The 48,105-nt window shown below is 54.6% G+C and carries 36 protein-coding genes, 1 tRNA gene and 1 riboswitch (1 of these 38 cut by a window edge); of the genes, 16 read left to right on the top strand and 21 right to left on the bottom strand.

Going from position 1 to position 48,105, the window contains the following annotated elements; translation table 11 throughout:
- Both FRY97_RS05955 and FRY97_RS05950 read left to right on the top strand, forming a co-directional pair.
- On the top strand, positions 1-1,474 hold a 1,474-nt coding region (locus tag FRY97_RS05955), incomplete at its 5' end, for an alpha/beta fold hydrolase (protein ID WP_147166522.1).
- Between the two features lie 235 nt (positions 1,475-1,709).
- On the top strand, positions 1,710-2,417 hold the full coding sequence (locus tag FRY97_RS05950; protein WP_147166521.1) for a hypothetical protein: 708 nt from the start codon (positions 1,710-1,712) through the stop codon (positions 2,415-2,417).
- Positions 2,418-2,691: 274 nt separating this feature from the next.
- On the opposite strand, the gene FRY97_RS05945 is transcribed toward FRY97_RS05950, so the two are convergent.
- The 5 genes from FRY97_RS05945 to FRY97_RS05925 form a co-directional block, all read right to left on the bottom strand.
- Positions 2,692-4,971 (bottom strand): aconitate hydratase, encoded by a 2,280-nt coding sequence (locus tag FRY97_RS05945; RefSeq protein ID WP_147166520.1) that lies wholly within the window; start codon positions 4,969-4,971, stop codon positions 2,692-2,694.
- Between the two features lie 286 nt (positions 4,972-5,257).
- Positions 5,258-6,655, bottom strand: coding sequence for a vWA domain-containing protein (locus tag FRY97_RS05940; RefSeq protein WP_147166519.1), 1,398 nt, complete (start codon positions 6,653-6,655; stop codon positions 5,258-5,260).
- 18 nt (positions 6,656-6,673) lie between these two features.
- Positions 6,674-8,551 carry an ABC-F family ATP-binding cassette domain-containing protein gene (locus tag FRY97_RS05935; RefSeq protein WP_147166518.1) on the bottom strand — a complete coding sequence of 626 codons (1,878 nt, stop codon included), beginning with the start codon at positions 8,549-8,551 and terminating at the stop codon, positions 6,674-6,676.
- Positions 8,552-8,665: 114 nt separating this feature from the next.
- Complete coding sequence (locus FRY97_RS05930; protein ID WP_246141587.1) at positions 8,666-10,792, bottom strand: carboxy terminal-processing peptidase; 2,127 nt, start codon at positions 10,790-10,792, stop codon at positions 8,666-8,668.
- Positions 10,793-11,096: 304 nt separating this feature from the next.
- A complete protein-coding gene (locus FRY97_RS05925) occupies positions 11,097-13,304 on the bottom strand; it encodes a sodium-translocating pyrophosphatase (protein WP_147166517.1) in 2,208 nt (735 codons plus the stop codon).
- A 232-nt stretch (positions 13,305-13,536) separates the two neighbouring features.
- Here FRY97_RS05925 and FRY97_RS05920 point away from each other — a divergent pair, with 232 nt between their 5' ends.
- Positions 13,537-15,396, top strand: coding sequence for a hypothetical protein (locus FRY97_RS05920; RefSeq protein ID WP_147166516.1), 1,860 nt, complete (start codon positions 13,537-13,539; stop codon positions 15,394-15,396).
- 29 nt (positions 15,397-15,425) lie between these two features.
- On the opposite strand, the gene FRY97_RS05915 is transcribed toward FRY97_RS05920, so the two are convergent.
- The 10 genes from FRY97_RS05915 to FRY97_RS05870 all read right to left on the bottom strand — a co-directional run bounded on the left by FRY97_RS05915 (position 15,426) and on the right by FRY97_RS05870 (position 26,449).
- Entirely contained in the window at positions 15,426-16,004 is a 579-nt protein-coding gene (locus tag FRY97_RS05915; protein WP_211356819.1) for a nitroreductase family protein, read from the bottom strand.
- 323 nt (positions 16,005-16,327) lie between these two features.
- Positions 16,328-17,041: a 1-(5-phosphoribosyl)-5-[(5-phosphoribosylamino)methylideneamino]imidazole-4-carboxamide isomerase gene (hisA, locus tag FRY97_RS05910; RefSeq protein ID WP_147166515.1), complete on the bottom strand. Its 714-nt coding sequence runs from the start codon at positions 17,039-17,041 to the stop codon at positions 16,328-16,330.
- Positions 17,042-17,055: 14 nt separating this feature from the next.
- Complete coding sequence (gene hisH / locus FRY97_RS05905) at positions 17,056-17,643, bottom strand: imidazole glycerol phosphate synthase subunit HisH (RefSeq protein ID WP_147166514.1); 588 nt, start codon at positions 17,641-17,643, stop codon at positions 17,056-17,058.
- Between the two features lie 24 nt (positions 17,644-17,667).
- Positions 17,668-18,801 (bottom strand): bifunctional histidinol-phosphatase/imidazoleglycerol-phosphate dehydratase HisB, encoded by a 1,134-nt coding sequence (hisB, locus tag FRY97_RS05900; protein ID WP_147166513.1) that lies wholly within the window; start codon positions 18,799-18,801, stop codon positions 17,668-17,670.
- Positions 18,802-19,083: 282 nt separating this feature from the next.
- Positions 19,084-20,139, bottom strand: a complete 1,056-nt coding sequence (gene hisC / locus FRY97_RS05895) for a histidinol-phosphate transaminase (protein ID WP_147166512.1) — start codon at positions 20,137-20,139, stop codon at positions 19,084-19,086.
- A gap of 31 nt (positions 20,140-20,170) precedes the next feature.
- Positions 20,171-21,451: a histidinol dehydrogenase gene (hisD, locus tag FRY97_RS05890; RefSeq protein WP_147166511.1), complete on the bottom strand. Its 1,281-nt coding sequence runs from the start codon at positions 21,449-21,451 to the stop codon at positions 20,171-20,173.
- Between the two features lie 22 nt (positions 21,452-21,473).
- Positions 21,474-22,337, bottom strand: a complete 864-nt coding sequence (gene hisG, locus FRY97_RS05885) for an ATP phosphoribosyltransferase (protein ID WP_147166510.1) — start codon at positions 22,335-22,337, stop codon at positions 21,474-21,476.
- 228 nt (positions 22,338-22,565) lie between these two features.
- Positions 22,566-22,638 (bottom strand) — tRNA-Phe (locus FRY97_RS05880).
- Positions 22,639-23,562: 924 nt separating this feature from the next.
- Positions 23,563-24,540, bottom strand: coding sequence for a DUF4465 domain-containing protein (locus FRY97_RS05875; protein ID WP_147166509.1), 978 nt, complete (start codon positions 24,538-24,540; stop codon positions 23,563-23,565).
- Positions 24,541-24,544: 4 nt separating this feature from the next.
- Complete coding sequence (locus tag FRY97_RS05870; RefSeq protein WP_147166508.1) at positions 24,545-26,449, bottom strand: TonB-dependent receptor plug domain-containing protein; 1,905 nt, start codon at positions 26,447-26,449, stop codon at positions 24,545-24,547.
- Positions 26,450-26,640: 191 nt separating this feature from the next.
- A riboswitch (cobalamin riboswitch) is annotated at positions 26,641-26,844 on the bottom strand.
- 381 nt (positions 26,845-27,225) lie between these two features.
- On the opposite strand from FRY97_RS05870, the gene FRY97_RS05865 reads away from it, so the two are divergent.
- The 4 genes from FRY97_RS05865 to FRY97_RS05850 all read left to right on the top strand — a co-directional run bounded on the left by FRY97_RS05865 (position 27,226) and on the right by FRY97_RS05850 (position 31,433).
- Positions 27,226-29,154 carry a M1 family metallopeptidase gene (locus FRY97_RS05865; RefSeq protein WP_170254522.1) on the top strand — a complete coding sequence of 643 codons (1,929 nt, stop codon included), beginning with the start codon at positions 27,226-27,228 and terminating at the stop codon, positions 29,152-29,154.
- A 280-nt stretch (positions 29,155-29,434) separates the two neighbouring features.
- Entirely contained in the window at positions 29,435-29,962 is a 528-nt protein-coding gene (locus FRY97_RS05860) for an LVIVD repeat-containing protein (protein WP_147166506.1), read from the top strand.
- A gap of 24 nt (positions 29,963-29,986) precedes the next feature.
- Positions 29,987-30,745, top strand: a complete 759-nt coding sequence (locus FRY97_RS05855) for an LVIVD repeat-containing protein (RefSeq protein WP_170254521.1) — start codon at positions 29,987-29,989, stop codon at positions 30,743-30,745.
- Positions 30,746-30,749: 4 nt separating this feature from the next.
- Complete coding sequence (locus FRY97_RS05850; protein ID WP_147166504.1) at positions 30,750-31,433, top strand: DUF3575 domain-containing protein; 684 nt, start codon at positions 30,750-30,752, stop codon at positions 31,431-31,433.
- Here the strand turns inward: FRY97_RS05850 and FRY97_RS05845 are convergent.
- Complete coding sequence (locus tag FRY97_RS05845) at positions 31,425-32,294, bottom strand: DUF2911 domain-containing protein (protein ID WP_147166503.1); 870 nt, start codon at positions 32,292-32,294, stop codon at positions 31,425-31,427. The two genes, FRY97_RS05850 and FRY97_RS05845, sit on opposite strands and share 9 nt — an antisense overlap.
- 198 nt (positions 32,295-32,492) lie before the next feature.
- On the opposite strand from FRY97_RS05845, the gene FRY97_RS05840 reads away from it, so the two are divergent.
- Positions 32,493-34,478, top strand: coding sequence for an OmpA family protein (locus FRY97_RS05840; RefSeq protein ID WP_147166502.1), 1,986 nt, complete (start codon positions 32,493-32,495; stop codon positions 34,476-34,478).
- 5 nt (positions 34,479-34,483) lie between these two features.
- On the opposite strand, the gene FRY97_RS05835 is transcribed toward FRY97_RS05840, so the two are convergent.
- On the bottom strand, positions 34,484-35,158 hold the full coding sequence (locus tag FRY97_RS05835) for a response regulator transcription factor (RefSeq protein WP_147166501.1): 675 nt from the start codon (positions 35,156-35,158) through the stop codon (positions 34,484-34,486).
- Between the two features lie 126 nt (positions 35,159-35,284).
- Between FRY97_RS05835 and FRY97_RS22280 the strand changes: the two genes are divergently transcribed.
- From FRY97_RS22280 to FRY97_RS05805, 7 genes are all read left to right on the top strand, one after another.
- Positions 35,285-35,437, top strand: coding sequence for a hypothetical protein (locus FRY97_RS22280; protein WP_170254520.1), 153 nt, complete (start codon positions 35,285-35,287; stop codon positions 35,435-35,437).
- A gap of 7 nt (positions 35,438-35,444) precedes the next feature.
- The gene (locus FRY97_RS05830) at positions 35,445-36,089 is read left to right on the top strand and encodes a 2OG-Fe(II) oxygenase (protein WP_147166500.1); all 645 of its coding nucleotides are present in this window, start codon (positions 35,445-35,447) and stop codon (positions 36,087-36,089) included.
- 67 nt (positions 36,090-36,156) lie between these two features.
- The gene (locus tag FRY97_RS05825; protein ID WP_147166499.1) at positions 36,157-36,774 is read left to right on the top strand and encodes an SET domain-containing protein; all 618 of its coding nucleotides are present in this window, start codon (positions 36,157-36,159) and stop codon (positions 36,772-36,774) included.
- Positions 36,775-36,788: 14 nt separating this feature from the next.
- Entirely contained in the window at positions 36,789-37,772 is a 984-nt protein-coding gene (locus FRY97_RS05820; RefSeq protein WP_147166498.1) for a succinylglutamate desuccinylase/aspartoacylase family protein, read from the top strand.
- A gap of 258 nt (positions 37,773-38,030) precedes the next feature.
- Positions 38,031-40,847, top strand: coding sequence for an alpha-amylase family glycosyl hydrolase (locus FRY97_RS05815; RefSeq protein WP_147166497.1), 2,817 nt, complete (start codon positions 38,031-38,033; stop codon positions 40,845-40,847).
- A 253-nt stretch (positions 40,848-41,100) separates the two neighbouring features.
- Positions 41,101-42,018, top strand: coding sequence for a helix-turn-helix domain-containing protein (locus FRY97_RS05810; protein ID WP_147166496.1), 918 nt, complete (start codon positions 41,101-41,103; stop codon positions 42,016-42,018).
- A gap of 604 nt (positions 42,019-42,622) precedes the next feature.
- Positions 42,623-43,609 (top strand): hypothetical protein, encoded by a 987-nt coding sequence (locus tag FRY97_RS05805; RefSeq protein WP_147166495.1) that lies wholly within the window; start codon positions 42,623-42,625, stop codon positions 43,607-43,609.
- A gap of 317 nt (positions 43,610-43,926) precedes the next feature.
- Here FRY97_RS05805 and FRY97_RS05800 read toward each other — a convergent pair whose 3' ends face one another.
- The 3 genes from FRY97_RS05800 to FRY97_RS05790 all read right to left on the bottom strand — a co-directional run bounded on the left by FRY97_RS05800 (position 43,927) and on the right by FRY97_RS05790 (position 45,720).
- Positions 43,927-44,373 (bottom strand): CBS domain-containing protein, encoded by a 447-nt coding sequence (locus tag FRY97_RS05800; protein WP_147166494.1) that lies wholly within the window; start codon positions 44,371-44,373, stop codon positions 43,927-43,929.
- 38 nt (positions 44,374-44,411) lie between these two features.
- A complete protein-coding gene (locus tag FRY97_RS05795; RefSeq protein ID WP_147166493.1) occupies positions 44,412-44,867 on the bottom strand; it encodes a CBS domain-containing protein in 456 nt (151 codons plus the stop codon).
- Positions 44,868-44,952: 85 nt separating this feature from the next.
- On the bottom strand, positions 44,953-45,720 hold the full coding sequence (locus FRY97_RS05790) for a hypothetical protein (RefSeq protein WP_147166492.1): 768 nt from the start codon (positions 45,718-45,720) through the stop codon (positions 44,953-44,955).
- A gap of 313 nt (positions 45,721-46,033) precedes the next feature.
- Here FRY97_RS05790 and FRY97_RS05785 point away from each other — a divergent pair, with 313 nt between their 5' ends.
- Positions 46,034-46,855 (top strand): hypothetical protein, encoded by an 822-nt coding sequence (locus FRY97_RS05785; protein WP_147166491.1) that lies wholly within the window; start codon positions 46,034-46,036, stop codon positions 46,853-46,855.
- 25 nt (positions 46,856-46,880) lie between these two features.
- Here FRY97_RS05785 and scpA read toward each other — a convergent pair whose 3' ends face one another.
- Positions 46,881-48,105 carry the 3' portion of a methylmalonyl-CoA mutase gene (gene scpA, locus FRY97_RS05780; RefSeq protein WP_147166490.1) on the bottom strand. Its footprint extends 917 nt past the window's final position, so the window shows 1,225 of its 2,142 coding nt (coding positions 918-2,142); the start codon falls outside the window, past its right edge — the gene reads right to left on this strand; its stop codon occupies positions 46,881-46,883.

Below are 48,105 nucleotides of genomic sequence, written 5' to 3'. Positions count from 1 at the left end.
TTTACAAGCACTGACAGGCACTGTTGCAATCATCTTAGGGTTTAAGTATTGGATACAACCCCGAGTTTCAGCGCTACCTGTTCATGATGCACTTCTTCCATTCGTATTCCTCAACACCTTTCGGTATTTGGGCTTATCATTCATGGCCAAAGAGCAAATGTATGATGGGTTCCCAACGGATTTTCTAACGACCGTTGGGCTGCTCGATTTAACCACAGCCATTTTAGCCATCATTTCAGTAGTTGCATTGAAAAACAAATGGCGTTTTGCCATTCCGCTGGTTTGGGTTTTCAACCTCGTAGGGTTTGGAGATTTGATTACCGCTTTTCCGCAATTCTTTGGGCTAGAACTTTACAATCAAAACCTTGGCTTCATTTGGCTGATGTTTGTGACTTACGGTTTAGCCACCTTTTTAAGCCACATCTACATTTTTATCAGGCTCCTCAAAAACCTAAAAAGAAGTAAAATGAAAAATTCATCCTTAAAAGCAATCGCAATTGTGCTTTCCTTTTTGGGGCAAACAGTATTGTATGCTCAAGAAACCTACCCGGGGAAAGCCACTAAAGTAGAATCGGATATCTCCGCCAATTTCCCTTTCGAATCGAAGTTCATCAACCTAGGCAATGACACCATTCATTACGTAGAATCAGGCGAAGGCGACCCCATTCTACTGCTCCACGGCCTACCTTCCAATTTGTACATTTGGAGAAACATCATCCCTAATATTGACAGCAACAAAAAAGTAATAGCCCTAGATTTTTTGGGGTTTGGAAAGTCAAGCTTCCCGGCTGATAAAAAGGTATCCGTAGAAGTACAGTACGAGATGCTGAAGGGCTTTATTGAAGCCAAAAGGCTAAAAAATATTACCTTTTGGGTTCAAGACATTGGCTCTATTGCAGGGATGCTTTATTCCATTCGTGAGCCGCAGAATGTAAAAGGCATTGCGCTGTTCGAAGCCCCTTTTATGCCAGCGGATGTGATGTATGACCAATTGCCGTTTAGCTTCAAAGCGTTCATGAGGCTGACAAGAACCCAAAGTGGGAACGAAAAATGGATGGTAAAAAGGAACTTTGCAGGCAAAAAACTAGCGACTAATTTCTTTGCAGGGAGAAAATTGCCAAAAGAGGCTTATAAGTTCTATGCACAACCCTGGGATGAAAAAGAAAGAAGGTACGCCATAACAAACGGCCCTGACCCCGCTTCTCTATCCTTTACCAAAGGGAGAGGCAAAAGCGAATTTTCTGACTTGCTGAGCTATATTTCAAATGGCATGAAAGAATCAACTGTTCCAAAACTGTATTTCTATGCTAAAAAGGGTTTGGTAAACAGAAAAGGAGCGGTAGAATACGCCAAAGAAAACTTCAAAAATGCAACTTTCCATTATCTAGGAAAAGGAAAACATTTATTAACCGAAAGCCACCCAAAGCAAATGAGTGCTGAATTTAACCAATGGCTTAATCAACTCAATAGATAGCCTTGGCAGAACGTATTGCATAATACGTGCCCGAATGCCGGGCCGAAGCCGCTAAACTCGAGTCCACCAGACTCACAAAGCGTTGATTTTCAGTACAAAAAACTACATTCCTACTCGCAACCTTGCCCGGCAGTTTCTGTCGGGCAGGCAGGGGCGGAACCACGAAGGTAGACGTACAGCACATTTTGGGTTGGTGGGCTATAAAACCGTATTCAACTATCCAACCATTAATTTTATGCACAGCCTATTTTCCGCCTCCGTACTGCTGTTTTTCTATGCACTGCCTGCCTTCGGGCAAAGCCCACAGGGGGTACAAGCCTACTTAGGCCTTGGCATCGGCCGCTTTGCCACCTTTGGCGACTTCGCGCAAGAGCGCATGACCGAAGCGCTTCGCCCCTTCAAGTTTTCAGAAGGCAACCTGGCCACGCCCATTACCGGAGGGCAAGCGATGATGGGGGCAAACCTCAGGATCGCCCCACGGCTATCGCTTTCTTTGCAGGGCAGTTATTTCTTCCGGAAAAACGGTAAAGCCGGGCAAGACCGCACCCTCATCAGGGGCAGGGGCACTCCCGATGAAACCGTATTTGACGATTTTGAAAGCCGCCGGTCCCTGGCAGCCTTTTCAGCCGCCCTGATCGGGTATTGGAGCCTGACTCCTTCAACAGAAAGCCGGCTGGAAATCGGGACAGGGCTCGCCCACACCTTCCGGAAACACCGCTATCAGACCTTCGCTTGGTACAACTTCACTGTTGACAACCAGATCGCCCTGCTCGAAAGCACCTACAGCACCGTACGGAAAAACAGTTGGGGCATACCCTTCGGGGCTCGCTACACCAAGCCCTTATCAGAACGGCTCTCCCTGCTATGCACTTTCTTGGGCACCTTTCATTTCAATGAAGACTTCAACAGTCAGCTCACTTTTGCGCTCGGATATACGCTGTAAAACACAAAAGCCGCCCAAGATAACCTCCCGGGCGGCTCTGCAAAAAATAGATTGTCATCGGGCGCAAACCAGATTGTCGTTTTTTTGGGGGGCCTGCCCCTGCCAGCGGGCAGGTGCCGCTATGCTACGGGGCTCGCTCTTCGCTCGGCCTTATCAGGCCTGCCGCCCCTTCGCAGCGCTAGGCCAATCCTAGCATAAAACAGATGAGGCCTACACGGCAGCGGCATTAGCGCTTGTTTGGAGCAGCTGATATCCGGTGTATACCTAAGCAGCCCTAGCCAGCTAGCTCCTGCCGGATTTTGTTCAGGGCAGAACCAGCACTTACCCAGTCGATCTGAGCCTGATTGTAAGTGTGGGCCACCTCGAATTCATCCGATGAGCCATCTTTGTGGTGAAGCTTCACCGTCAGGTTTTTATCGGGTGCCATTTCGGTGAAGCCGAGGATGTCAATTTTATCATCCTGGCGTACCTTTTCGTAATCATCGGGGTTGACGAAAGTAAGCGCGAGCATGCCCTGCTTCTTCAGGTTCGTCTCGTGGATACGTGCAAAAGACTTCACGACTACCGCTTTGACGCCCAAATGGCGGGGCTCCATAGCTGCGTGCTCTCGGGAAGAGCCTTCGCCATAGTTTTCCTCACCGAACACCACGGTGCTGATGCCGGCCGCCTTGTATTTGCGGGCAGAGTCCGGTACGCCCAAGTACTCGGCTTCTTCTGCGTTATCGACATAGTTGGCCACTTTGTTCATCTCCCCGTTGAAGAAGTTGACAGCGCCGATGAAGCAATTGTTGGAGATGTTGTCTAGATGGCCACGGTACTTCAGCCAAGGGCCCGCCATGGATATGTGGTCCGTCGTACACTTACCCTTCGCTTTGATCAGCAGGCGCATGCCTTTCAGCTGCTCCTGTGTAATCGGCTCAAATGGGGTAAGGAGCTCAAGCCGGTCAGAATTGGGGTCTACTTTCACCTCAATGCCACTGCCATCCGTTGCAGGCGCTTCGTACCCTGCATCTTCCACACTAAAGCCCTTGGCTGGCAGCTCTACCCCTGTTGGCGGGTCGAGCATCACCTCCTCCCCATTTTCGTTGATGAGCTTATCGGTCATCGGGTTGAAGGTAAGGTCACCGGCAATAGCCATGGCAGTCACAATTTCCGGTGAAGCCACGAAAGAGCGCGTCTGTGGGTTGCCATCATTCCGCTTGGAGAAGTTGCGGTTGAAGGAAGTGATGATGGAGTTCGCCCGGTTGGGGTCGTCTGTGTGGCGTGCCCACTGCCCGATACAAGGGCCACAAGCATTGGCCAGCACCACGCCGCCCATCTGTTCGAAGTCTTTGAGCTGCCCATCGCGGTCTACGGTATAGCGGATCTGCTCAGAGCCCGGAGTTACCGTGAACTCAGATTTCACTTTTAGATTCTTGGCCACCGCTTGCCGGGCCAGAGATGCGGCGCGGTCCAGGTCTTCATAGGAAGAGTTGGTGCAAGAGCCGATCAGGCCCACTTCCAACTTTTGCGGGTAGTTGTTCTCTTTCACCGCTTGGGCGAACTTGGACAATGGCCAGGCCAAATCAGGCGTGTAAGGGCCATTGATATGAGGCTCAAGGGTGTTCAAATCTATTTCAATGACCTGATCGAAGTATTGCTCTGGGTTGGCATAGCATGCTGCATCTCCGGTCAGGTGCTCTTTCACCTGGTCGGCCAGCTCAGCCACATCTGCCCGTTCGGTAGCGCGCAGGTAGCGGCTCATGGCCTCATCGTACCCAAAAGTAGATGTCGTTGCGCCAATCTCTGCCCCCATATTACAGATGGTGCCTTTGCCTGTGCAAGATAAGGCTTCAGCCCCTTCGCCAAAGTACTCTACAATAGCCCCTGTGCCGCCCTTCACGGTCAGGATACCTGCCACTTTGAGGATAACGTCCTTCGCAGAAGTCCAGCCATTGAGCTTGCCTGTCAGCTTCACGCCGATCACTTTCGGCATTTTCAGCTCCCAAGGCATACCAGCCATTACGTCTACGGCATCTGCACCGCCAACGCCAATGGCCAGCATGCCCAAACCGCCTGCATTAGGGGTATGCGAGTCTGTGCCGATCATCATCCCTCCTGGGAAAGCATAGTTTTCCAAGACAATCTGATGGATGATGCCAGCCCCGGGCTTCCAGAACCCAATGCCATATTTATTGGAGACCGAGGACAAAAAGTCGTAAACCTCTTTGTTGATGTCATTTGCTTTGGCAAGGTCCTTTGCCGCGCCCTCTTCTGCCTGAATGAGGTGGTCACAGTGCACCGTAGACGGCACAGCCGCCTTGTCCCGGCCTGCCATCATAAACTGCAGCAGGGCCATCTGAGCAGTAGCGTCCTGCATAGCCACCCGGTCGGGGGCAAAGAAGACATAATCTTTCCCGCGGCTGTAGTTCCTCAGAGGGGATTCGGGGTGAAGATGGGTATAAAGGATTTTCTCAGTGAGGGTCAACGGCCGGCCGAGGGCCTGCTTCGCTTCCCCCACTCGCTTGGGCAGTGCTTCGTACACGGCCTTGATCATATCAAGATCGAATGCCATAGCAAGTGATTTTTGGATGTGTTTTAGTAAATGATTAACCGGAGGCATCTTAATGCCGCCCGCAGTTGAGGTGGTTCAATTAGCCCTGCAGCCGCCGCGCAAACTAATTGGCAAACCGAAAAACCTTTTGAGCTTGCCTTGTGCCATCGGCCGGGCGCTGGGGGCAAAACATGGCCAGCCTAAACCTATCAGGAATGTCAAAATAAAAACTTTGACCGCACCTTGGCAAGTAAAACCATATATAGAAGGCGATTGACCGAAATTTTGTTTCCTGGCACACCGCTTTTTACTCCCCTGCCTCAATGGCCCATAAATCGGGCACTGCGCGCCCCCAACAGCTTACTCTGCGAAGGTTGGGGATGCGGGGCAAACAGCTCTCGACCAAGGAGCCTCCATAGTGCTCGTACCCGCAGCGGTAATTATCCATATACAAGATTTGCCCCCCTGTATTGGCCGCCAGGCAGCCGTACTCAGCAAAGGCATTAGTATTCTGAGCGGTGGCATCCAGAAAGGTCAGGATATTGATGGTGATGTGCCTTTCGTTGAGGCGGCGGGCCCACTCGCAGATGTCCTCCCCGTTGGCCCGGCACACATTAGCCCCATCGCTGATCAGGAAGATGGATTTCCGGGTGGTATCTGTGGGCAAGAACAATTCAGGGGAAGCCTGCAGCCGCTCCAAAAGGGGGGTTGTCCCGTTGGGCGCTAAAAAACGCAGGCGGTAGCGCATATCGTACCGGCTCAGCGCCCCAACGGTATCCCAAGCCCTGGGCGCAGTGCCGCAGTCTCCATCTATGGTGCCCAGGCCAAGAGCCGTAGCCTCAGGCAGGCTGTCCAGGATGTACAACGCCGTTTGGCGCATGACCTCAAAACGGGTAGCCCCCATGCAGGGCACGCTTTCCATCACCATAGATCCGGAAATATCCAGCAAAAACAAAAGCTCATCGAAGTCAGTAAAAGCCAGCGTTTTTTTGGCCCCCACAGGCAGTGGCCCCTGAGCACTGCCAGCAGCAGCATCCTGGTTTTCATAGTATTCTGCCATACCTTCCATCCCCAGTGTATTGCGCACCAAGAAGTAGTTATGCAGTGCGCTTGCGTTCTTGGTGTCGTAGGCCACCGCCTGATCAAAGTGCCCAAGTGCCCGTATCATGTCCCTTTTATGCACATGGTAATGCCAGCCCAAGGTATCGCTGCCGTGGTCACTGCCCCCCTGATTGAGCAAGGTCGCATACCCCATAGCATTATGGTAAATGCTCAACAGCTGATGGCCGCCGAGGGCTTCCTGAGCGGCTATGCTCTGCCCTAATGCACGGATGGCATCTCCCGCCCGCCCGGCATACAACAAAATCATGCCCTGAAAAAACTGACGGGTCGCCTGCTTCTGTCCGAGCTGAGGGTCGCTCGGGCTGATCATGCCCGCGCTGCGCTGCAACAGGCTGAGCCCTTCCTCGGCTTTGCCGACCCGGCTCAATGCCATGGCCAGAGAAAGCGTAAAGTCATAATTGCCGGGCAGCAGGTGGTGGGCTCTCTCAAACTGCTGTACTGCGCTGCCGTAACGCTCCTCCCCATACAGCACCAAGCCTTTGTGATGGGCCTTGAATGCTTCCTTCTGCCCTCCTCCTGCAGGCTGAAAGGAAAAGGCGGCTAATGCCAAGCACAAAATCCCCCCAATCCATAAATATCGCATGTAGGTTTATTTTCTTGCTCAGGCCTGCTCCGCCAGCTCCATCCATCGGAGCTCCTGCTCCTCGAGCGCTTCGTTGAGGGCAGCCAGTTTTTTGGAAAGCTCCGTGATTTCTTCAGGGCCCAGGCTGCTGTCGTTGAACTGCTCAGTAAGGGCGGCCTTTTCCTCTTCCAATTTCAAAATTTTCTTTTCCAGCCGTTTCAGCTCCTTGCGCTCTTCCTGGCTCAAGGCCGAAGGTGCCGCCTTGGCGGGCTTCACTGTTTTCTGCTTCTGCTCTTCTACTTCCCGCTCCTGACGCCGGCGCTCCCGGTCTTCCTGCAGGCGGACTTCCCGGTATTCGGTATAGTTGCCGGGGAAATCGCGGATGTGCCCCTGCCCTTCAAAAACGAACAGGTGCTCGACAATCTTGTCCATGAAGTAGCGGTCGTGAGAGACAATGATGATACAGCCGGGAAAATCGAGCAGGAAGTCTTCCAAGACGTTCAGCGTAATGATGTCTAAATCGTTGGTCGGCTCATCTAGGATGAGGAAGTTGGGGTTTTCCATCAGCACCGTAAGCAGGTACAAACGGCGGCGTTCGCCCCCGCTGAGCTGAGAAACGTAGACCTGCTGCTGCTTACGGTTGAAAAGGAAGCGCTCGAGCAGCTGTGGGGCGGTCAGCTTCTGCCCCTTTTCCAAAGGGATGAACTCCGCTATATCCTGTACCACATCAATAACCCGGCGGTCGCTTGCCAGTTGGATGCCATCTTGCGTGTAGTAGCCAAAAACGGTGTTGCCGCCTAAGACCACTTTGCCCGTATCCGTGCGCAGCTCTTTGGTGAGCAGCTTCAAAAAGGTCGTTTTGCCTGCTCCGTTGGGGCCCACAATGCCCACTCTTTCGCCTTTCCTGAACTTGTAAGAAAAGCCTTCGACCAGTACCTTCTCCCCGTAGGACTTGCCGATGTTATGCGCCTCCAGGATTTTCTTGCCCATGCGCTGCCCCTTGATGTCAATGCGCATTTCGTCATTGCTGCGCACCTGCTCTACTTCCTCCTTCAAGTCTTCAAATGCGCTGACACGCGACTTTGCTTTGGTGCCGCGGGCTTTAGGCATCCGCCTAACCCAGTTCAGCTCTCGCTTGAGAAGTTTTTTGGCTTTATCCAGCTCTGCGGCCTCTACCTCGTGGCGGGTGGTTTTCTTTTCTAGAAAATCGGAGTAGCTGCCCGTATAACGGTAAAGCTGCCCCTGATCGAGCTCGACGATGATATTGCAGACCCGCTCCAGGAAGTAGCGGTCGTGGGTCACCATGAACAGGGTAATGCGAGGCTGCTGCAGGTACTCCTCCAGCCATTCTATCATATCCAGGTCGAGGTGGTTGGTAGGCTCGTCGAGGATGAGGAATTCGGGCTCCTCAATGATGAGCTTAGCCAGGGCCAGGCGTTTCTTCTGCCCTCCGGAAAGGTTCCTCACCAACTGATTCAGGTCGCTGACCTCCAGCTTGGTCAGCACTTCCCGGATACGGGCCTCAAAGTCCCAAGCCTTGAGGTCGTCCATTTTGGCAATAGCCTGGTGCATAGCCTCAGTATCGTTCGGGAAAAGCATGGCATATTCATAATCCCGCACCGCACGGATCATGGCGTTGTCAGAATCCAAAACAGCTTCGAGAATGGTATGCTCCTCAAAGAACTCGGGGTCTTGGTTCAGAAAGCCAATACGGACATCGCGGTGGAGGTAGACGCTAGCAGCTTCGCCCTCGGCGGGCTCTTCCCCTGCAATGACGCGCAGGAGGGTTGTTTTGCCAGAGCCGTTCTTGGCAACAAGGGCGACCTTTTGCCCTTGATTGACCTGCAGGGCGATATTGTCGAAGAGGACTTTCTCTCCGTACATTTTAGTCACATTTTCCAGATTCAGGTAGTTCACAGGCCGTTGTTTTTGCTATCGGGCAAAGGTAGTAAATCGCTGCGTCGCACAGATACTCAAAAGGCTCCCCAAGCAAATGCCGAGAAGCCTTTTGAGCTAGATGCACCCTACCGCCTAACGGCTGGCACTGAGCATATCATGCATGATCGCCAGGGTCTCTTTCAGGTAGATGTCCTTGGCTACATTTTCCAGCCACTCGTCATTGCGGGCTTTCTTGGACTCGTCCGCTTCAATGCCCGCCACATCTTGGGGCAGGTTCTCGATACCGGTCAGCACATCCTCGTCCAATAAGTCGTCAAAGCTGTCAGACTGCTCCTGACGCTCCGCTACCATTTCCTGATAGTCTTTCAGGCCTAGCGGATAGGAAGTATCCTCCCGCTGCGTCTCTACGCGCTTGGCATTGGCCAGTATTTTCTGGAATACCGGAGAAGCGGCCATACGGGCTTCGCTCTTGGCCCGCAAAGCCTCCACATTATCCACCTTATAGACCTCCTGATCATAGGCCACCGGCTCTATCTCTGTCCACTCCATAGCGTACTCCCGGTCGCGCTCGCCGGTTTTGATGTAGTAGAAATTATCTGGCAGGATGATATCAGGCGTTACCCCTTTCAACTGAGTGGAGCCACCGTTGACACGGTAAAACTTCTGCGTGGTCAGCTTGATCTCCCCAAGCGGCTTAAGCTCGCTGTAGCCGCGCACTGTCCGGTCAAGGTCCACAAACCGCTGAACCGTCCCTTTGCCAAAAGTAGATGGGCTGCCGACAATCACTGCACGGTTGTAATCCTGAAGGGCTGCTGCCAAGATTTCGGAAGCTGAAGCACTGTAAGAATTGACCATGACCACAAGGGGGCCGTCATATTGCACTCTGCTGTCTACATCCTTGAGCACTTCAGGGGCAGTACCTCGGGATTTCACCTGCACAATTGGGCCTTTTTCAATAAAGAGCCCCGACATTTTGACTACATCCCGCAAAGAACCGCCACCGTTGTAGCGTAGATCGAGGATGATGCCGTCCACGCCCTGAGCATTGAGCTTCTCAATTTCTGTCTCGACATCCTTAGCGCAGAAGCGGCCGTCACGGTTTTGGAAATCGGCATAAAAGGAAGGGAGGAGGATATACCCGATACGCTCCCCTTCTACCTCTCCGTCTAGGATCAACGATTTGGCATATTGCTCTTCCAGCACCACCACATCACGAGTAATCGTGATCTCCTGAACCGAGCCATCGATTTTTTTGACAGTCAGCGTCACCGCTGTCCCTTTATCGCCCCGTATGAGCTGCACCACATCATCGATGACCATGCCGGTGATATCTACCGGCTCTTCTTCTTTTTCCTGACGGACCTTCATGATCACATCATTTTCCTCCAGCTCTTTTTGTTTCCAGGCCGGGCCGCCTACAACTACGCGGACCACCTTGGTATAGTCTCCTTCTGTGCGGAGGCTGGCACCGATGCCTTCTAAGCGGCCGCTGAAGCGGATGTCAAAGTTTTCTTTATCAATAGGCTTGTAATATTCGGAGTGGGGATCGTAGATATGGGTGAAGGTGTTGAGGTACACGCTGAGGCGGTCTTCACGCTTCAGTTTGCGCATGCGCCCGTACCAGTCATCGAAAAATTCCAAGACTTCGCCCCTAACTTCTTCCTCCAGTTCTTCGAAGGTGCGCTCAGGAGCTTCTTCGCCCTTTTCTTCCTGAGCCTTCAGCTTGTTGGACAAACGCTCTACCGCTTCGTATTGGAGATATTGGCGCCAGTACTCCTTCAGCTCTTCGTCATTTTTGGCGAAAGCCTTTTTATCGCCATCCAGTTCTATCTCCTCCCCTTCATCGTAGTTGAAAGGCGATTGCAACAGCTCCCGGTAGATGCCCTGCGTCTTATCGAGGGATGCCTCCAGCAGCTCCACCGACAAATTGAAGAACTCGAAAGAGCCCGCATTGGCCTGATCATCGATCTGGCTCTTATACATTTCGAGCTTTGCGATGTCCTCCTGAGTGAGGAACCTGCGCCCCGCGTCAATCTGATCAAGGTAGAAATCAAAAACCTGGGCGGAGAAATCGTCGTTCAGCGATTTGGGCTGATAGTGCAACTGCTCGAAACCAGTCAGCATAGCCCGCATGAGGACGGCCTCCTTCTCTACGTTATCCACACGCATTGGCAGGTAAGCAGCCACGAGGAGCCCTACCAGCAATACGGAAAAAAATATCTGGCCTCTGTACTTCATAATGATTTTCTTTATTGACATGCTTGTCCGTTCGGGTTTTACACTGTTGCCACAGCAGGGCATTACGGGCAGAACAAGCTTGTTTTTGGAAGGTTTACAGCTTTGTATTGGCAAATACTGCCCAAATACCGCATTAAATATACTTTTTCCAACCCAAAAAGTTGGCAAAGGCTGCTTGCACACTTCCGCTTTAACGGAACCGTAACACAATATCCATAGGCGATCCTTGGGCTTCGCAACCGCTGAGCAGCCACTTCTGAAAACGAAATGAGCCCCGAGGAAGTATCCGCCGGGGCTCATTTTTTCTATAGCTTATAGCCTTGGTTTACAGCAGTGGCGCAATCACCAGTGCAACCACAGACATCAGCTTGAGCAGGATGTTGAGGGAGGGGCCGGAGGTATCCTTGAAGGGGTCCCCTACAGTGTCACCTACAACCGTTGCTTTGTGCGGGTCTGAGCCTTTGTAGTACATCTCACCGTTGATCTCAACGCCTTCTTCGAACATCTTCTTAGCGTTGTCCCATGCACCACCAGCATTAGACTGGAAGATAGCCATGAGCACGCCCGTTACAGTAACGCCAGCAAGAAGGCCACCGAGCATTTCTGCGCCCAGTTGGCTGCCAAGGCCTATCAGTCCAGGTGTAAGGCCAACCACGACCGGCGCCAATACAGCCAACAGGCCAGGGCGTACCATTTCGCGGATAGAAGCTGCAGTAGAAATTTCTACACACTTGCCATACTCTGCCTTGCCGTCAGCGGCTTCGAAGGTCTTCTGATCTGCATCGCTCCATTCTTTGAAGTCTTTGTCGCCATTTTTGCGCATGACATCAAGCGCGGCAGTCAGCTCGGGTATCGTCTTGAACTGACGGCGCACCTCCTGTATCATATCCATGGCTGCGCGGCCTACTGCGCCCATAGAAAGGGCAGAGAACAGGAATGGCAGCATGCCACCTACGAAAAGGGCAGCCATCACATAAGGGCTAGTGATGTTGATGCTCGTCAGTTTCGCGTCAGGGTGGCTGAGGTTGTAAGCCGTGATGAAGGCCGCGAAGAGTGCAAGGGCAGTCAGTGCTGCAGAGCCAATCGCAAAACCTTTTCCAATGGCAGCTGTAGTGTTGCCTACTGCATCGAGCTTATCGGTACGGCCACGCACCTCACTTGGCAGCTCGGCCATCTCAGCGATACCGCCTGCGTTGTCAGAAATCGGGCCGTAGGCATCAACTGCCAGCTGAATGCCGGTATTAGAAAGCATGCCCACTGCAGCAATCGCAATGCCATAAAGGCCCGCAAACGAGTAAGCGCCCACAATAGCTACTGCCAGAATAAGGATGGGGATAGCGGTAGACTGCATGCCCACGCCCAAGCCCGCGATGATGTTCGTCGCAGAGCCTGTGAGCGACTGATCTACAATGCTCTTTACTGGCTTGGTGCCTGTGCCTGTGTAATATTCTGTGATCATACCAATGAGCAGCCCGCCGGCCAGGCCGAAAATTACTGCCCAGAAAACGCCCATAGCAGAGTATGCTGTCCCTTCAAAGGTCCAGCTTGCTGGCAGCATCCACTTTACGATCAAGAAAGTCGCAACCAGCATCATGCCGGCAGACAAGAACTCTCCCCGGTTGAGGGCTTTTTGCGGGTCGCCGCCTTCCTTCACCCGCACAAAGAAAGTGCCGATGATAGACGTCACAATCCCTACGCTCGCCAGGACCAGAGGCAGCAGCACGGCGTTCAGGCCGCCAAACTCATTAGAGTTCTCATACCCTGTCAGGCCTATGAATGCAGCTCCCAATACCATCGTACCGATGATAGACCCTACATAAGACTCAAACAGGTCAGCGCCCATACCGGCCACGTCACCTACGTTGTCGCCCACGTTGTCCGCAATCGTTGCTGGGTTCAGGGGGTGGTCCTCAGGGATGCCAGCCTCAACTTTACCTACCAGGTCGGCGCCTACGTCAGCTGCTTTGGTGTAAATACCACCGCCTACACGTGCAAAAAGGGCAATAGAGGATGCTCCAAAAGAGAAGCCTGTAATGACGGTAATGACGCGGTTTACATCCCAACCGATGCTGGAATAAGCCAAAAAGAGCACGCCAAGGCCAACTACGCCAAGGCCAACTACGCCAAGGCCCATCACAGAGCCGCCTGCGAAAGCGATTTCCAAGGCTTTGCCGAGCCCAGTACGCGCAGCATTGGTAGTGCGCACGTTAGCCTTTGTCGCTACGCGCATGCCAATATACCCTGCCAGGGCAGAGCAAATCGCGCCCAGTACGAAAGAGAGGGCGATCAGAGGGGAAGAATCCGGTGTATTGCCGCTGATGCCGAGCAAGATAGCCACCGCTGCCACAAAAATAGCCAGCACCCGGTACTCTGCTTTCAGGAAGGCCATTGCGCCATTAGCGATGTTCTCCGCAATACGCCCCATCCGCTCTGTGCCTACCTCCTGCTTGGAGACCCAGGCTGACCGCCAGAAGGTGTACAGCAGTGCCAGTACACCAAACGCCGGAACCAAATAAGTAATCGTTTGACCCATTGTTGTTTTTTGTTTAAAGTGATACGAACATCGGGGTTTTCGTTTTGCACCCCTAATCGAGTTAACTTTGGAGCACCAAGGTGCCTTTCCCAAAGCTAATTTGGTCAGCTCTCTTTTTTTGGAGCTCCCATTTACAGCGGGGCAAAGCTAACGTTATTTTGTTTTTTGTCCAACTCAACCAACAGGAATACGAAGGGCCCTGCCCTTTCCAATACCGCTAATCTCGATCTATATGCTGTTCTTTTTGCTATTCCCCCTCCTCGCCAGCCTGGCCGCCCCCGCTGATCAACCTACAGATTGCAGCTTTCATCGGCTGGAGCTGGGGCAGTTCGGCCCGTGCAACGACAACGGTACACTAGACTGGAAAGATGATACCTTTACAGCCAGCCTCACCCTGGGCTATACCAGCCGGCCGGCACAGGGCTTTTTGCTCATCAGCAGCCGTCAGCTTATGGATACCCTTGCCATACCTGTAGGCCAGCTCCCGGCATCCGCCGAAAGGTACACCTTGGAAAAAGTGGCTTTCCAGGCCGGGCAGCAGCGGCAGCGCATCAGCCTCAAAGCCTGGTTTTCCGATGCGCCTGACTGCGCCCGCTCCAACCCAGATGCCGGGAAGTCCCGCGAACAGTGCTCTGTCTGCGCAGGCCCGCCGGGCACTACCGGACAGCGCTACCCGGAGTGCTGGCCCGTACAGGCCACTGCTCAGCCTTGCACCCAATCAGTCAATTATGCCCCCGACCCCGACTATCCGGAGCTCACCCCGCTAAGGTACATGCAGGTCATTGTCCATATTTTCCAAAAGGAGGACCCGGATCAGCTTGGGCAGTGGGCCCCTCACCCTACAGACCCTGCCAACTTCACGGAAGCCCACCTGCCCATCATCCGCAGCTGGTTTGATGACCCGAAGGGCGTCAATGGGCTGCTGAGCAACCTCTGCGATGACCCCACCGATGCTTCTCCACACATGACTGACGCCAGGGTGAGGCTGCTCAATACCGGCACCCCCGGCAAGGATGTCTTTTTCCACCCCGACAACCGGGGCTGGGGCATCGGCTATTCCGGATGTAAACCCGGCGGGTACAGCTACTGGTACAAAGTAGCTGACCGGTACATCGAAAACCCTTCCCCCCAACACCCCGATTACGAGGCCCTCAGCGCCCCACAGACCCAAAACGCTTTCCATGTTTTCGTCACGGCTGGCAAATGGCAGGCTGAGCCGCCCGGCGACCCACGCATCCCAGACGACAACGACTGCTACTGGCCTTGTGGCGGCGGGCTGACCTCCTCTATGGGCTGTGTGGACGGCCAGGTCCCCGATCACCCTGCGCAGGCCATGTTCGGTACCTACAATATATGGCTGCATGGCAATACCCCGGGCGAGCAGGCCTGTGAGATCGACTACCCTGGCTCGGATGCAGGGCTGGGGGAAAATTTGCTCGGGGAGATATTCCACGTGCTCTCGCTAGACCACCTCAGCCCGTTGCAAGCGCACAAACGGCACCCTGATGGCGGGGACGGCTGCAGTGATACGCCATGGAAATCAGATTATAACCGCCTGGGCTGCAATATCCCCGGCCGCTGTGCCTTGTCTCAATGCCAGATTGGGCGCATGCTCCATTTCTTCTCCGAGCTCAAGCCGAGCTTTGAGCGGTTCCCCGACGGGCAGGGTGGATTTTCAGCTTTCCCTTCCCCTTGTGCCCCTACACAACCGCCGCTCGTCGTTCCAGAAGGGGCTGATATTACTTGGAGCGCTCCGCAAGAGCTCCGCTCAGGGCTCGTCATTTCAGCAGGAGCACGCCTCACTATCGACTGCAAGCTGGGCATGCCAGCTGGAGCAGGCATCACTGTAAAGCCGGGCGGGGAGCTGGTGCTGAACGGCGGACAGATCTACAGCCGCTGCAAAGAACGCCCTTGGGCCGGGCTATCTTGCCAAGGGCGCTTCCAGGCCAGTGGCGGGGCGGTGATCGAATACGCGGAAAAACTGCTCCTGCTCCCCGGCGGGCAAGCCGAGGTTAACGATGCTTTGTTCTTTAAATGCAGTAATACGCCAGCCTCCTGGTGCGGCCAGGACGGCAACATCTGCATAGACTGAGCAATGCTGCTGACGGCCTCTCTTTGTGGTCACTCTTCCATCCAGACTACCTTCTCCGCTATAGGGCCGCGTTTGCCGGGCAGCTCAGGAAGATTGTGATACCCCATGAAGAAAAGCCCCAGGCAGCGCTCGCCGGGGGCAAGCTGCAATAGGCCAGGGCTTTCCTGCAACATTTTGGCAGAGCTCCAGTAACTGCCTATACCGTGGGCGGTACAAGTAAGCCACATATTCTGCACCGCGCATGCAGTAGCAGCTATCTCCTCCCATTCCGGCACCCGCTCTTCGGCATCGCGCTGCATACAAATGGCGATCACACAGCCCGACTGCCGGGGCTTTTGCTTGTTCTTGTCATACTTTTTTTCTGAAAAAGCTTCGGCTGGAGTAGCTGCTCTATACAGCTCTGCCAAGGCGTCGCCCAAGCGCTCCAATGCAGCTCCTGTAAATACCCGGAACCGCCAAGGCTCCGTGAATTTATGGGTAGGCGCCCAGTTGGCATTTTCCAACACCTCCTCAATAACCGCCTTGGGGATGGGCTTTGGGATATACGTCTTCGGAAAGATCGCGCGGCGGCCGCGGATGAGCTCGGCGGCATCTTTTGGGTTCATCATATGTCGATACAAGGTAGCCGCTGCTGATGCAGCAAGCTTTTAGTGATAAAAATTGCTCCAACAGAAGCCTAATTTAAAAGGTACAGACCAAGCTGCCGTTTCTTGGGGCCTGCCCAGCTTGCTTCACGTGATGGGCTTGCCCCCTCCGCAAGGATAGGGGCCTGCCCCTGCCTGACAGCAGGTGCCGCTATGCTCCGGGGCTCGCTCCTCGCTCGGCCCTACCGGGCTGGCCACCCCTTCGCAGCGCTAGGCCGTGCCAGCCAGGGCATTTTGGCTTACGCCTTTTTGAAGGGGCCATAGCAGACAACAGGCCTAAGCAAAACCTAAAACCGCTCCAGCTCCTTTAAACTGATGCGGCCCTCGTATATGGCCTTGCCTATGATGGCCCCGTAACAGCCCAGCTCGCGCAGGGCTTCCAAGTCGCCCATAGTAGTAACCCCACCGCTCGCAATCAGGTTTAGGGCAGGGAAGCGGTCCCGGATTGCTCCGTACAGCTCTAGGGAAGTGCCCTGCAATAAGCCATCCTTAGATACATCCGTACAGATGGTGTAGCGTATGCCTTCTTCTTGGTAGCGCTCCAAAAAAGGGAAAAGGGGCAAATCGCTTTCTTCTTGCCAGCCGCTAACCGCGACCTTCCCATTTTTTACGTCCGACCCGAGGATGATGCGCGATGCGCCATGCTGTGCCAGCCAACCTTTGAAGGTTTCCGGGTCTTTGACCGCAATCGTCCCGCCTGTAACCTGTTGTGCCCCGCATTCAAAAGCGATACGCAGGTCTTCATCGGACTTGAGGCCTCCGCCAAAATCAATGTGCAGGCTGGTCTTGGATGCCATTTTCTCCAATACCGCATGGTTCACAATCCGCTCGGCTTTGGCGCCATCCAAATCTACCAGATGAAGCCGCTGAAGGCCATGGGCTTCATAGGCTTTCGCCACCTCAAGGGGGTCTTCATTGTAGACTTTTTTCTGGCTGTAATCGCCTTGCGTCAGCCGCACGCACTTACCGTCAATAATATCTATGGCGGGGATGAGGAACATAACCGGAAATAGCTTTACAAGTTGAGGAATTGCTGCAGTATAGCCGCACCGGCAGCACCCGACTTTTCCGGGTGGAACTGTGTGGCCATAAAGTTGCCTTTGCGCAAAGCTGCACTAAAAGGCTGCACATAGTCAGTGGTTGCAATCGTGTAGGGGCCGGACTCTACAAAGTAGCTGTGCACGAAGTAGACATACTCCTTTTCCAGTTCAGGGGAGAAGAGGGCCGGATCGAGGTTATAAATGCTGTTCCAGCCCATATGGGGTATTTTCTCCCCTTCCTTGGGCTTAAACCGGACGACCTGCTGAGGGATGATGCCCAAGCATTCGGTGTCATTCTCTTCCGAATGGGCACAAAGCAATTGCATACCCAGGCAAATGCCCAGCACGGGCTGCTCCAGCCCCCGTATCACCTCGTCCAGGCCGCGTTCCCGCAGGTAGCCCATAGTGGTATTGGCCTCCCCCACCCCGGGGAAGATGACCTTATCTGCCGAACGGATGGTTTCCGGGTCGCTGCTCAGGGCAGCCTCCACGCCGAGGCGCTGCAATGCGAACAAGACAGACTGCACGTTGCCGGCGTTGTAATCGATGATGGTTACTTTCATGCGTCAAAGGGTTGAAGGGCAGCACTAAAGCACCCCTTTTGTACTTGGCAGTTGAAGGTGATCGGGGTCGCGGCGCTTTGCCATTTTGATAGCGCGGGCCCAAGCTTTGAATATGGCCTCGATCTTATGGTGCTCATTTTGCCCCTCAGCTTTGATATTGAGGTTGCAGCGGGCTGCATCGGAAAAAGATTTGAAGAAATGAAAGAACATTTCTGTGGGCATATCTCCTACCTTTTCTCTTTTAAATGCTGCATCCCAGACTATCCAGGGGCGCCCGCCAAAGTCTATCGCAACCTGTGCCAGGCAGTCGTCCATAGGAAGCGCATAGCCATAACGCTCAAGCCCCAGCTTATCGCCTAAGGCTTTTGCAAAAGCTTCACCCAAAGCTAGCGCAGTGTCTTCTATGGTGTGATGCTCATCTACGTGGAGGTCGCCCTTGACTGCTACAGACAGGTCCAAGCCGCCGTGGCGCGCCAGCTGATCCAGCATATGGTCGAAAAAGCCTAGCCCGGTCTTCATGGCGCCTTGCCCAGTACCGTCCAAGTCCAAACTGATGCGGATGTCGGTCTCTTTAGTCGTGCGCACTACCTCTGCCGTACGGCGGGAGAGGCGCAGGAAACGGTAAACTTCCCCCCAGTCTGTAGTCGCCAACGCGATAGCCGCCCTGACCGCTTCATCTTTGCCTTCCACCTCGCCGGCCCCCAGGCCAGGGTCGTTGTTCAGCCAGATGCCTTTCGCCCCCAGGTTGAGCGCCAGCTCCATGTCGGTGAGGCGGTCGCCGATAACGATAGAATTGGCGAGGTCGTACCCCCCTTCCATATAGGGCGACATCAGGCCCGTCCGGGGTTTCCGGGTAGAGGCATTATCTTCCGGGAAAGACCGGTCGATCAGCACGTCCACAAAAGTGATGCCCTCCCCAGCAAAGGCCTTCATCATTTTCTCATGTGCCGGCCAAAATGTCTCTTCCGGGAAAGCAGCGGTGCCTAGCCCATCCTGATTGGTAATCATGAGCAGCTCGTAATCCAGCTCACGGGCTATGCGGGACAAATGCTGGAACACGCCAGGGTAGAACTCCAGCTTTTCTAGGCTGTCTACCTGATACCCCTCCGGTTCTAGGATGAGGGTGCCGTCCCGGTCTAAGATCAATAGTTTTTTCATTGCAAAAAAGTAGGGCCAGGGCTAATGGGTTGAGCCGCAAATACTCGGCGATCTAGAGTTCCGCACCAGCAAGTATTCCTGGCGAGAAAAACGGCCAAGTGATACGGCCTAGTGCCTTAAGTCATAAATCTCTGATACTTAAGCTGAAGTTATTTTCCGGCTAATCAAGGCGAAGGTTCGCGACTTTAGCCCGAGCTAAAGGAGCGGTTCTTTAACGAAGAGTAGACGGAAAATAACGAAACTTGGGGTGTCAAGGATTTATGGCTTGAGGCACTAGCCACACTAGCTGGCCAGGTTAGTATTTTCTTCTTCAAAGGAAACCAAAGACCGGAAAAGGCGCTCGTTCTCTGCCGGTGTGCCAACGGTAACCCTCAGGCAGCCCTCGCAGAGCACTACCTTTGACCGGTCGCGGACAATGATGCCCCCCTTGGCCAAATAATCGTAGACGGCACGGGGGCTATCCACTTTGACCAGCAGGAAGTTGGCATCAGAAGGGTAAATGCGCTGCACAAAAGGCAAACCGCCGAGGTATTGCTGTAGCAGCGCGCGCTGCCCGAGCAGTTGCTGCACAGTAGCCTCCTGTGCTTCCCGGCCCTTTAGAGCCTTCAGGGCCTCTTCTTGTGTCAATTGATTAATGTTGTAAGGAGGCTTCACCTTATTGAAGTACGCAATAATGGCTTCAGAGGCGAATGCCATGCCCAGACGGATGCCCGCCAAGCCCCAGGCTTTGGAAAACGTCTGCAGTACCACTAGGTTCGGGAACGCTCCGAGCAAAGACAAGGCCGACTCCTGAGATGAGAAGTCGATATAAGCTTCATCCACCACCACAATCCCGGGGAATGCGCCCAGGAGCTCCCGCATGATTTCCATCCGTATGCTATTGCCCGTAGGGTTGTTGGGGCTACAAATGAATAGCAGCTTGCTCTGCGGGCTGGCTTGCGCCAAAACAGCGGCAGGGTCGGGCTGAAAGATGCCCGGCCTCAAAGGAGCTTCCCGCACGCCCACGCCTGCAATATCAGCAGAGACTTGGTACATGCCATAAGTAGGCGGCAAGGTGATGACATAGTCTTGCCCCGGCTCACAGAAGATGCGGAACAGTAGATCGATAGCCTCATCGCTGCCATTGCCCAGGAAGATCTGTGCGGGGGGCACCCCTTTCACAGCGCTGATGGCCTCCTTGAGCTCCTGCTGCAGGGGGTCCGGATAGCGGTTATACCCTGTATCAAAAGGGCTCTCATTGGCATCTAGGAAAACAGCTGCCTGCCCCTTATACTCTGAGCGGGCGGAAGAGTAAGGCTTCAGCCTTTTGATATTATCGCGTACGAGTTGGTCGGTCATAAGAAATCCATGTTTAGGTAAAAAAGGCCTGCTACTCAGCATTTAGCCGCACAGCCACTGCACGGGCGTGAGCTGACAGCTGCTCTGCTTCTGCCATGCGCTGTACGGCAGGCCCCAACTGCTGCAGCCCTTGGGGGGTCAGCTCCTGGAAAGTTATTTTTTTGATAAAGCTGTCCAAAGAGACCCCACTGTAGCTGCGGGCGTAGCCATCAGTAGGCAGGGTGTGGTTGGTCCCAGAGGCATAATCGCCCACCGACTCCGGCGTGTAGTGGCCCAAGAAAACAGAACCCGCATTAGTGATCTCCTCCCCCACCGCACGGGCATCGTCTACTGCAAGGATAAGGTGCTCGGGCGCATATCCGTTAATCAGCCGTATGGCAGCGCTACGGTCTTCCATGACCACTGCAACGCTGTTGGCCAAAGCTTTAGCCGCTATGGCGCGGCGTGGCAGGCTTTCAAGCTGAGCCATTACCGCTTCCTGCACCTTAGCGGCAGTCTCCAGGCTATCAGCTACCAAGACCACCTGACTGTCTATGCCATGCTCCGCCTGAGACAGCAGGTCTGCTGCAACAAAAGCAGGCTGTGCTGTGGCATCTGCCAACACCAACACCTCGGAAGGCCCCGCAGGCATATCGATGGCCACCCCCCGGCGGCTCGCCAGCTGCTTGGCTGCAGTCACGTACTGATTGCCCGGGCCAAAGATTTTGTATACTGCCGGCACCGTTTCTGTGCCTTGTGCCATAGCAGCGATGGCTTGTGCGCCACCGATTTTGAATACCTTGCCAATACCAACTTGTGCTGCCGTGTAAAGGATAGCCGCATTGACTTTGCCCGACTTATCGGGCGGCGTACAGAGCACGATCTCCCCACATCCGGCAATGCGGGCGGGCACGCCCAACATAAGGACAGAGGAGAATAGTGGCGCAGTGCCCCCCGGGATGTAGAGCCCTACTTTGTCAATGGGGACACTTTTGCGCCAGCACCTTACCCCCGGCATCGTCTCCACTTCTTCAAGCTGCTCCCACTGCCTGCTGTGAAAAGATTCGATGTTTTGGCGGGCCAGCTGTATGGCTTCCTTCAGAGGCTCATCCACCAGGCGCTCCGCCTCAGCAAACTCAGCTTCCGTAACCTGAAAGCTATCTAGCGCTACCCCGTCAAAACGGGCGGTATATGCTCTTACAGCTGCATCGCCACGTTTCCCTACTTCTGCAAGGACGCCCTGTACCAGCTGATCCAGATTGGCCGCTTCCATTGCCGGTCGTTTCAGCAGATCTGCCCAAGTTGCTTGCTCGGGGTTGATTACCGTTTTCATATAGATTGCAAAGTTAGTGGGGTCAGATAATCATTTTCTCAATTGGGATCACCAAGATGCCTTGTGCCCCCGCAGCCTTGAGCTGGCCAATGATCTCCCAAAACTGCTTTTCCTCAATTACCGTGTGGATAGAGTTCCAGCCTTCTGTAGCCAGCGGCATGACTGTCGGGCTCTTCATGCCCGGCAAGATGTTGATGATTTCGCCAGTTTTGTCAGCGGGGGCATTCATCAAAATGTACTTATTGTGCCGGGCCTTGAGGACAGACTGAATGCGGAAAGTCAACTGATCGAGCACAGCCTGCTTTTCCGCTGAAAGCTTGTCGTTCTTAACAATACAGGCTTCTGACTGCAGCAAGACATCCTGCTCTTCCAGCCCATTTTTGAACAAGGTGCTGCCTGAGCTGACCAAATCGCAGATGGCATCTGCCAGCCCGATATTGGGCGCAATTTCCACTGAACCAGAAATTTCGTGGATCTCGGCGGTTATATCTTGCTCCTGCAAAAAGTGGCGCAGGGAATTGGGGTAGGAAGTGGCTATGCGCTTGCCCTGAAGCCATGAGGGGCCACTGTAGCTGACGTGCTTGGGTACTGCAATAGATAGGCGGCACTTGGAAAAGCCAAGCGGGAGCACTTCTTCTATACGCTTTTGCTTTTCGAAGGCTGTATTCTGCCCTATTATGCCAACATCAGCCACCCCATCCTGTACATACTGCGGGATATCGGAGTTGCGCAGATAAAGGATATCAATAGGGTAATTGGCTGCCGAGGCCTTGAGCTGATCCTTTCCGTTGTTGATCCGGATGCCGCACTCTTTGAGCAGTTCAACAGAGCCATCGAGCAAGCGGCCGGATTTTTGTACCGCAATCTTAAGGCGGGTCGTTTCCATAGCAATTTGCATTTTGTGGGTTGGCTAAAAACAAAAAGGGGCTAACCAGCGAATGGTTAACCCCTTTTTGTCGGATAAGTTTTTCGTATCTACGCCAAACCTCAACACACAGGACACCATTCACTGCCGGGCAGTGAAAAATGATGTGCGTGATGATGTACGTTGTTGAAAAACATTAATCCCGTAATGATAAAATGAAAGAAGCAACCCGTAGGCTGCTTCCTAATGTGGTGTGGGGCGGATTCGAACCGCCGACACATGGATTTTCAGTCCATTGCTCTACCACCTGAGCTACCGCACCATTACTTATACAATTGCTGCTTCAGTCGCTTCTCCTAAAGCGCTTTCATAGTTGTTTTCCGCTATCGCTTCATCCAACTTTGAAAGCCCGTCGCTCCTTCGCGCATCAATTGGTTATTTACACAATTGCTGCTTCAGTCGCTTCTCCTAAAGCGCTTTCATAGTTGTTCTCCGCTATCGATTCATCCAACTTTGAAAGCCTGTCGCTCCTTCGCGCATCAATTGGTTATTTACACAATTGCTGCTTCAGTCGCTTCTCCTAAAGCGCCTTCATAGTTGTTCTCCGCTATCGCTTCATCCAACTATACATAAATTATCAAACCTGAAGCTCCACCGCTTTCGGTGTTTTGCGGTTGCAAATATACGCGCGGTTCCAATGCCGCGCAAGATTTTTCCTTGTTTTTTTATCCTTTTAGGAGCAGTTCACTGACATCAGGCCAGATAAGAGATTGCAAAGCAAGATGTTAGTGCAAAAAAAAAAATGGCTGATAGCAGAAGCAAACGGAGCATTCCTTTCGGGCGTATGCTCCGTTCGCTAAGCTTTAATACTGGGCGCAAACCAGATTGTCGTTTTATTGGGGGGCCTGCCCCTGCCGTGAGGGCAGGTGCCGCTATGCTACGGGGCTCGCTATCCGCTCGGCCTTATCAGGCCTGCCGCCCCTTCGCAGCGCTAGGCCAATGCCCGGCTATAGTCTGACAACTTAGGATTTTTGAAAATATGACGCTGCTATTTTTTCGGTTGTCGAGACAAAAAACGTAGGCATAGCCTACACGAAGCGTGGGGATAAGGGGCTCCACGATGAAGTCGGCGAGGCTTTTTGGTGAAGAGAAACGGAAAAAGAGCAAGTCAGAATTCATAAATTCTGGGTTGTCAGGCTATAAAGCCCCAAAAGCATAAACGCCTGCGACATTTTAGTTCACGCCCTTAATACTTAACTAAGCGCTTAGACAGCCGGCCGCCCTGTCCTTCTATCTGCAGCAGATAACCTCCGGGGGGCAGGGCTGCAGCTGAAAGCACCTGCACCCCCGGTTTCAGGGTAAAGGAGGCCAGCAGCTGGCCCTGCATATTCCACAATTTCGCCTGTGCAGGCTGATCCATCTCCCACCTCAGATGCCACTCGGAAGAGGCAGGGTTGGGGAAAGCCTGCAGCTTAGCCTCAGACCGTTGAACCGCCCGGGTATTGACCGGCATATCTGTAGTCGTCAGGTTGTCGATGCAGAAATACGCCGGTGTATTCATCCCAAATGTCCCGATATCTGTAGAAGCCAGGGTAAACCATAGGCTATCCGCATTGCCCAGGCTGCTCAGGTCAATGAAAGTCCATTCGTCTATGATATAATCCTGAGCGTTGTCCTCGAAGCGGTAATCTGCCAGGAAAAAGTCCACACTATCCGTTGAGAGCTCGCCGCCCAGGTATTTTTTCACCGTCAGGCGGAAAAAGTCGGGGTCATCGCCAGACTCTCCCCCAAACTGTTTGGCAAAGCTATCCCCTTCCAGCATGCTCAAATAAGCGTAGGTACTGTTCGTCACGTACACGCCGGCGACAGGCGCGCCAGCAGCTTCTCCAGTGAGATGGACCACGGCACTTGGGGAAGCAAAAGTTACCGCATAATTATCGGACCCCTCATGCCCACCCCCTGCAATCGCACTGTACTGATTGGTAAAACCGGGGGTAGTGGTATCGGTAACCGAAGAAATAGCCCAGCCCGACCAAGACATGAACATAGGATTGTAGCTGTTGGGCAAAAAGATATTGCCGCTGGAGAAACCCGCACTGCCGTCACTGCCATTGAGAAAGCCTGCTGCGCCAGTTTCCAAGTTTTCGAAATCTGCTGTGGTCTGTGCATAAGCAGCTGGCAGGGCAGCGAGGCAAAGGGTTAAAAGGGTAAAAACATACTTCATGTAGCTATTTTTTATAAGTGAAATTGAATCCGATCTGAAAAGCCCGCCCCGGCATAGGGCGGCGCTCCACCACCCGGTAAGAAGCCCCCCAAATGTTGTCGGCCCTTAGGAAAGCACTGCCCAAGAAGCGCCAGCGGAAAAAGCCATGCTGCAGGTGGAGCCCGCCAAGGTTATACCCCGGCAGTTCGCCCTGATTGGAGGAGCCTACTGCTCCTGCCCAACGGTGCCAATAACGGACAAGCAGGCTGCCACGGCGGTAAGTTGCAGAAAGATGGCCTAAATGCCGGGGGGTGTAAGGCAGCTGCTGCCCGGCAGCAAGGGCTGGCAACTGCAAAGCCACCAGGTTGACGGCTTCGGAGTAAGCGTAGCTCCCGTTCAGCCGGAGCCCGCCGCTCAGCAAGGGGGCGTGCATGCCCCCCTGTAGCTCCAGCCCACGGCTGCGCACGGTGGTGATGTTGTTGGCGGACCAGAAGCCCTGCCCTTCCTCCACACTCCAGAGTATCCAGTCTGTCATACGCCTGTGGTAAACCGTAGCCTGCCCGTTGAGGGCTATCTGCCCTAATGAGTGTTCGGCATCAATCCCCAGCTCGGCGCCCCAGCCTTGCTCGGGCTGCAGGGCAGGGTCGCCCCCCGGCGCCCAGTAGCGGTCGTTGAGGGTAGGAAGCCGAAAGCTGCGGTTAAGCCGGAAGCGGCTGCTCAGAGCGCTGCTCCACCGCCATTCAAGCCCCAAATCGGGCACAAACGGCATCGGCTGTCCGTCAGATATGCCCTGACGGGCACTGAGCTGTGCAGTGAGGGGCCCGAAAGACCTCCGGACGCTGCCAAATGCGGCCATGCGGTGCTCCTGTGGCCGGGCACCTCCATAACCATCGGCCACCGCTTGGGTGTAATTGCTGAACAAGCCGCCTTTGACGTGCTGCCTGCCCCATTGCCATTCTCCCTCGGCCTCAGTGAGCAGGGTTTTGAAGTAACTGTAGGCCCGCAGCGCAATAAGCGGGTCTGCATAATCAATTGATTCTCTAAACCAAGCGGCCTGTACGCGGTAGAGCCCCTTTGAGGCAGTATGCTCCCACCGCAAAGCTGTGCGAAGGAAAGTATCCAACTGAAAAGCCCGGCTCCTGGCTTGTACCGTTGTGGGCGGGACCTCCCGGCCAGAAGCCTGCCACCAGGCCAGGAGCCGTACCTCATGCCGGGCGGATGGGCTCCAATAAACTTCCTGTAGCCCCCCTTTCTGCTCTACAGCGGCATGCTGCTGTTGGCGTTCCTCCCCGTTTTCCAGCTCGTACCAAAAGTCATGGCTGGCCTGACGGTGGAAAAGGCGGGTGCCAACAGCCCATCCGCTTTTGCGCCAACGCAAACGGGCCTGCTGATCGGACAGCCCGAAACTGCCTGAGAGCAAGCGCAGCCCCAACTCCATACCATCCTCCGCAAGCGGGCGGTTGTTGAGGACAACGGTGCCGCCTACCGCGCCAGAGCCCCAAGATGCTGTGCCGCTGCCCAGCTGCAAGGCGGCTTCGTCGGTAAAAGAAAGAGGGAAAAGGGAAAAATCGAGCTGCCCGAGCATCGGGCTCTGCAAAGGCAGCCCATTCCAGGTGACCGCCGTTTGGCCTGCACTGCCGCCCCGTATGGAAGTAGTAGCAATGCTCCCTCCTCCATAGCTCTTGATATAAGCTGTGCCCGTACGCTCTAGCAGGTCGGGCAAAAAATAGCCCGCCTGTAGGCTAAGCTCGGTGGTATCCCAAGCCACCTCTGCAACACCAATGGTATGACGGGACAGCGGGCGGGCACTGACCTCTGCCCCGGGCAGGGTATAAATGGAATCGGTGCGGACTTGTGCCAGTGCGCTCAGCTGCAACAGTAGGCCAGCACAACAACAGAGCAAATGAGATAGCGGGCGGCAGGGCACCATGCAGGAATTGGGTTGTGCGAACTGCCCAAAAGCAAAGTAGAGAATGGAAACGCAATGACGGGCATGCCAAGGGCAACGCTTGTTTTGCGCTGCGCTGAGGCAAACCTGCAGGCCAGGGCGGCTTCTGCCAACGTTTCACTCCCGCCTTTCCTCCGAAGGCAATTCAAGCTGGCGCAAGGCAGCAGCTGATGAATGAATGCGTACACTGGCAGGTCTTCTGGCTTACCTCAGCTTCACCGCCTTCCCATCATCTTGACGACAGTGGCTCAAACGTGGCGAAACCTATTATCATAGAGGCTTACAGCAGCGGGGACTGCCCGGGATTCCCACCCGGTTCCCTTTTAAACAGAAAGCAGCAGCAAGGCTGTTTCCGTACCCTGTACATGCCAAAGGTAGGCAAAAACTACTGCGCAGGGAAAAGATTAACATCCACCAGCTGGCAGAGTAATTTGAGCGCAAACCAAATTGCCGTTTTTTTTTGCCTGCCCCTGCACAATGTGAGGGGGCCTGCCCCTGCCGTGAGGGCAGGTGCCGCTATGCTCCGGGGCTCGCTATCCGCTCGGCCCTAACGGGCTTGCCACCCCTGCGCAGCGCTAGGCCAATGCCCGACTATAAAGCCCGAGAAGTATCAACGCCTTCGATATTTTGGTTCACGCCAGTGACTTTCCTCACCGGATGGCGAGCAGGGCGGAGCTATATTTAGAGATTCTATGCATTTGTCCAAGCCTCCTCTCTTAAGCTTGCGCTATCCTCTTAACCGCTCTAAACAAACAACTATGTACCGTTTTATTTTCCGCTGCCTCTTGCTCTTATCCCTCCCCGCCTTGGCCAATGCCCAGGAAGAATGGGTTTGCAAATCGGGCCAGGCCCTGAATGCCATGGAGCAGCTCCTAGACTTCCGGTCTTCACCCTTCACGGATGGCTACGATGTAAAGTACCACCGCCTAGCGTGGGAGATCAACCCCAACAATTACTATATCGAAGGCACGGTCACGACCTACTTCAAGCCGGTAGGCAGCCCGCTCACCCAGCTATATTTCGATTTTTCAGAAGCCCTGCAAATAGATGGCATCCTTTACCATGGGCAGCCCTTAGCCGCTTTCAGCCAAAGCAATGACCTGTTGGGCATACCTCTGCCAGAAGCAGTGCCTGCTGGCACTTTGGACTCCATTTCCATCACCTACCAAGGAGCCCCGCCTGCCAATGGCTTTGGCTCTTTTGCACAAAGCACTCACGCAGGACAGCCAGTGCTGTGGACCCTCTCCGAGCCTTACGGGGCAAAAGATTGGTGGCCTTGCAAGCAGGACCTCAATGACAAAATTGACAGCGTAGACATCCTAGTGCGCACGCCCCAAGCCTACAAAACCGCTAGCAATGGGGTGCTGCAGGAGGTCATCGCCGATGGAGAAAGCCATACTTACCATTGGAAGCACCGCTACCCCATACCGGCTTACCTCATTGCCATAGCGGTGACCAACTATGCCACCTACTCCGATTATGTGCCGGTAGAAGGCGGGGCGCCTATCGAAGTCCTGAACTATGTATTCCCTGAAAACCTAGCCAGTGCACAACAGGCCACCACCGCTACAGTAGACATCATGCTGTTGTTCAATGAGCTGTTTGGGCTATACCCCTTTGCGGGGGAAAAGTATGGGCACGCCCAATTTGGCTGGGGCGGGGGCATGGAGCATCAGACGATGAGCTTCATGGGCGGCTTCTCGCACCTACTGCAGGCACATGAGCTTGCCCACCAATGGTTTGGGGACAAGGTGACCTGCGGCAGCTGGCAGGATATCTGGCTCAATGAGGGCTTTGCCACCTACCTGGAAGGGCTTACTTATGAGCACGGGCTGGGCCCTAATACCTGGGAAGCCTGGCTGGCAGGCAAAATCGACCACGTTACCAGTGCGCCGGACGGAGCCGTCTTTGTGACAGACACCAGCAGCGTAAGCCGTATTTTCAGCAGCCGCCTTTCCTATTCCAAAGGCGCCATGCTGTTGCACATGCTGCGGTGGAAGCTTGGCGATGAAGCTTTTTTTGCCGGGGTGAGGAACTACCTGCAAGACCCAAGCCTAGCCTTTGGCTATGCCCGCACGGCCGACCTACAGTACCACTTAGAGCAGGCAGGCGGGCAAGACCTCGACGAGTTCTTCAGCGACTGGCTGTATGGGGAGGGGTACCCCACTTATCATCTCCGCTGGTTTCAGGATGGGGCTACTGTTTTTGTGCGCCTGCAGCAAGCCACATCCCATAGCAGTGTCGATTTTTTTGAAATGCCGGTGCCCGTCCGCTTTACTGGCGGGGGGCTGGATACCACGCTTGTATTTGAGCATACAGAGCATGGGCAGGTATTCACAGCGGAGCTGCCCGGGGCTGCCCAACAGGCAGAACTAGACCCCGAGCAAAAGATTGTGAGCAAGGGGAATACGGTGGCAGAGGCGGTGTTTACCAGACAGCGGGCGATGGAAGCCGAAGCCCTTGAGGTGAGCATCTCCCCCAACCCTGTGGCAGACGTACTGTCCGTAGCATTACCGGAAGGGGCAGCGCTATACCGGGCGAGCTTGTACGGGGCGGACGGGCGATGGCTGGCAAGCTGGGAGCGCCCTGGCAAGGCCCTACAAATGGGGCGATGGCCCTCGGGCACGTACACACTAGAGCTGGAGACGAGCATGGGGCTATCGAGGAAGATGCTGCTCAAGCAATAGGCGGGCTGCGTAAGTGATGCGGAGCCCCTTGGCCCGCAGGGCTGAGGAGAATGCCGAAGGGCGGAGCGTAACGCCCGTGAGGCGGTAGCCGAACGGGTACGCCCTAAGCTGTCCCTACTGCTGTAGAGGGGAGGAATCCAAAAAATGAGCAGCGGCCCCAACCTTTTGCCCGGATAGCACCGTCTTAACCTTATCGAGCAGTACATACCCTGAACTGCTTTTCTACGTTTGGTTAATCTGCAATAGGGCCGTGCGGCCTGATCATTAAAAACAACCTTTGATGAGACGAGCATATTTTATTTTTGTGCTGTTCGCGGTCTCGCTTTCGGCCTGCTATGAGCCATTGACGGAAATCCCGGAGGAAACGGTGGGGCTGGCGCCGGTGTATGCGGAGGGCGAGTGGCAGACGATTGAGAGCGGCCCGCCGCAGGGCATTGTGGAGCTCAATAAAATCTACTACAAAGATAGCCTGATCTTTGTGGGCGAGGCGCAGCGCGGCATACACGTGATCGACAACCGGGACCCGGCACAACCGGAGCCCATTGCATTCATCAGCATTACGGGCAACTCCGATATTGCCATCAAGGGCAACGTCCTGTTTGCCAACAACCTTTCCGACCTGGTCGCGCTGGACATCAGCGATGTGCGCAATGTATCGGTCATCAGCCGGACACCGGGGGTGTTCCCGGCTTCGGGCCTCGAGCTGCCGGCCGGGTATACCGGCTTTTTCGAATGCCCGGACCCTAATATGGGCAGTATTGTAGGCTGGTCCGAAAAAAACCTTATCCGCCCAGAGTGCTGGCGGTAAACCTTAATCCTGAAACTAAAAATGATGAAAAAGATACTAATCGCCCTGATCGGGCTGGGCATACTGGCCGGTTGTGCAGAAAGCAGCGACTCGGCTTCGCTGGTAGCGCCTTCGGGCACTGGGATAGGCGGATCCCTGGCCCGCTTCACTATCCTTGGCGACTTCTTGTACACCGTAGACAATACCCGCTTGGTGACGATTGACATCAGCGAGCCGGAAGCCCCCGAACCGGTGGACGAGACCGTGGTGACACAAGGGGTAGAGACCATCTTCCCGCTCAAGGACCATCTGCTCCTGGGCACACAGCGCGGGCTGTTCATCTATCGCGTACAGAGCAATGGCGTACCAGCTTATGTTTCCAGTTATGAGCACATTGTGAGCTGCGATCCGGTAGTAGCCAACGAGAACTATGCGTATGTGACGCTGCGCGCGGCTGGCTGCCGAGAGGCTGCTGCAGGGGCTGCCAACACCTTGGACATCGTGAACATCCAAAATATTGAAGACCCTCAACTGGTCAATAGTTTTGCCATGGAAAGCCCCTATGGGCTTGGGCTCGATGGGCAGACGCTATTCGTTTGCGAGGGCATCAACGGGCTTCGGGTTTTCGACTTGTCCAGCCCTGAAGCGCCACAGGAGATCAAATACCTTTCGGACATCAATGCGGTGGACGTGATCCCCTTGCAGGGCACGCTGCTCGTGGTGGGCCCTGACCGCCTGCTGCAGCTGGACTATACCGACCTAGACAATATTACCGTGCTTTCTGAAATCACCATTGGTGCCTGATTGTATGTTTGTACCAAGATCTTTCCGCACAGGAGCGCTTGCGCTCCTGTTGCTATTTATTTCCTCAGGCCAGGCTTTGGCTCAGAAAACAGACCGCATACAGCTGCCTGTACTGGGGCTAAAGACGAACCTGCTCTCCTTGCTAGGCCCGGAGCTGCCTACTGCAAATTTGAGCGCCGAGCTGAAGCTCTCCAATCAGTTTACCGCACAGCTGGAGGGAGGTTGGCTGCTTCCTGCTTCCACGGGGATGTCAGCAGCGGAGACTAGCCGGCACCGGGGCTACCGCGTACAGCCCTCAATACGTTTTTATTACGAGGAGGCGGGCACCCGGTTTTTCCTAGAGGCGCTGTACCGCTATCAGTCTGCCAATTTAGATATAGCCGGCGACTGGCGCTACGCTCCGGAGGGGCAGCTGGCATACAACCGCCGGATAGTATACGACGGCAGCCTGCAGCGGCAAGGGCTTTATTTGAGCTTTGGCATACGGTTTGCCACAGTAGGAAAGTTCTTTTTTGAAGGCAGTGCGGGCTTGGGCAGGGTCTGGCGTAAAGAAAAGTATTTTGGCTATCCTGAAGATGCCTTTTTCATCACCAATGGCTCCCCCTATTTCAACCCTCAAACAGTGGACGGCGACCGGTCGCGTGTTGGGGGGCTGCTATCGCTCGCGCTGGGCTATGCGCTATTTTGACTGCCAATTGCGGAGCGCGTTATCGACTTCTACCTTGTGGGCTTCGTAGAATGCCTTGCCCTCTTCCCCTTTCTTTAAGCTTTGGGCAGCGTCTATTGCTTGGCTGAAATCGCCTACTGCGGCGTACGCTCTGGACAAGCGCCACCGGGCTTTGGGCGAAGGCTTGGCTTGCATGACTTTCTTTGCGTATTGCAAAGCAGGGCCAGGCGTGCCTGCCCACAATAGGAACTCTGCTGCTTGAGCATAGACTTCCCACTCCGATTCTGTTGGAGCTGCGGCAATAGCCTCTTGTATTTCTGCCACTGCCCGCTCCATCGTTTCCACTTTGATAGGGACGTAAAGGCGCAGTTTTTCCCAGCTGAGCAGCAAATACCCATTTTCAATATTCTGGGGCACGATATCGTACTTCAGGTGCTCTTCGTTTGAGGTACGGGCGAATTTTGCTTCGAGCTCTGTGCGCAGCACGTCTTGGCCAGCGTCATAGCCGTAAGCGCCCCAAAGGCTGGTATCCCGGTTGAGGATGAGGGTCCAAGTGCTATCGGCACTGCGGGGGATGAGGAACAGGGCGTAAGCGCCAGCTGCGATGGGCTCGCCATTGACCAAGGCTGCGGTGCTGAGGGTAAGGGTAGTGGCGCGGTTGGCCCCAGCCCGCCAGACTTTTCCGTAAGGCACCAAGCTGCCCCATATCTCTCGCCCACCCACCGAAGGGGAGCTGTAGCTGATGCCAATAGCAGTATACCCAATATCTCGGGCAATGGAAGCCCTTGGGCTGCGGTCAGGCAAATCGGCTTGAGCCAAAACAGAAACGTTGGCTGCTAGAAACAGAAAGAATGCGAAGGTACGATAGCAAGCAATTGGCATGGCATAAACGTTTGGCCCGTAATCAATCCTACTGACGTAGAACGGCCTCAGGAGCAGGTTTGTTTTGTTTGCGCTTGCCGCCCCTATCCGCCTCAAGTAAATCTGGCAAGCAACCAAACATTAGCAAAAAAACGATTAGTTTTGCTATGCAGCGTCAGCCGTTTAATCCTCCTTCTCAATCCCATAAACCGCCCTGCTATGAATCGTTTGCTGCTGGCAACCTTCCTAGCCAGTTTTCTGAGCTTAGCCCTACCCTCATCCGCACAGCCAACCGCCAAAGCCATTGCCATTGAGCAATACCAGGCAGGAGAAGCCGCACTGATAGCAGGCAAAGCCGAACAAGCGCTGCGGCATTTCCGCCGGGCCTTAAAAGCAGACCCGGGGCTCAGCGCGGCCCGGCGCGGAGCCGGCGTTTGTCATGAGCTGCTGAGGCAATACCGGGAAGCCGCCGAGGCCTATACTACCGTCCTCAGCTCCGACTCTCTGTTTTCCCGGGCCCTCTATTTTGAAGCCGGGCAGGTGCTGTACAAATCGGGGCAGCCAGAGGAAGCTATCCATTATTTCAAAAAATTCAAGGCGCTGCAAGAGCAAGGGCTCTTCACCCTGAGCCTGAACACCGAGAAAGAGCTGGCCAGGGAAACCGCCTACCTCAGTAAGCTGCCGGCGAGCATCAAAGCTTGCGAAGTCTCTATCGACTCGGTCAAGTTCATTAACATCACGGAAGTAGAGAACGTGGGCAATGGCATTAATACCCAAGCAGATGATTATTTCCCATTCCTGACTAACGATCAGAAGCGGCTGTACTTTACCCGCAAGACGGAAAACGGTGACGAAGACTTGTATGAAAGCCTGTGGGAGGGGCAGGCTTGGTCGCGCCCCCGCCCTGTGAAAGACCTGAACACCCGGACAGATGAGGGCATGTCTACGCTGGTACGCGACGGGCGGCGGCTCTTCTACACCGTCTGTGGGCGGGAAGGGGTGCTTGGCAGCTGCGACCTTTGGGAGGTAGAGCTGGACGCGGATGCCGCCGTCAGCACAATGGGCCCGGTGAAAGGGTTTGTGAATTCCGGCCGGTGGGAATCGCAGGCGGCCATCAGCTGTGATGGGCGGACCCTCTACTTCGCCAGCAACCGGGAAGGCGGGGCAGGAGGCACGGACATTTGGGCAGCCCACCGGCAAGACGACGGCACCTGGGGCGATGCCAAAAACCTTGGGGCAAAAATCAATACCGACTTGGACGAAGAAGCCCCATACATCACCAACGATGGGCAAACCCTCTATTTCGCTTCTAACGGCCACCCAGGCTTAGGGGACCAAGACATTTTCATGAGCTGGCGGGAGCCGGATGGCTCGTGGGCTGCCCCCATCAACTTGGGGCCTCCGGTCAACTCAGCTTTCCGGGAGCTGGGCTTCTACCTCACAGCCGATGGGCAAACCGGCTACTTCGCTTCCGACCGGCCAGAAAGCAACTTGGGCGGGCTCGATATCTACCGCTTCCGGCTCGACTCCCAGTTGTTCTCCAAACCAATGACTTTTGTGGAAGGCTTTGTGATTGACCATGCCCTCGATATGACGACCCGTGCTACCGTTGAGATAGAAGGCTGGCCTAATGTAACGGTAGGGCAGGACGGGCGTTTTTTCCTTTGTGTGCCTGCAGGGGATACCCTCTACACGCGGGTAGATAAAAAATTCTTCCATCCTTACCAGAACCAGTTCATCATCCCCAAATGGGACAACCGGCAGTACTACACCATTGAACTGCTGCTGCAGTCTACCTTCGACACCCCCGAGCTGGCGCCCGAAGCCGTACCAGATACGCTCCGGGAGCTCGCAGTGAAGGGGCCCAGAAAGACGCCTAAAGTGTATACGCAGGCCCTTTACTTTGGCTTTGATGAGTCTAAGATTGTGCCAGATGAGCAGGAAAAACTCCTCCGCTTCCTTGAGCCTATCAAAAAGAAGGAAGTACAGGATATCAAGATCGTAGGTTTTTCGGACGATGTAGGCACTGACGTTTACAACCTGAAATTATCCGAAGAGCGGGCCAAGGCCATCGCCTTGGTGATCATGAACGAAGGGCTGGAGGTAGACCACTTCTATATGGAAGGCAAGGGCTCGGTAAAAGATGACCGCCCCAAGGAGTTCAACCGGCGGGTGGAAATACAGATTACGGTGCTGGAAAAGTAGTATGTTCAGCCCCGGATGATGTAGCCCACTCCATACACCGTCTCTATCAAGTGCTCCTGCCCCGCCTGCCGCAGCTTTTTCCGTAGGTTTTTCAGGTGCGCGTACAAGAAATCAAAAGAGGCGGCATCTTCCATATCGTCCCCCCAAAGGTATTCCCCTATCATTTCTTTCGTAACGATGCGGTTGCGGTTGCGGGCCAGGAAGAAGAGCAGTGCAAACTCCTTGCGGGTGAGCGGCAGCGCTAAGCCTGCAGCAAACGCCCGGCGCTCATCGGGCAGGATCAGCAGCTCGCCCAATTGTAGCTCCCGCTTGTACTGATTGGTGCGCCGGCGGACTACCGCCCGCATACGGGCATAACACTCTCCCAAATGGTAGGGGGCAGATAAAACATCATCGTAGCCAGCCTCCAAAGCCTGAATCCTCGGTTCTGGCAGATTGGACTCCATGAGCAAGATCAGGCCAGCCTGCCCGTCCTGCTGCCGTAGCCAATGCGCCAAGTTGAGGACGCCCCCCTTTTCGAAAGGCTCCTGCACCAACGCAATGTCGTAGGTGTACTGATTCATTCTCCTCACACCGGGGTGGAGCCCGACCACGGACTCCACCTCGCAACCTTGGTGCAGCAAATAGCGCTTAATGGTCCGTTGCTGCCCTTCTTGGTTTTCCAATAATAAACACCTCATCGCACGCTGTTTGGTGGAGCACTTGGCTGCAGGTTGGCACGGGGCTTAAAAAAAATCAACCCGCTTCCACAAAATTCAGAATTAATTCAGATTCCGGGGCATTTATTTGAAGCAAAAAAAACTGCCATGCCAAAGAAGGGTAAAGACAGTAAAAAACAAGACAAAAAACGGGAAGTGCTGGAGCAGTTAGAGCCTACCCCACGCCGCCGGAAAGCAGCGGCCAACAAGAAACCCAAGTACAATCACCCTCAGTTCTGGCTCAACGACGAGGACAATTAAGGCATTAATGACCGTTACACCCCTTTCCAAGGAAGAGCTCCGCTTTGAACAAGCCGTACAGGACCTTCTCAGTCAGCAGTACGCTGTATTAGACCACTTCCTTTCTGCTGAAGAGGTAGGCCACATCCTACAGACGCTCCACCACAATCTGCATGCCGGGCGCTTCAACCCTGCAGGCATTGGCCGGCAGGCCGGCTTCCAAGTCAATCAGGACATTCGCAAGGACCATATACAATGGCTCGACCATGACCACCCTCCAGAGGGCTGCACTGTATTTTTTTCCCGCCTACAGGCACTGACCGACTACCTGAACCGGACCTGCTTCTTGGGCATCAGGGATATGGAGATGCACTTCGCCGTATACCAGCCGGGAGGGTTTTACAAGCGTCATCTTGACGTTTTTCATCAGGCGCAGTCCCGCAAGCTGTCTGCTATTTGTTACCTCAACCCGGGCTGGAAAGAAGAAGACGGAGGTGCGCTGCAGCTCTACTTGCCACAGCCCGACGGTAGCGAGCGTACCGAAACCCTGCTCCCTCTGGCCGGCAGGCTTGTCCTTTTCGACAGCCAAGTGCTAGAGCATGAGGTACAGGTCGCCCGCAGGGAACGCTGTAGCATTACCGGATGGCTGAAAGATGAGCCCCGCTTGTTTTAGCGCTTTTCAACTATTTCATTTACCGCTTATGCTTCGGCCTGCCGCTGAAGCCCAAACTTCTATTGCCATGATCCACCCTCATACGCGCATCCAATACATTGACGACCACAAAGGCTATGGTGTTTTTGCCACAGCTTTCATCCCACGTGGCACGGTCACTTATGTCAAAGACAGCCTTGAGCTGGAAGTATCCCCTAAGGACTACGCCCTGCACAGTGCCGATATGCAAGCCGCTATTGAAAAGTACTCCTACATCGATGAGCGGGGCTACCGGATCGTATCTTGGGACTTTGCCAAATACGTCAACCACTGTTGCGACTGCAATACCATGAGCACTGGCTATGGTTTTGAAATTGCCATCCGCGACATACAGCCCGGGGAGGAGATTACAGACGAATATGGCATTTTCAACTTGGAGCAGGGCATGGAGGTAGCCTGCAGCTCACCGCTTTGCCGCAGGCGGGTTGCCCCCGAAGACTTTGACCACTATTTTACCGAATGGGACATCAAACTGAAACAGGCATTGCCGGGCTTTTGGCAGGTAGGGCAGCCCCTGAAAACCCTGCTGAGCGAGGAAGTCCTTCAACAATTGGAAGCCTTTCGGCAAAACCCCGGCGAATACCGCTCTGTTTACTTACTGAAAGCTGAGAAAGCCCGCCTGAACGGGCAAGCCATACACCAATAAAATCTGCCCGATTTATGGAGCCTACTTTTACCGCCCTGCCCGATGACGCGCCCGTCATACGGGAACTCGACCTCGAAGAGGTACCCGCTGGAGAAACCCGCCGTTTTTGGCTCCATCTCGTTACGGATGGCATGGGCCTTCCTGTTTTCGTACCGGTTATTGTTGCCAAAGGTGCCGAAGCGGGCCCGGTAGTGGGGCTGACTGCCGCAGTACACGGCAATGAGCTCAACGGCATACCGGTCATTCAGCGGTTGTTCCGGGAGGTCAAAGCCCGAGAACTGCGCGGCACCCTCGTGGGCGTGCCCGTGGTCAACCTACCCTCCCTCTTGCGCAAAAAGCGCCGGTTTATCGATGGCACCGACCTGAACCATATCATGCCGGGCAAACCTGACGGCAACGTGAGCCAGGTTTATGCGTACCGCATCGTCAACTGGATTGTCCGTAAATTCGACTACCTGCTTGACCTGCACACCGCAAGTTTCGGCCGCGTAAACTCTTACTATATCCGCGCCGACATGAACGACCCGGTCACGCAGCGCATGGCCATGCTCCAAAATGCACAGATCATCGTTCACAACCCGCCTTCTGACGGCACCCTCAGGGGGGCTGCAGATGCCCTCGGCATACATGCGATCACCCTCGAAGTAGGCAACCCGAACACGTTCCAAAAAGGGCATATCCGCTCAGGGCTGACGGGCATACACAACCTGCTGATCGACTTGGGCATGACCGATGGAGACGTAGAAGCACCGGAAAAGCCTGCATTCCTATGCCAAGACTCCGGATGGCTCTATACAGATACCGGCGGCATACTGACGGTCCACCCCACAGTGACTGAGCAGGTGAGGGCCGGGCAGGAAGTAGCTATCCTCCGCAATATTTTTGGCGATCATGTCAAAACCTACCGCGCTCCGGCAGATGGGGTCGTCATCGGGAAGAGCGTCAGCCCTATCAATCAGACTGGGGGGCGCATCCTCCACCTGGGGCTCTACCAATAGCGGCTGTTCGGGCTGCACCTCTGAGCTAAGCCGGGGCGGAATGGCCATTCCGCCCCGGCTTAGTGTCTTCCTTACACCAAAAAAACAACCCCGCCCAAAACCACAAATTACTGACAAACAATCTTTTGACTCAAAATAACACTACCCTTTACCCTACACTTTGCCAAAGCCCGTCGTTTTTCTTGCTGGTATTTGATTAAATTTGATGGACGGGGCTTGCCCCTTTCCCAAACCATACTCTTCTCAAAACCAGCAATTATGCTCAAATTCCTACAGCTTACCTTTTTGACATTTGCCCTTGGCTGGAGCAGCCCGGCACTCGCCCAGGTTGTGTACAGCGAGCCAGCATTCCCTACCGCCTCTGACGAGGTCACCCTATTTTTTAATGCCGCAGCCGGCAACGGCGGGCTAGAAGACTGCAACTGTAATGTTTACCTGCACACCGGTGTCATTACAGAGCAAAGCACAGCACCGTCAGACTGGCGGTATGTGCCAACGACTTGGGGGCAGGCCAATGCAGCCTGGCAAATGCAGCCCGTTCCGGGCGAAGCCAACCTTTACCAGTACACCTTCAGCCCTTCCGTGCGGGAATACTACAATGTACCAGCGGGAGAAGCCATAGAGCAGATGGCTTTTGTATTCCGCAATGCGACCGGGAGTCAGACCGGGCGTGCTGAAGGCGGAGGCGATATCTTTCTGGAGCTTTTTGAAGAAGGCGGCACAGGCTTCAATGCGGCCCTGCAATCGCCGGGGAGCAATGCCATCATAGCGCAGTCTGGCTCTATCATTCCCGTAAGGGTTGCCGCCACAGAAGAAGCCAGCATTACCATTACCGACAATGGGGAGGAGCTCATCAGCACTGTCACCAGCCTGCTTGAATACGACTTGACCGCCGGAGGGGAAGGCACCCACTTGGTTGAAATTACCGTGGCCAACGATGAGGACGTGGTCGTGCTGGAATTTGCCTACGCTGTTCCACTAGACCTCCCCGCAATGGATGTGCCGGCCGGGCTGGAGCCGGGCATTACTTTTTCAGAAGGCACCCTACAGCTCAACCTCTTCGCCCCAGACAAATCCCACATTTTTGTACTGGGCAGTTTCAACAGCTACCGGCCTTTGACGGAATACCAGATGACGCCCTCCCCAAGTGGCCATTGGTGGATTGAAATTCCGGGGCTGGACGAAGAAGGGCCTCACACTTTTCAATACCTGGTAGATGGAGAAATCCGGGTGGCAGACCCCTACAGCACCGTAGTGCTCGACCCTGGCAACGACCCTTTCATAGGTGAGGAAGTTTACCCCAACCTGCCTGCTTACCCCGATAACGCACAGGGCATTGTGAGCTTGGTGGACCCGCAGGTAGCCGAGTACGACTGGCAGGTGGAAGATTTTCAGCGCCCCGCCAAGGAGCGCTTGGTCATTTACGAGCTCTTAGTGCGCGACTTCCTCGCCAGCCACAGCTATACCGACCTTATTGACACCCTGGACTACCTGTCTCGGCTCGGCATCAACGCCATAGAGCTGATGCCCGTCAACGAATTCGAGGGGAACATCAGCTGGGGGTACAACCCTTCTTTCCACATGGCGCTCGACAAATACTACGGCCCAATTTATGAATTCAAAAGGCTGGTAGATGCTTGCCATGCCCGGGGCATAGCCGTCATCCTAGACGTAGTCTACAACCATGCTTTCAGCCAAAGCCCCCTGGCCCAGCTTTATTGGGATGAGAACAACTTCCGCCCAGCAGCAGACAACCCCTGGCTCAATGTAACGCCCAAGCACCCCTTCAATGTAGGATACGACTTCAACCACGAAAGCCTGGCCACCCGGGAGTTTGTCAAGCGTACCATACGGTACTGGCTGGAGGAGATGAAACTGGACGGTTTCCGCTTTGATTTGTCCAAAGGGTTCACACAAGTAGAAAATACAGATGTAGGCGCTTGGAGCGCCTACGATGCTTCCCGCCTGGTCATCCTGAAAGATTATGCAGATGAAGTATGGAACACTACGCCCGGGGCCTATGCCATCATGGAGCACTTCGGCTCTTGGGAAGAGGAGCTGGAAATGGCTGAATATGGGGAAGGGATGCTGATGTGGAACAATATGCAGCCTCAGTACAAAAACGCAGTGCTCGGCTTCGGCTCCAACCTTGGCGGGGCTTCCTACCTCGAGAGGGGCTGGGAAACGCCGGGGCTAGTCTCTTTTATGGAAAGCCATGATGAGGAGCGCCTGATGTACGAAGCCTTGGAATTTGGGAATATGCAAGGCGGTTACAACGTACGGGAGCTGGAGACCGCCTTGTCTCGGGTAGAAGCCGGCGCCCTGATGTTTTACACCATCCCTGGCCCTAAGATGCTGTGGCAGTTTGGAGAGCAGGGCTACGATTTCTCTATCAACTACTGTGAGGACGGCAGCATCAATGAAGATTGCCGGACAGGGCCCAAGCCTATCCGCTGGGATTACCTGGAGGAGGAAGCCCGCCGCCACCTTTATGAACGGATGAGCGAAATCATCCTCCTGACCCGTAGCAATGAGATTTTCCAGTCTGGAGCGCTCACCTATGAGCTCAATGGGAGCGCCAAAAAAATCCAATTGGAGCACGAGGGGGATCGTGCCGTGGCCGTCGCCAATTTTGGCATGACAGCTGGCAGCGTACCCCAAGCTTTCACGCAGACCGGCTGGTGGTATGAATATTTTACTGGCGATAGCCTACAGGTTTTAACGCCCAACCAGCTGCTGCCGCTAGAGCCCGGCGAATACCGCCTTTATACGACTTCCCCTCTGGAGACGCCGGTCAGCACAGCGGAAGCGGAAGCCGCATCCGGGCTGGGGCTCCGCCTATCGCCCAACCCTGCCCAAAACGAAGTATGGCTAAGCTATGACCTGACAAGTGCAGCTGCCGTAAGGGCGGAAGTCTACAACCTTCAAGGGCAGCAGCTGCAGGCTGTCGAACTGGGCCAGCAGCCTTCCGGCTGGCACATCAGCCAGCTTCCCCTATCGCTCCCTCAGGGGCTCTACATCGTAAGGCTGACCGCAGGCCTGCAGGCTCAGTCGGCCAAACTTATTGTCCGGTAGCCCAATAGCGGGCAAAGGGTGCTCCAAGCCCTTTGCCCGCCATTTTTCATCGAGCAAAACAAGCGTTTAATAGATTATCCTGCGCGGGTTTGCCGATTTTTGCCATATTTACAGAGCAATTTGCGCTTAACCGCCAAATTGCCAGGCAAGCCCGCCACGCTTGCCTCATCATTGCCCATCATCTGTTTATTTATGCTTTGCCTGTTGCAGCGGCCCTGCAAATGGGCAATTGTATACCTAAAAGCAGTTAGCAATGACCGTACTCGCAGGCAGCACTTTCCATACTCCACAACGGCTAATCCGGGTTTCTGAGCAATTGAGCGCTTTCAACCTCGACTTCGAGGACCTGATCATCCACTCCCGTACCCAAGTTTTCGAAAAGCACGTGCCGGACTCCGGCTTGTCCATCAAACTGGGCCATATAGGCGAAGAGCACTTTTTCATTGATGGGCAGCGCCATAGCATAGGCCCCAACGAGTACCTGCTCGTCAATAGGCATCAGGCTTTCGACTGCTACCTGAAAAGCCCTACGCCCGTGGAAGGCTTCTGCCTTTACCTTGGCCAGCCTGTCATACAGGAAGCAGCTGCACTGCTCTTGCGCACCGAAGAAAGCCTGCTAGACCTGCCGGATGCCTCTGCCGAAGCCGAGCCGTCCTTTTGGGAAAAAATCTACCGGACTTCAGAAAACGAGCTGGGCCAGTACCTCGAATGGCTACGCCCGCGTATGGCAAGCGGTGAAGGCATAGACTTCAATCGGGTGTTTTTTGATACGGCTACAGTGCTGCTCAGGAGCCACTGGAAAATACAGACAGAAATGCAGGGCATCGCCTGCAGCAGGAAGTCTACACGGGAGGAGCTCTACCGCCGCCTTTGTATTGCCCGCACCTATATCTTCGACCACTATCGGCAGGATATTCAACTGGAGGAGCTGTCACGGGTGGCGATGCTCTCCAAGTACCACCTGCTGCGCTCTTACAAACAGGCATTCAACATCACGCCTTATCAACAGGTGTTGGAGATGAGGCTGGCGCAAGCCCGGGAGCTCGTACTACAGGGCGGCAACTTGGAAAACATAGCCCAAGACCTTGGCTTTTCTGACCGCCGGTCGTTCACCAAAGCTTTCAAACGGGCCTATGGCATGGCGCCCTCTCATTACCGGGAGCACTGCTAACCCTGCTGTACCATACCTATCTTCGTATCTTTAGCGCTTGCCCGAAGCGGTCCCATTTTGAAAATAAAGGACTTCTACCTACCTGCCGTGCCATTGTTGCCGGCAGGGTGTAGCGAATTCACTACATTTGAGCGGGCGCAAACCAGATTGTCTTTTTTTGGCCCGCCCCCTCCGCAAGGATAGGGGCCTGCCCCTGCCGCAAGGAGAGGGCCAGTGGGCAGGTGCCGCTATGCTACGGGGCTCGCTATCCGCTCGGCCCTGCCGGGCTTGCCACCCCTTCGCAGCGCTAGGCCAATGCCAGCCTAAAGCCAGAAAAGCATAAACGCCTGCGACATTTGAGTTCACGCCCATTTGAGCATAGCGGGCTAAATGAAAATTCAGCGAGGAAGCTGGGTCCATAAAGCATTGATTTGCAACAAGAACCAATTCCACGCATGCTTTTAGCCCTCACCTTGTGTAGACAACCTCCAGATCATACTGTATGACGCTGCCTCTAAGGATAATAGTGCGCTTGGCACAAATGGCTCCCGCTTTAGCGCTGTGCCGCTTTGGTGGCTTGGCTTTGCTGAAGCGGCCCCCTAGGACGGACACACATTGGATATTCGTGCTGGCGCTGCTAGCCGCAGGGTGTACAGCTGGCCCGCCGCTCAAGGTACAGCTCGCCACGCCTGAGCAAGGGCAAAAGCTCATCTTGGATGATACCATTGGCCATTTTTTCCGCCAGATTTCTGCGGTGGATATGGCCTTGCAAATAGGCTTGCCCCCCTATGAAGCAACGGAAAGGGATGCCCTGCTGCCCAAGTATCGACAGCACCTTGCCCGGGAGCCCTTGGCCTTTGCCCCAGAAGAGGCCCGCCTCATCCAACAACTGATGGAGGAGGCTTTAGAATTGGTAGGCCAAGCGTTGCCCGGCTTGTTTACAGATACCATTCGGCTGGCAAAAATAAAAGGGGAAGCCTATGGCACTAGCGTATACTTCACCAGGGGGCGTACCATTTTTGTGCCGGAACAGGAGCTGTTCGACGACAACCGCTCCCTTCTGCCGGTCCTTATCCACGAGCTTTTCCACATCTACTCGCGCTACCACCCTGCTCAGCGGGACTCGCTTTACCGGATTATTGGCTTTGAGCCGGTACAAAAGCCAGTACAATTGGGAAGGGCCCTGGCCAGCAGCCTCCTGCTCAACCCAGACGGCTTTGAGCTCAGCCATGCGATCAGGCTGGAGGACGGCAAGGCTTATCTGCCGCTTTTACAGGCTGACACCGCTGGCTGGGCACCTCAGCGCCCCTATCTGAGCTACTTAACATTCAGGCTTTTCCCCCTTCTGGAGATGGATGGGCACCTAACCGTTGAGGAATTGCCCCTGTCTCCGCAGGCATCACCTGGCTTCAACCGGCAGATTGGCGACAATACCCATTACATCATCCACCCAGATGAAATCTTGGCTGACAACTTTGTAATCCTTGTGCTTCAGCAGAGTGGGCGCGACAACTACCGGATGGAAAAATACTCTGACCGGGGGCAGGCAATACTGCGGGAGATGAAAGCGCTGCTACAATCGGAGCACAGCGGCAAAACAGGCCCAAACTGAGCCCAAAGGCATACCCGGCTGGGCAGGGAGGCCAATGCTACAGCTACTCCTTTGCTAAACCCTGCACAGCGTGCCGCGCCAGCGATGCGGAGCAGTGCAGGCACAGCCTGCAGCCCGAAGGGCCGAAAGCTGCGTAGCGTAGCGCCCCGCCACCGGGGCTGCAGCAGAGCGGCGGGGGGCGCCCTATACCATTTGTACTTGCCGGCATAGCAATAGCCAGCCACCTGCCGCAAACCGCACAGATGGCTGGCTTAAGCCAAAATCCTTAAATCTTTCTCCAAACAAGTGCTCAGTGGGGCAGCATGCGCCCGGGCCCACTACCGGTCTTCGATCAAGAAGGGGGCAGAGTAGGCGTAAGTGAGCATATCGTAGGTGGTAAGGATGCCAATGAGGCGGCCTTTGTCTACCACCGGCAGGGCGTGAAATAGGTTTTCGCGGAAAAAGCCAGCTGCCATTTCGAGGCTGTCGTCCGGGGCGAGCGTAGCTACTTGCCGGGTCATGACCTCTCCCACTAGCAAGGAGCGCATAATGGCATCGTTGTAGGTCTCGCTGTGCCGGGTCTTGAACAGGGTGAAGCCGTGCTGCAGCCGCAGGTAATCTGATTGGCTGATGATGCCGACGACTTTCTCCTGCTCTACGACAGGGATATGGTGAATGTTGTTTTTCCGGAAGATGGCCTGCACCTCGTCCATCGTATCGGAGGGGCTGACGGTAATAACAGGGGTGCTCATGATCTGAGCTACGGTGATGGTTCTATCTTTCATGGCGGAGGCATTTTCGGGTTAAGGGGATAAAGGCAGCGCTACTCTTCAAATGCAGCTTCCGTTTTTGCAGGCTCGGCTTCTCCAAAGCTGAATGCGAGCAGATCGTGGGTGGTGATGAGCCCGATGAGCTCGTTGTCTTCTACAATGGGTAGCGCATGGAATTTATTAGCCAAGAAGATGTCGGCAGCGAGCCCCACGGTATCGTCGGGGTCAAGGGTAACGGGGTAGCGGGTCATGATATCGGCAGCCTTCAAGGCAGTATATTCTTTTTCGGAATAGGTGCGGCCGGTGGTCTGCAAGGAAAGGACATAGGCCAGCTTGAACACATCCTCTTTGCTGATGATGCCGGCCAGCTGCCCTCCGGGCATAGTGACCGGTAGGTGGTGGAAGTCATTTTCGCGGAACAAGTCCTGTACGAACTTCACGGGCTGGTCCGGGCGAACGGTCACCAGGTCGGTGGTCATGATGTTTCTGATGATGGTGTCCGGTTTCATAATGGCGAGGTTTGAGCAGCTGTGTGCTGCGGTGAATCAGCTTTCGCTAAAAAGGTATTGCTTTGGGCTCCCAGGCCAGGAAGGGTTAAAAAACCTCTGTGGCGCCTTGCCCGGCAAAAAAGCTCTGCGTGCCCCGGTAGTCCCCGAACTTTCGGAGGACATCCATGAACTCCGCTTGGAGCTGACGGGCGGGGCCTTCTATATGCGCCCTACTGCCTTGAGCGGTGGCCTGCAGGAAGGTTTGTAGGGCTTCGGCTACCTGCCGCTGCTCAAATCGCAGCTGCGCGAGGCCTTCCTTGTCAAAGCCATAGACTGCGGGGTCTTCAGGCCCAAGCATCAGCTGCCGCCACTCGCGCTGCAGCCCAAGGGCGAGGTGTTCTACTTCCCCCCATTCCATCAGGCAGAGCTGTTCATCGCAGGCGGCCTCTGCAAGCACTTCCAAGCCACCCTGGAAATCGTAAAGCCCATCGAGGTAATAAGGGATATCGTAAAGCCCCCTGAGGACCATGAGCTCGTACTTGGCGTGCTCCATTTGATTGGCCGCCAGGTAGGGGCAGTTGGCATCTATGGCATAATAGGCATCGGCCAGCCATTCGTCTATGCGGCAGAGCTGCGGCTCCTCAGCGGGGAAACGCCCTTGCAGTTGCCCCCGCAAACGTTGCCAACGGTGCTCTAGGAAGAACACAGCTTTCTTCGCCTGATCGCTATTGCCTTGCATGGCGTAATCCATAGCTGGTATCAAGGCTTGATCAAACTGTGCCATCGCAGGGCGGAGGTCAATGCGGCGCCCCCCGGTAAGCAGGATGGCTGCGGCGAGCAGCAAGGCTAAAGGTATGGTCCGTATCGCTTTCATGGTGGCCGGTATTGTTTTGTATTCCAAAAGTACCGGCATTATAGGAGGCAAGCTGATGATTTTAATCAGGGCGGCAAGGTGATTTCAATCAGGGGTATAAAGATAGCGCAAAACATTTTTTTAATCAAAAAACATACAAACAGCCTTTTTATAATCAAATAACATAAACCCCTGTTTATCAAATGATTAAAAATCAGGTTAGGAGGTAAACAACTGATAAACAGCCCCCTGTTTTATGCATAAAATGTTTTATTACTTGATTTTAAAAAACATTTTGTGCATTTTTGTTGCATCACAATACCAATTGTAGCTTATGGAACTTCAGGTATACGTCAGCAAGAAAGGGACAAGGGTAGTCGCCGCCACGGGCCTGCATCAGGCGCTGCAGCTCACCGACCATCACTATGCAACGAACGTGAAGCGCTGGATTACCGAAGTGTATGCATTCCGGGATGACATCCGCAGGCCAGAGAAGCTGCGGGACTTTGCCCCGCGCAAAGCAGTTGGCCCCAATTTGCTCAAGGACTATTACCTCAGCCTTGAGCTGGCCCGGCTGATCACCCTGAATTCCAAAAGCAAAGTCAAGCTCAAATATGCCAAATGGCTATTGCATCAGGAGCAGGAAGAAGGCGGTGCGGCGCAATGGTCAAATGCGCAGATTTTGAAAATCTTAGAACTGACAAAGGCGATGAGCATGCTCTCCTGTCAGGAAGCGGCAGAACAGCAGCACCTCAAGGTATACGAAAAGCGGAATGGCGGGCAAACCGCCAATTGGTGGAAGTACCGCGCTCAGGTCATGGGGTATTCTGCAGCAGGGCTACGTAAGAAGCTCTTGGCTATAGGCCATTCTCCTGCCGGGCAGACACAGCGTCAGATGCTGCTGCAGCTGGACCGGCACGAATTGATCCGCACGGGCATGATCGACTATTTCATGGCCATGGGCAAGCCGGCGCCTTTCGCGCAGGCGGTAGGTGATCTGGCCAAGCAGTTTGCCCGAGAGCTCGATGTAGAGCTGCAGGATGACCGGCAGGGGATGGCGTCACTGTTTGCACCACAAGCCAACGATGGCATTGTACGCGAAATCAGGAATTACGAGCCGCAGCGGGCTGCAGCTGCTTGGTCCCAAGCGGGTTAATGCCGGGGCAGGGCAACACCGGCTCTTATTCTTCAGCGGGCGGGCTGTCAATCAGTACTTCGAGGATTTGTGCAGCTGCCTTAGCGATTTTTGTGCCGGGCCCGAAGACCCCAGCAACGCCCTGTTCGTACAGGAATGCATAGTCCTGAGCCGGGATGACCCCGCCGACTACGACCATGATATCTTCCCGTCCGAGACCTTCCAGAGCTTTGAGAGTGGCTGGCACAAGTGTTTTGTGGCCAGCGGCCAGAGAGGAAATGCCTAATATGTGGACGTCGTTTTCGGCAGCCTGCCTTGCTGCCTCGGCTGGGGTCTGGAAAAGCGGGCCTATGTCTACATCGAAGCCGAGGTCTGCGAAACTAGTCGCGATGACCTTAGCACCGCGGTCGTGCCCGTCTTGCCCTAGTTTGGCGACCATAATACGAGGGCGGCGGCCTTCGAGGGCGGCAAATTCATCGGCCAGCTCCCTTGCCCGTTTGAACTCTTCGTTGTGGCTGATTTCGCTAGAGTAAACCCCAGATACGGATTTGGTCTGGGCTACAAACCGCCCGAAGTGCCGCTCCATAGCCGCGGATATTTCCCCGAGGGTGGCACGTGCGCGGGCAGCGGCTACTGCCTTATCGAGCAGATTGCCCTGCCCTTTTGCAGCGCACTGATAGAGCTCATCCAATGCTTTTTGGGCCTTGGCTTCGTCCCGGGCTGCTTTCACCGCATTGATGCGCCGTATCTGAGCATCCCGCACGGCAGTATTGTCCACCTCCAAGATGTCGATAGGGTCTTCTGCTTCCCGCTGGAATACGTTCACGCCTACGATCTGATCTTTGCCGCTATCGATGCGGGCTTGCTTACGGGCAGCTGCCTCTTCAATACGAAGCTTCGGCAAGCCCTCTTCAATAGCTTTTGCCATCCCGCCTAAAGCTTCAACTTCTTCGATCAGCTCCCAAGCCCGCTGAGCGAGATGGTGGGTTAGGTACTCTACGTAGTAACTACCGGCCCAAGGGTCGACGAGCTTGGTCACATCCGTTTCCGATTGCAAGTAGATCTGTGTATCCCTGGCGATTTTGGCTGAGAAATCGGTTGGCAGGGCAATGGCTTCGTCCAGGCTATTGGTATGCAAGGATTGTGTGCCGCCCAACACCGCAGCAAGGGCCTCAATGGTAGTACGCCCTACATTATTAAAGGGATCCTGCTCAGTAAGCGACCAGCCGGAAGTTTGGGAATGGGTCCGCAGCGCCATAGACTTAGGGTTC

This window comes from Phaeodactylibacter luteus, from assembly GCF_007993045.1.
Taxonomy (GTDB): Bacteria; Bacteroidota; Bacteroidia; order Chitinophagales; family Saprospiraceae; genus Phaeodactylibacter; species Phaeodactylibacter luteus.
The sequence above is the reverse complement of the archived record's forward strand: the minus strand, read 5'-3'. Positions and strand labels throughout refer to the sequence as shown.

Excerpts from the sequence above, each read along its gene's own strand:
- FRY97_RS05830 (WP_147166500.1), top strand. The coding sequence starts at position 35,445 with ATGACCGTTACACCCCTTTCCAAGGAAGAGCTCCGCTTTGAACAAGCC.
- FRY97_RS05815 (WP_147166497.1), top strand. The coding sequence starts at position 38,031 with ATGCTCAAATTCCTACAGCTTACCTTTTTGACATTTGCCCTTGGCTGG.
- FRY97_RS05925 (WP_147166517.1), bottom strand. The coding sequence starts at position 13,304 with ATGGGTCAAACGATTACTTATTTGGTTCCGGCGTTTGGTGTACTGGCA.
- FRY97_RS05950 (WP_147166521.1), top strand. The coding sequence starts at position 1,710 with ATGCACAGCCTATTTTCCGCCTCCGTACTGCTGTTTTTCTATGCACTG.
- hisD (WP_147166511.1), bottom strand. The coding sequence starts at position 21,451 with ATGAAAACGGTAATCAACCCCGAGCAAGCAACTTGGGCAGATCTGCTG.
- FRY97_RS22280 (WP_170254520.1), top strand. The coding sequence starts at position 35,285 with ATGCCAAAGAAGGGTAAAGACAGTAAAAAACAAGACAAAAAACGGGAA.
- FRY97_RS05915 (WP_211356819.1), bottom strand. The coding sequence starts at position 16,004 with ATGATGAACCCAAAAGATGCCGCCGAGCTCATCCGCGGCCGCCGCGCG.
- hisG (WP_147166510.1), bottom strand. The coding sequence starts at position 22,337 with ATGGAAACGACCCGCCTTAAGATTGCGGTACAAAAATCCGGCCGCTTG.
- FRY97_RS05800 (WP_147166494.1), bottom strand. The coding sequence starts at position 44,373 with ATGAAAGATAGAACCATCACCGTAGCTCAGATCATGAGCACCCCTGTT.
- FRY97_RS05860 (WP_147166506.1), top strand. The coding sequence starts at position 29,435 with ATGAGACGAGCATATTTTATTTTTGTGCTGTTCGCGGTCTCGCTTTCG.
- hisC (WP_147166512.1), bottom strand. The coding sequence starts at position 20,139 with ATGACCGACCAACTCGTACGCGATAATATCAAAAGGCTGAAGCCTTAC.
- FRY97_RS05845 (WP_147166503.1), bottom strand. The coding sequence starts at position 32,294 with ATGCCAATTGCTTGCTATCGTACCTTCGCATTCTTTCTGTTTCTAGCA.
- FRY97_RS05835 (WP_147166501.1), bottom strand. The coding sequence starts at position 35,158 with ATGAGGTGTTTATTATTGGAAAACCAAGAAGGGCAGCAACGGACCATT.
- FRY97_RS05840 (WP_147166502.1), top strand. The coding sequence starts at position 32,493 with ATGAATCGTTTGCTGCTGGCAACCTTCCTAGCCAGTTTTCTGAGCTTA.
- FRY97_RS05825 (WP_147166499.1), top strand. The coding sequence starts at position 36,157 with ATGATCCACCCTCATACGCGCATCCAATACATTGACGACCACAAAGGC.
- FRY97_RS05865 (WP_170254522.1), top strand. The coding sequence starts at position 27,226 with ATGTACCGTTTTATTTTCCGCTGCCTCTTGCTCTTATCCCTCCCCGCC.
- FRY97_RS05850 (WP_147166504.1), top strand. The coding sequence starts at position 30,750 with ATGTTTGTACCAAGATCTTTCCGCACAGGAGCGCTTGCGCTCCTGTTG.
- FRY97_RS05785 (WP_147166491.1), top strand. The coding sequence starts at position 46,034 with ATGGAACTTCAGGTATACGTCAGCAAGAAAGGGACAAGGGTAGTCGCC.
- hisB (WP_147166513.1), bottom strand. The coding sequence starts at position 18,801 with ATGAAAAAACTATTGATCTTAGACCGGGACGGCACCCTCATCCTAGAA.
- FRY97_RS05855 (WP_170254521.1), top strand. The coding sequence starts at position 29,987 with ATGAAAAAGATACTAATCGCCCTGATCGGGCTGGGCATACTGGCCGGT.
- FRY97_RS05870 (WP_147166508.1), bottom strand. The coding sequence starts at position 26,449 with ATGGTGCCCTGCCGCCCGCTATCTCATTTGCTCTGTTGTTGTGCTGGC.
- FRY97_RS05920 (WP_147166516.1), top strand. The coding sequence starts at position 13,537 with ATGCTGTTCTTTTTGCTATTCCCCCTCCTCGCCAGCCTGGCCGCCCCC.
- FRY97_RS05945 (WP_147166520.1), bottom strand. The coding sequence starts at position 4,971 with ATGGCATTCGATCTTGATATGATCAAGGCCGTGTACGAAGCACTGCCC.
- FRY97_RS05790 (WP_147166492.1), bottom strand. The coding sequence starts at position 45,720 with ATGAAAGCGATACGGACCATACCTTTAGCCTTGCTGCTCGCCGCAGCC.
- hisH (WP_147166514.1), bottom strand. The coding sequence starts at position 17,643 with ATGAAAGTAACCATCATCGATTACAACGCCGGCAACGTGCAGTCTGTC.
- FRY97_RS05795 (WP_147166493.1), bottom strand. The coding sequence starts at position 44,867 with ATGAAACCGGACACCATCATCAGAAACATCATGACCACCGACCTGGTG.
- FRY97_RS05940 (WP_147166519.1), bottom strand. The coding sequence starts at position 6,655 with ATGCGATATTTATGGATTGGGGGGATTTTGTGCTTGGCATTAGCCGCC.
- FRY97_RS05875 (WP_147166509.1), bottom strand. The coding sequence starts at position 24,540 with ATGAAGTATGTTTTTACCCTTTTAACCCTTTGCCTCGCTGCCCTGCCA.
- FRY97_RS05930 (WP_246141587.1), bottom strand. The coding sequence starts at position 10,792 with ATGTCAATAAAGAAAATCATTATGAAGTACAGAGGCCAGATATTTTTT.
- hisA (WP_147166515.1), bottom strand. The coding sequence starts at position 17,041 with ATGTTCCTCATCCCCGCCATAGATATTATTGACGGTAAGTGCGTGCGG.
- FRY97_RS05810 (WP_147166496.1), top strand. The coding sequence starts at position 41,101 with ATGACCGTACTCGCAGGCAGCACTTTCCATACTCCACAACGGCTAATC.
- FRY97_RS05820 (WP_147166498.1), top strand. The coding sequence starts at position 36,789 with ATGGAGCCTACTTTTACCGCCCTGCCCGATGACGCGCCCGTCATACGG.